Source organism: Pseudomonas sp. S4_EA_1b, from assembly GCF_016307435.1.
Lineage (GTDB): Bacteria > Pseudomonadota > Gammaproteobacteria > Pseudomonadales > Pseudomonadaceae > Aquipseudomonas > Aquipseudomonas rhodesiae.
The window spans coordinates 103,994-161,664 of the sequence record NZ_JAEILC010000062.1 but is presented as its reverse complement, the minus strand read 5'-3'; the positions used below and the strand labels follow the sequence as shown (position 1 = coordinate 161,664).

Here is a 57,671-nt window from a genome sequence, read left to right as displayed (position 1 = left end):
CCGAGCTGTGCCTGTCGTCGATGTCCGGCGGCACCGATATCGTCTCCTGTTTTGTGATCGGCAACCCGGTGCTGCCGGTGCGCCGTGGCGAAATGCAATGCAAGAGCCTGGCGATGGCCATCGAAGTGTGGGACGAGAAGGGCCAGCCGTTGATCGGCGAAAAGGGGGAACTGGTGTGTACCCGTCACTTCCCGGCCATGCCCATCGGCCTATGGAACGACCACGACGGGCAGAAGCTGCGCGCGTCGTATTTCGCTCAGTTTCCCGGCGTGTGGGCCCAGGGCGACTACGCCGAGGAGCGCGCCAATGGCAGCCTGCTGATCCATGGGCGCTCGGACGCGGTGCTCAACCCCGGCGGCGTGCGCATCGGCACCGCCGAGATCTATCGCCAAGTGGAGAAGGTGCCCCAGGTGCTGGAGAGCCTGGCCATCGGCCAACGCTGGCAGGACGATGTGCGGGTGGTGCTGTTTGTGCGTCTGGACGATGGCGTCGAGCTGGATGACGCGTTGCAACAGCAGATCCGCCAGGTGATCCGCGCCAACACCACGCCACGCCATGTGCCGGCGAAGATCCTCGCCGTCCATGACATTCCGCGCACCATCAGCGGCAAGATCGTCGAACTGGCGGTGCGCAATGTGGTGCACGGCGAACCGGTGAAGAACACCGATGCCCTGGCCAACCCCCAAGCACTGGAGGCTTTTCGCGACCGTCCCGAACTGGCGTGAAGATGAAAGGTTTCAGCCCGGAGCAGCTGATTTGCAAGACAAAACGCCAATGCGTGCTATTTTTCCCGGGTAGTCACCCAGGGCCGACTCACGGGATAATGGGTGTTTTCATCTTTCAAGGCGTTACGCTCAGGGCTTTTTCATGAATGGAACATCCACCGGTAGCGAAGCCGCTGCATTGATCGCGCGGCTGGACTGGGCACACAGCCCGCTCGGTGAGGCCAATGACTGGCCGCAAAGCCTGCGCACAGCGGTCGACATCGTGATCAACTCTCCGATGCCGATGCTCCTGTTGTGGGGCCACCAACTTATTCAGCTGTATAACGATGGCTTCGCCCGACTGGCTGGCAACAAGCACCCCGGCGCCATGGGCCAGCCGGCACACCAGGCTTGGCCGGAACTGGAGAGCTTTACCGCACCGATCTACAACGCCGTGCTGGAGGGGCAAGTGCGCACCTTCAGCGAGCAGCGCTTTGTGCTGCAGCGCAACCAGCGCGATACCGAGATCTGGCTGGACCTCACCTACAGCCCCATCCGCGACGAAAGCGGCGAGGTCGCTGGCATTCTGGTCACCGCCATCGAAACCAACGAGCGGCGCAGCAAAGCCCTGGAGCTGCAACAGCGCTCCGAGGCCAGCCTCAAGGCCCAGCACAACAGCGAGGAGCGCCTGCAACTGGCCCTGGCCGCCACCGACGCGGTGGGCACCTGGGATTGGGACATCGGCGAAGACCATTTCATCGCCGACGCCCACTTCGCCTACCTGCACGGTGTCGATCCGGCGGACGCCGGCCTGTTGCCCATCAGCGATTACCTGCAAGGCGTACACCCCGAAGACCGTGGCACGGTGACGCGCAGTATCAAGTATTGCATCACCAACGGTACCGAATACGCCGAGGAATACCGCCTGTTGCAGCCCGATGGCGAGGTGCGCTGGGTGTTCGCCCGCGGCCGCTGCTACAAGGATCAACAGGGCCGTCCGGCGCGCTTCCTTGGCGCGGCGCTGGACCTGACCGAACGCAAGCACACCGAACAGGCCCTGCGCCAGAGCCAGACCGAATTGCAGCTGATCATCAACGCCATGCCGGTGCTGATCGGTTATGTGGACCACGACGAGCGCTTTCGCCTGAACAACAGCGCGTATCTGGAGTGGTACGGCAAGACGCCCGAGGAACTGTACGGAAAAACCATCCGCGAAGTGCTCGGCGAGGAGGTGTACGCCGGGCGCGCGGACAAAATCGCCGCCGCGCTTAAGGGCAAGGCTTGTAGCTTCCTCACCGTCACGCCGCACCGCGATGGGCGGCCGCGGCACGCACTGATGAAGTACCTGCCACGCTTCAGCAACGACGGTTCGGTCAATGGTTTCTACATCTTTGTGATCGACGAGACCGAACGCAAACTCACCGAGGAGGCCTTGCGCCACCTCAACGAAAACCTCGAAGAACGGGTGGCCCAGCGCACCCAGGCCCTGGCCGAGGCCAACCAGCGCCTGCAAAACGAAATGTACGAACGTGAACGTGCCGAAGACGCCCTGCGCCATGCGCAAAAAATGGAAGCGGTGGGCCAGCTCACCGGTGGCATCGCCCACGACTTCAACAATATGCTCACCGGCATTATCGGCAGTCTCGACCTGATGCAGCGCTATATCGCCGCCGGGCGCAGCGATGAAATCGGCCGTTTTACCGACGCCGCCGTGGCCTCCGCCCATCGCGCCGCCGCCCTCACCCACCGGCTGCTGGCGTTCTCGCGCCGCCAGTCGCTGGACCGCCGCCCGTTGGACCCGAACCAATTGGTGGCATCCCTGGAAGACCTGTTTCGCCGTACCAAGGGCGCGCATATCACCCTCAAAGTGAAGCTGGGCCAGGACATCTGGCCGGTCAACACCGACGCCAGCCAGTTGGAAAACGCCCTGCTCAACCTGGTGATCAATGCCCGCGATGCCATGCCCGATGGCGGCGAGCTACTGATCGAAACCGCCAACAGCTACCTGGACGGCACCGACATCACCACCCTCGAACCGGTCAAGGCCGGCGATTACGTGATGCTCGGGGTGTGCGACAACGGCACCGGCATGGCGCCGAAAATACTCGCCAAGGCGTTCGACCCGTTCTTCACCACCAAACCCATCGGCCAGGGCACCGGCCTGGGGCTGTCGATGATCTACGGCTTTGCCCAACAGTCCGGCGGCCATGTGACCATCCAGAGCGCGCCGGGCCAGGGCACCTGTGTGCGCCTGTACCTGCCGCGCCTGCACGGCACGTCACTGGAAAGCAGCCTGCCGGCCAGCCTCGGTGAAGCCCCGGTGGCTTTGGCGGGCGAAGCAGTGGTGGTGGTCGAGGATGACCTGGCGGTGCGCATGCTGGTGGTGAACCTGCTCGACGAATTGGGCTACACCGCGCACCAGGCGGCGGACGCCCGTACCGCCTTGCCGTTGCTGGAATCGGACCTGCGTGTGGACCTGCTGGTGACCGACGTCGGCCTGCCGGGCATGAACGGTCGGCAACTGGCGGAAATCGCCCGCCAGCACCGTCCGGGCCTCAAGGTGCTGTTTATGACCGGCTACGCCGAAACGGCTGCCGAGCGCCAAGGGTTTCTGGAGGATGGTATGGACATGGTGGCCAAGCCGTTTTCCATCGACCTGCTGGCCACCAAAATCCGCGGCATGATCGGCGTCGACGAAGGACTTCAGGCATAATCGCGCGCCGTCGCACACCTGGTAGAGATCAATGAAAGCCCAAGCCCGTCATATCCTGGTGAAAACCAGCGAAGAAGCCGAACAACTCAAGCAGCGCATTGCCAAGGGCGAAGCCTTTGATGTGCTGGCCAAGAAGTACTCCACCTGCCCGTCGGGCAAACGTGGCGGTGATTTGGGTGAGATCCGGCCGGGGCAGATGGTGGGGGCGATCGACGCAGTGATTTTCAAGAAGCCGCTGCGGGTGGTGCATGGGCCGATCAAGAGCAAGTTCGGGTATCACTTGGTGCAGGTGTTTTATCGCGATTGAGGGATGCCTTTAGGGTCCCATCGGGGGCAAGCCCTCTCCCGCATATATCTGGAGCAATGCAATCGACTGTGGGAGGGGGCTTGCCCCCGATCCGCCGAAGGCGCCCATTCACCCCTGGGGAATCAATGCCCCCGGCACCTGAATCACCCGACTGGCCAGACGATGTCCAGCCAATGCCGCCGCCTCGGGTGAACCACCCTGGAGCCGGCTGGCCAGATATGCCGCGCTGAACGAGTCCCCCGCCGCCGTGGTATCCACCACCTTACCGACCTTTAACGCCGGTACAGAAAACCGCCCGCCGTTGCAGCGGATCAGGCACGCATCTGCGCCACGCTTGAGCACCACCTCGGCGATGGCTGGATAGGCCGCGAACACCTGCTCGGCGTCCTCATAACCAAACAATGCGCGCTCGTCATCTTCGGTGAGCAAGGCGATATCCACTTCGGCCAGCACCGCGTGATACGCCGCGCGGGCCGCTTCCACGCTGGGCCACAGGCGCGGGCGATAGTTGTTGTCGAACACCACCCGGCCACCACGGCGGCGGGTTTCGATCAGGGCTTGCAGCAGGCGCCTGCGGCCGATCTCACCGAGCACGGCCAGGGTGATGCCGCTGAAATACACCACGTCGTAGCCGTGCAGCGCCGCCAGAACGGGCTCGGCGGCGGGCGTAGTGAAGCAGTCGCGCACGGCGGCTTCGTTGCGCCAATACAGAAATTTGCGCTCGCCTTGGGCGTCAGTCTGGATGCAATACAAGCCCGGCAAACGCCCCGGCAAGCGTTGCACCAGGCCCAGACCGAGACCTTCGTCGGCCCATTGCCGGCACATCGCATCGCTGAAGCTGTCATCGCCCAGGGCGGTGACGTAGTCGACGCCGCCACCAGCGCCCAGCTCACGGCGCAGGTACACCGCGGTGTTCAGGGTGTCGCCGCCGAAGCTCTGGTGCAGGCTGCCGTCGGCGCGGTGTTGCAGTTCGATCATGCATTCGCCGATCAGGGCGATGCGAGGGGTTGTGTTCATGCCTGAGTCTCTGGTGTGGCTGAGGGCCCCATCGGGGGCAAGCCCCCTCCCACATTGGAACGCATACGGTGGGGGGCTGCGCGGGTTAGAAGCAGGTGTGCAGGGATTCGATCACTTGCAATTGCTCATCCACCAGGCAGCCGACGTGCCATTTATCGAAGGTCAGGCACGGATGCGAGGTGCCGAAGGAAATGATGTCGCCGATGCGCAGCTCCACGCCCGGCGCCACGGTCATAAAGGCGTGCTGATCCATCACTGCGGTGACGACGCAGGCGCTCACGTCATCGCCTTCAGCCGGCAGGACACCGGCCTTGTAGCGCTTGAGCGGCACCGGCAGGCCGGCATCGTAGGCCACGTCACGCTTGCCCAGGGCGATCACCGCAAACCCCGGCTCCGGCAGGGATTGCACGTGGGCCCAGACTTCCAGGGCTGGGCGCAGGCCCTCGTTGAGATCGCTGCGACGGTCGAGCACGCAGCATTGCGCGTCTTTGTAGATGCCGTGGTCGTGGGCCACGTAGCTGCCGGGGCGCAATACGCTGAGAAAACGTCCGGCGGCGTTCTGCGCTTCGAACGACTCGGCAATCAGGTCGTACCAGGCCGACCCCGAGGCGGTGACGATGGGCTTGGCCAGATCGAACGCGCCGCTGTCTTGCAGCTCCATCGCCAGGCGCACCAGGCTCGCGGCGAAATCGCGGATACCGCGGATGGCGTGCTCGCCGTGGATCACCCCTTCGTAACCTTCGATGCCCGTCAGCGCCAAGGCCGGCTGGGCCTTGATCGCCCGGGCCAGGTCGCGCACTTCCTGCTCGCTGCGGCACCCGCAACGGCCGCCGACCACACCGTATTCGATCATCACGTTCAGGCGCAGGCCGCGGGCAGCGAAAAACAACCCGAGGTCGGCGACGTTATCCGGGTGATCGACCATGCAATGAAAATCGAAATCCTGATCGGCCAACAGGTCAGCGATCAGCGCCATATTCGGCGCGCCCACCAACTGGTTGGCCATCAATACGCGGCGCACGCCACCGGCATAAGCAGCACGGGTCTGCACTGCGCTGGCCAGGGTAATGCCCCATGCGCCCTGCTCGATCTGCCGTTTGAACAGCGCCGGCATCATGCTGGTCTTGCCATGGGGCGCCAGCTCGGCGCCGCTGTTGCTGACAAACGTCTGCATCCAGCGAATGTTGTGTTCCAGGGCGTCACGGTGCAGCACCAGGGCCGGCAGGCTGACGTCGCGGACCAAGTGGGCGCCGATGGCGGCAGCGCCTTTTTCGACGGCATTGAGGGCAGGCATAAGGAGTTCCTATTCGTTGATGCGACGGGCCAGGTTGTTGGCGCTGTCGATCAGCACCCGGCGATAGTCGCTGTAGTTGTTGAGGGCGTCGGCCCGGGGCGCGACGATGCACAGGGTCGCGATGCTGACCCCTTGCGCATCCCGCACCGGGGCAGCGAAGCAATGGGTGAAGGTGTCGGCCACGCTGTCGAACGAGAAAAAACCGTCGAGGCTGGCTTGACGAATCTGCGCCAGGAAAGTCTCCAGCGGTAGGCGCTGACCGTCCGGCAGGATGAAATCTTCGGGGTCGATCAGGTCGACAATCTGCTGATCGCTCAAGTGCCCCAGCAGCAGACGCCCGGAGGCGGTCCAGGGGATGGGCGCGTTTTCGCCGATATCCGAGGAGATGCGGAAATGCCGCTCGCCTTCGCGCATCAGCGCCACGGTGTATTTGCGCCCATTGAGCAGGCACATCTGGGCGGTTTCGTGGGTCTGGCTGACGATTTCCTGCAAGGCATGGTCGGCCTCGCGGGTCAGGTCGAAATGGCGCAGGTGCGCCTGACCGAGAAAGTACAGTTGGCGGCCGAGGTAGACGTGGCCGTCCTTGCCCACCGTTTCCAGGATGCGCCGTTCCAATAACGAAGCGACCAGTTCATAGACCGTGGACTTGGGGCTGCCGATGCCGCTGGCTATATCGTTCGGGCGCAGCGGTTGGCCGATTTCCTTGAGAAAATCGAGGATATCGAACGCTCGGTCCAGGCCTTTGGCGCGGCGTTTGATGGTGTCTTCGGTCATGATGGTTTTCGGTCCGGTCGAATGTGGAGGGAGACACTCCCTCCCACATGGGTTCTGTATGGAAGTCGAAGCATTTAGCCTTTTTTCTTGTAGGCCACGCAATCGATCTCGACCTTGCAATCGACCATCATGTTGGCCTGCACACAGGCCCGCGCCGGGGCGTGTTCCGGGGTGAAGTATTCGCCGAAGACTTTGTTGAAACTCCAGAAGTCCCGCGGGTCTTCCAGCCATACGCCGACCCGTACGACATCTTTCAATTCATAGCCGGCCTCTTCCAGAATCGCCACCACGTTGCGCAGGGTCTGGTGGGTTTGCTCGACAATGCCGCCGGTGATGATTTCGCCGTCCACTGCCGGCACCTGGCCTGACACGTATAACCAGCCATCCGCCTCCACGGCACGCGCGAAAGGCCGAGGCTGGCCACCGCCGGCAGTGCTGCCGGCTCCGTAACGAGTGATGCTCATAACAATGTGCTCCTGATTAAAAACGAATGTTCTTCAAAAATTCCGCCAGGCGCGGCGATTGCGGACGTTCGAAGATGTCCTTCGACGAACCCTGCTCCTCAATACGCCCCTGGTTCATAAACACGATCTGGTCGGACACTTCATAGGCAAAACGCATTTCATGGGTGACCAGCAACATGGTCATGCCCTCTTCCGCCAGGCCCTTGATCACACTGAGCACTTCGCCCACCAGTTCCGGGTCAAGGGCTGAGGTGACTTCGTCGAACAGCATCAAGCTGGGGTTCATCGCAATCGCACGGGCAATCGCCACACGCTGTTGCTGGCCGCCGGACAACTGGCCGGGAAAGTGATTGCGCCGCTCTAAAAGTCCTACACGCTCCAGCCATTTTTCCGCGAGAGCAACGGCTTGGTCCTTAGGCATTTTCTTAACTTTCAATAAGCCCAAAGTGACGTTCTGCAACGCGGTCAAATGCGGGAACAGGTTGAACTGCTGGAACGCCATGCCGGTCATCGCCCGGTGCTGGGCAATCACGCGCTCCGGGTGACGCACGCGTTTGCCGCCGACGTCGCTGTAGCCGATCGACTCGCCGTCCAGGGTGATCTGGCCGCCCTGGAACTCCTCCAGCAAATTGACACACCGCAGCAGCGTGGTCTTGCCCGAACCGCTGGAGCCGATCAAGGTCACCACATTACCGCGCTGCATCGACAGGTCGACGCCCTTGAGCACTTCTACCTCGCCGTACTGTTTGCGCAGGCCGCGAATATTCAGCAGCGGTTCGGTTGTGTGAGATTGGTTCATGGCAAGGCCACCCGCTTTTCAATGTAGCGCCCGAATAACTCGATGGCGTAGTTGATGACAAAGAACAAAAACCCGGCGAACAGGTAGAACTCCAGGGTCATGAAGGTACGCGCGATCACTTGCTGGGTGCTCAGTAGCAATTCGGCCACGCCGATCACCGACAGCAAGGTCGAGGCTTTGACAATTTCCGTGGAGGAATTGACCCAGGTCGGTAGGATCTGGCGCAACGCCTGAGGTAACAGCACGTAGCCCAGGGATTGTCGGAACGTCAGACCGATCGCCTTGCCCGCTTCCAGTTGCCCACGGGGAATGGCTTGCAGTGCGCCACGTACGATTTCCGACACATGGGAGCCACAGAACAACGTCAGCCCGACCGCGCCGGCCTGGAATGCGCTGATCTGCCAGCCGAGCGCCGGCAGCATGTAGAAGCACGCCAGCACCAGCACGAACACCGGCGTGCCACGGATCAGGTCGACATACAGGCGAAACGGTGCACGCATCCAGAACTTGCCATAGGTCAGGATCAACCCGGCGACGATACCGATCAGCGTGCCGAAAAGAATGGCCAGCGCCGACACATAAACACTGGCCTGAAACCCCGCCCACAGGGTGTCTCGGGCGATCCACAACTCGTGCAGCCAACTGGGAGATTCGTACATGGGGAACCCTCCTTAACGACGGATCGCCAGACGTTGTTCCAGGTAACGGAGCAACAGGGCAATGAGGTAACAGGCGACCACGTAGAGCGCGGTCGTGACCAGCCAGGTTTCAATCACCCGGTAGCTTTCGACGTTGATCTTGCGGGCGTAATAGGTCAGTTCCGGTACGGCGATCGCGGCGGCCAGGGAGGTGTCCTTGAACAGCGAGATAAAGTTGTTCGACAGCGCCGGCAGCACGTTGCGCAGCATCACGGGCACGGTGATGTAGGCGCGGATGCGCCACTCGCCCAGGCCGATGGCCAGGCCGGCTTCGCGCAAGCCCTTGGGAATATTCAACAGCCCGGCACGGAACACTTCGGTCAGATACGCCCCGGCGTAAAGCGACAAGGTGATGACGAACGAAGGGATTTTGTCCAGACGAATGCCCAAGCTGGGCAAGGCAAAGTAGATCAACAGGATCAACACCAGAATCGGTGTATTACGCACCACCGTCACGTACACCGACGCCAGGATGCGCAAGGCGCGGTGCCTGGACAGCATGGCAAACGCCATCAGCAGGCCGATCACGCAGCCGATGGCGATCGACAGCAATGCCAGTTGCAGACCCAACCCGAGCCCCGCCAGCAAGGTGTCGAAATCGCGCCAGACGGCGGCAAAATTCAACTGATAATTCATGGTCAACGCTACCTGAGAGGGGCGCCGGTGGCGGCGCCCCGGTTTTCACACGTCACTTGAACTCGACAGGGAAGCCAATCGCCGGCTCCGGCAGGTCCACGCCGAACCATTGCTTGAAGGAGGCTTTGTAGGTGGGGAATTCCACACCGGTCATGGCTTCATGCAGTGCCGTGTTGACGAAGTTCAGCCAGTCCTGATCGCCGCGTTTGACCGCGCAAGCATAGGTCTGCGGACTCCAAGCGTAGGCCGGGCTGCGGTAGCGGCCGGGGTTTTGCACCATCAGGTATTTGACCGAGGACTGGTCGGTGGCGGCGGCGTCCGCGCGCCCGGAGTTCACGGCCTGGTACATCAGGTCAACGCTGTCGTATTGATCGACCTTGGCCTTGGGCAGCGCCTGGTGCACCAACTCTTCGGCATACACGTTCTGCAGCACGGCGACGGTAACGCCATCGCCAGCGGCCTGCAGGTCGTCGATTTCCTTGTACTTGCTGTTGTTCGGCAGCAGCAGGCCCACACCCTCGCGGTAGTAAGGCAAGGTAAACGCCACCTGCTGCGCGCGGCTGGCGGTAACGGTGATGAACTGGCAACTCATGTCGACCTTGTCGGTCAGCAGGTTGGGAATCCGCGCGTCGGACGATTGCACCACGAACTCGACCTTGCTCGGATCATTGAACAGACCTTTGGCCACGATGCGACCGATATCAATATCGAACCCTTGCAACTTGCCATCCGCTCCCTGGAAGTGCCACGGCGCATTGGTACTGCCTGTACCCACGATCAGATGCCCACGCTTGAGCACATCATCGAGCTTGCTGCCCGCCGCCTGCGCAACGGTGGCGAGGGAAGCCGATGCGGCGAAGAGAAAAACACACGCTTTGAACACGGAAGGTCGGTGATGCATGACAAGCACTCCAGAGGTTGTGTATTCCGCTATACCGGAACCTAGTATGTAACAACGGAATAGACAGCAGAAAGTGTGCCATAGGCGAAGGCGAAAACATACGCTGAAGGGAAATACCATGCAGATCAGTAACATAGCTCTGCGGCGTTATACGGCGATGAGCCAGCATTTGCGGCATGAGTGCTACCCGGGGCCCCAGTTTGGGTGAGAACGCCTCAATTGAGGGCGATGGTGGGCGTGGAAAAATGGGCCTGGAGGGCTAGGCTGTGAAGGGTGTGGGCCGGCTGAGGTTGAGGGGGTGGTGATGAAGGTCAGCGTTATAGGTCTGGTGTTTTTTGCGTTGGTGGCCGGGAATGCGTTGGGCAGCGAGGATCGTCGCGCGTGCAAGGAGGAGTTGGCCAGACTCAAGGAGTCGTTCGATGCCAATTACACCAGTCAGAACCATCACGATTATCGTCGCGCCAAGGCCTCTCGCGATAACGAGGAATACAGGAAGTGCGCCAACCAGGCACGCAAGGCGCGGGAACGCGCGGAACGGGAGGAGGACCTGTAAAGGTTGACAGTAGACGCAAGGGCGAGCCCGGATTAGCGTTGGGCACAACCAGCACTTTCCAGGAGGATCATCGCCATGGCGTATGCCACTGCAACCATCGCCGATGCCGACGAATACCAACGGCTACTGAGCACGCCACATCCGGTCTTCATGCTGTTTGTGTCCGAGCGTTGCTCGGCTTGCGCGGGTATCGGCCCTCTGTTCGTTGAGACAGCAGCCCAATACCCACAGATTCGCAGCCTGGTACTCGACTGTGCCAACACGCCGAGGCACCCCCTCGTGACGGGGACCCCGACGCTACTGATCTACTCACGCGGAACCATGATGGAAACGCTCAAGTATTTCGGGCCTGAGGACAAGCGGCGAGAGCTATTGCAGGACACGTTCAAACGCTATGCCCCTCACCACGTTGCAAAAACACCTGCGTCACCCGCCGTTCCTCCACCGCCACCACCGTCAAACGCCAACCCTCATGCTCCAGGCAGTCGCCCACCACGGGTAGACGATCGAGCAGGCTCATCACCAGTCCCGCCAAGGTTTGGTAATCCTCGGTAGCGACCGCGTTGAAGCCGATGCGCTGGCGAACCTGGTGGAGGTTCAGCGCGCCATTGGCGCGAAAGCCTGCGCCTTCCTCGACAATATCCGGCCCTTCGATTTCGCTGGCGTCCGGCAGTTCGCCAGCGATGGACTCAAGAATGTCGGTCATGCTCAGCACCCCCATAAAATCACCGAATTCGTTGATCACAAAGGCGATATGGGTCGACTCCTGGCGCATCTGTTCCAGCGCATTGAGGATCGAAAAACTGTCCAACAGGTTGATCGCCCGGCGTGCCAAGTGCTCCAGGTTCGGCTCGTTACCGGCCAGGTATTCCTTGAGCAATTCCTTTTTGTGTACGAAGCCTAATGGCTCATCAACGGCACCGTTGCGGATCAACGGCAGCCGCGAGTAGGACGAATGCATCAGTTTCAGGCGAATCGTATCGAGATCGTCCGACAGGTCGATAAAGTCGACTTTGGCCCTCGGCGTCATCAAGCTGCGGATCGGTCGCTCGGCCAGTTGCAGCACGCCGCTGATCATCACCCGCTCACGGCGGTCAAACAGCGGGCCTTGCGCTGCATCGGGCTCGCCCAGCAGATCGGCCACGTCCTCACCCACCTCTTCCACCGCCAGGCTGCGTCCGCCCAACAGGCGCATGACCGCATGGGCAGTGCGCTCACGCACCGGCAGCACGCCTTGGGCCGACTTCTTGCGACGGGCACGGGCAATCTGGTTGAACACCTCGATCAAAATCGAGAAACCAATGGCCGCATACAGGTAGCCCTTCGGAATATGGAAGCCCAGGCCTTCGGCGGTCAGGGCAAAGCCGATCATCATCAGGAAGCCCAGACACAGCATGATCACCGTAGGGTGGGCGTTGACGAAGCGAGTCAACGGCTTGCTCGCGACAATCATCAACCCGATGGAAATGATCACCGCGATCATCATCACCGCCAGTTCGTCCACCATGCCCACGGCGGTAATCACCGCGTCCAGGGAGAACACCGCATCGAGCACGACGATCTGCGCCACAATCGGCCAGAACAGTGCATATGCCGCGGTACCCGAACGTTGCGCCACGTGACCCTCAAGGCGTTCATGCAATTCCATGGTGGCCTTGAACAGCAGGAACACGCCGCCGAACAGCATGATCAAGTCACGGCCCGAGAAGCTCTTGTCGAACACCTCGAACAGCGGCTGGGTCAGCGTCACCAGCCAGGAAATACTCGCCAGCAGGCCCAGGCGCATCAGCAAGGCCAGGGACAAACCGATCAACCGCGCTCGGTCGCGCTGCTCCGGCGGCAGCTTGTCCGCCAGGATCGCAATAAACACCAGGTTGTCGATACCCAGTACCAGTTCCAGCACAATCAAGGTCAACAAGCCGAGCCAGGCCGTTGGATCCGCTAACCATTCCATTTATAAAGTCTCTTGGTTGAATTCAGAATGCCGGACATGGCAAAGCGCGGTCGTAGGACCGGCACAAGATCAGCAATCGAAAAACGGGATGTTTCAGCGGGAACGGCAGCAATAAACGTCTTGGGGAAAGACGACTGGGGGGCTCCGAGAGGGTATTCATGCAAGTCCTGCAATGAGAAAAGGACTTAAATCCTACATTCGAAACATGAATTTCCCACAACGCAAAACCATTACAAAATCTGTACCCGAAGCGTAAACCCCGTGAGAGGCGGGCTTACCCCGATGGCCGTTCTTCAAGTTCGCATAGGTTGATTGATACACCGCTATCGGGGCATAGGCACCTACTTGCCCTTCGATGAAAACAAAACCTGAAAAAATGCGGCCTTTGGGGTGAGCAGGCTTGCCCCGCGCTTGGCTGCAAAGCCGCCCCCGGGCCAAGCGCCTCGGTGTGCCAGATAAACCCTATTTTTTGGAGAGGGCTGCTTCGCAGCCCAGCGCAGGGCAAGCCTGCTCACCACGGCGTTTTGCATCAGCCTTTAGATACTTACGGCTATCGGGAGCAAGCCACCGCTCCCACATTGGTGTTACCAGAAGCGCTGCTGAGTCAACCGGCTCCACCACGTCAACAACACGCGGTCCACCGAACCACTGGCCGCCAGGCCAACGCGCTCCTGCAAGCTCTTGCGCTCGGCATAGTGCAGGTGAAATACCTCGGCCGTCTTGGCCTTGGTCGCCAGGTATTCATCGCTGGTCTGCAACTCATCAACCAACTGTTTATCCAGCGCGGCCACACCCAACCACACCTCACCGGTCGCCACTTCGTCGATGGCCAACTGCGGGCGATAACGCGAAACAAAGTTCTTGAAGAGTTGATGGGTGATGTCCAGGTCTTCCTGGAATTTCTCCCGGCCCTTCTCGGTATTTTCGCCAAACACCGTGAGGGTGCGCTTGTACTCGCCGGCGGTGAGCACTTCGAAGTCGATATCGTGCTTTTTCAGCAGGCGGTTGACGTTGGGCAACTGCGCCACCACACCGATGGAACCCAGGATGGCAAAGGGCGCGCTGATGATCTTCTCGCCAATGCACGCCATCATGTAGCCGCCGCTGGCCGCCACCTTATCGATGCACACGGTCAACGGCACGCCGGCCTGGCGGATACGCGCCAGTTGCGACGAGGCCAGGCCATAGCTGTGCACCATGCCGCCGCCGCTTTCCAGGCGCAGCACCACCTCATCCTTGGGCGTGGCCAGGCTGAGCAATGCGGTGATTTCATGGCGCAGACTCTCGGTGGCCGAGGCCTTGATGTCGCCGTCAAAGTCCAGCACGAACACCCGTGGCTTGGCCTCGGCTTTCTGTTTGCCCTTCTTCTTTTCGGCCTTGCCCTCGGATTTTCGCTGGGCCTTTAGCTGATCCTTGTCGAGCAGGGTCGACTCCAGGCGCTCGCGCAGCTCCTTGTAAAAATCGTTGAGTTTGCTGACCTGCAATTGACCGGCGGACTTGCGCCGCCCCTTGCTGCGCAGCGCCGCGAAGCTGATCAGCACCACCAGAATGGCGACCACCAGGGTGACGGTTTTAGCTAGAAAACTTGCGTACTCGGCAAGAAACTCCATAAGACACCTATGAGGCTCGAAAGCCGCAGTCTACGGGGATTGTCGCCACCGTGTCTAACACTGTTAACCCGGCCAATATCCTACAAAAATAGCGACAAAGTCCTACTTGCGTAGTTCGATTCCCACATCATTTTCAGACCCGAAGCCCAGCAAATACAAGAGAAAACGACTTTAAACTCGGCGTTGAACACACCCACACAGGAGCGACGCCGATGCGCCCCCAGCACCTCGATACCCGCGCCTGGCTGCTCATGGCGCTGTGCATCGCGTCGAGCGCCAGCCTCCCTGGCGTGGCAGCCTCCGCACAGCTCAACCCGGTCGACCTGCGTGCGCAAGAGTTCGAGCGTCGAACCCGCGAGCAACTGGAACGCGAGCAGCGCCTGCGCCTGCTTGAGCGTGAGGCCACCGTGCAATCGGAGCCCGCCGCCCCGCTCCCGCAGTCGTCCGCCACCGAACCGTGCTGGCAGATACGCGGCCTGCGCCTGACGGGCAATACCCTGCTCAAGCCGGCGCGCCTGCGCACGGTGCTGCAATCCCACCTCAGCGCGTGCATGGGCGCGTCGCCTATCAACCAATTGTTGGCGGCACTGACCGCGCTGTACGTCGAGGCCGCCTATATCACCAGTCGCCCCTACCTGAAACAGCCTCCAGAAGATGGCCAGCGCCTCGACATCGTCATCGAAGAAGGCTACCTCGAAAGCATCGAACTGGCGGATCCGGACCTACCGGTGTCGTTGCGCGGCGCGTTCCCCGACATGCTGGGCCGGCCGCTGCAACTGCGCGAGCTGGAACAGGGCCTCGATCAGTTGAACCGCCTGCGCTCAGTCGATCTGACGGTGGATGTACTCCCCGGCCAGCAACCTGGGGCCTCGCACCTGTTGCTGCGCCCGCGCTCCACTGCGCCGCGCCTGAGCAGCAGCGCGAGCTACAACAACCGTGGCACCGAGGCGACAGGAAGGCACACGGCGCTACTCAATCTGGCGTACGACAGCCCGCTGAGCCTGAATGACTTCATCAGTGTCAGCGCCAGTACCTCCCTGGGCGACAGCCACCGCTACAGCCGTTCCCAGGGTATCTACTACACCTTGCCCTACGGTTTCTGGACCCTGGCCTTGAGCGCCAGCCAGGCCCAATACCGCTATGGCATCGCCCTGCCCAGCCAGACCGTCAGCGCCAACGGCCAGGTCCATCAATACGGCATCGGCCTCAACCGCCTGCTGTGGCGCGATCAGCACACGTTGCTCAATGGCAACCTGCGCCTGAGCACAAAACGCTCGCAAAGCTACATCGCCGATACCTACCTGGCGATCCAGAGCCCGAGCCTGACGGTGGCCGAGGCCAGTCTCAACCTGTTGAAGCTGGCGGACGGCATCTGGAACGCCAATGTCAGCTATGCCCAGGGCCTCGACGGCATGGGCGCCGACCGCGACAGCCGGCGTGAATCCCGGGACTTGCCCCGCGCGCAATTTCATAAATACCGCGTCGACATCGATTACACGCGGCACAACCCTACCGCCGACGGTGTGTGGAACAGCCAACTCGCACTGCAATACAGCCCCGACCCACTGCCGAGCCTGGAACAGTTGCTGATCACCGACCATTACGCGGTACGCGGCTTCCGCCTCGCTGCGCTGGCCGCCGCCAACGGCGCGGTGTGGCGCAACACCTTGAGCCTGCGCCGACACCTGCTGGGCCAGTTGCAGATCAGCCCGCGCGTGGGGGTGGACCTGGGCTGGAGCCAGTACCTCAAAGGCGCCGATATCCAACGTGTAGGCGGGGCCAGCGTTGGTCTGGCCTTGAACCACCGCGCCTGGCAAGTGGACGTGGATTACCAGCACGGGCTGTTCGGCCCCGCGCTACCGATCAAGGAACGAGGTTTCTGGCTGATGGAGTTGAGCCTGCACTTATAACGCCTCCCCCAATAACAACAAGAAGGTCAAACCATGACTAGTCATTGCCGTTTTCCATCGGTTCATCTCAAACCCTCCCATACCCTGCGTTGGGTGATCTGCAGCCTGCTGTCGATTCACTATGGCCATCAGGCGTTCGCCGCCGATGTGGTGCCGGTGAGCGGCAATGCCCAGCGCTTCACCGTGAAGGATGTACCGGTGTTGAACATCGTCGCGCCCAACCCGGCTGGGGTTTCCCACAACCGATTCGTGGACTACAACGTGCAAAGCGCAGGTTTGGTGTTGAATAACGCGGTGGCGGCGGGACGCTCGAAACTGGCCGGGCAGTTACCGGCCAATCCGCAGTTCAGCGGCCGGGCGGCCGGCTTGATCCTCAACGAAGTAACCAGCCGCAAGGCCTCCCATATCAACGGACCGCAGGAAGTGTTCGGGCGCGCGGCCGACTACGTGCTGGCCAACCCCAACGGCATCACAGTCAACGGCGCCAGCTTTATCAATACACCGCGCGCCAGCTTTGTAGTGGGCAGCCCGGAACTGGAGGACGGCAAGCTCAAGCGCCTCACCACCTTCAACGGTGCCAATACCCTCAATGTGGGCGAGCGAGGCGTTAGCAACAGCGCCGGCGCCCTCGACCTGATCGCTCCACGCATCAGCACCCACGGTACGCTCACCGCACGGGACGATCTCAACGTCTTGATCGGGCAGAATCGCCTGCGTTACGCCGACGCCGTCATCGAAAGCAGCGGCCGGGCAAGCGCCCGCCCGGTCGACGCGCAGCTGTTGGGCGCCATGCAGGCCGGACGCATCAACATTATCAGCACCGCCGACGGCGCCGGGGTCAAGATCGCCGCGCCGCTGACAGCGCGCGGCAATCTCAAGGTGACGTCGGCCGGCAACCTGTCCATCTCCGGCAACCCTGAGCCGGTGCGCACCCGCATCAGCAGCACCAACGGCGACGTCGCCCTCGCCGCCCACAACGATCTGACACTATCGGCGGTTGAGGTGCAGGGTCGCGCCATCGACGCCAGCGCCGGACGCCATCTGCGCCTTGAGGCCAAAACCCGCAAAAGCCAGAGCCAACAGCAAGAGTCCTGGAAAAAGAAGGTGTTGTTCATCACTACCGAAACCTACGACAAGACCACCACCCAGATCGACGTCGAACACGTCGGCACCCAGCTCAAGGCACGCACCGATCTGACGCTCAAGGCCGGTGGCGATCTGCAATTGTCGGCCTCCAGCGCCAGCGCCGGTCGCAACCTGCACGCCACGGCCGGCAGAGACCTGCGCCTTAGCGCTTTGAACGACTCCCAGACCACCCGCGAAACCCTCAACCACCGCAAGGGCCTATGGCGTGGGGATTACGACACCTCGCGCACCACCGAAACCGCCCGCGCCAGCAGCCTGTCAAGCAACGCGGCGATGAGCGTACGCAGCGGCAAGAACCTGACGGTGCTGGGCAGTCAGGTCCAGAGCCAGGGGGACCTGACGATCGAGTCCGGCAAACAGGTCAATGTCGGCGTCACGCGCGCCGCCCAGCAACGCACGCAGAACAACTACGAAGGCGACCTGCTCTCCGGCGCCGTGTTCGGCAAAAACGACAAGGACAACCGCAGCGAAGACCAATCCATCGGCAGCCGCGTCAGTGCCCAGGGCACCTTGCGGGTCACCTCCGACGATGTGCTGATTACCGGCAGCCAGGTGCTGGGGCAGCAGGACGCGGTATTGATCAGCAACAGCGGCTCGCTGACGATCGACGGCAGCCAAAGCCTGGTGCACTCGGAAAAGTCGCGCTCCGACAGCAAACTGTTCGGCCTATTCAAGGACCAGACTGACGAGCGGAAAAACGCCAGCAACCTGGTGCGCAGCCAGGTGAAGTCCCAGAGCAATCTGCGCCTGCAAAGCGCCAGTGATCTGAATGTGATCGGCGCGGATGTCGAAGCAAAGGCCGAGTTGAAACTGACCGCCGCGGGCGATATCAACTTGCTAGCGGGCACGAGCCGCGACACCACGGTCACGCAGACCACCCGCAACGGGTTCACCTCTTCCACCACCGAGACCAAACAAGCGGCGCCCGGCATCAAGGGCTCGAAACAATTTCAAGCCGGGGTCGGCTATAGCCAGGAGCACAACACCACCACCCAAGACAGCCTCACCCATAAAGGCAGCCAACTCAAAGGCGCCACGGTGGACATCACTGCCGAAAATACCGTGCGGGTCAAAGCCTCGGACGTGAGCAGTACCCAGGGCGATTTGAACATCGCCGGCCACGCCATCGAACTGCTCAGCGAAGCCGACACCACCACGCGCGTTAGTGAAACCGATACCTTCGGCCTTGGCCACTTTGTCACCGGCGGCATGGATCGAGCCGGCGGCGGTTACAAGGTCGGCCAGGAAGAGGTGATGACAAGCAGCGCCTCCACCACCGTCAAATCGAGCCATCTGAGCAGCGCCGGCGATCTGAATCTGGTTGCCGACAAGGGCCAGGGCACGCTGTTGACCGAGGCCGCGCAGGTCAAGGCTGACAAAGACCTCACCCTCAGCGCCGGCAGCGTGGAAAACCGCGCGGTCTCCAACAGCACCGTCGAAACCGAGCAGGTCAAGGGCTGGACCGCCAGTATCGGCAGCAACATCGAATACAAAGACCTCACCCGCCCGGTGCAGAAACTGGTCGAAGGGGTGGATCAGAGCAAGTTCTATCAACCCTCGGTGCTTGATGCGATTGAACCACCCAACCTGGGAGTCGACCTGGCCGTCAATGTGCTGAACACCCGCGCCGAGAGCGGAGGCACCACAGCGGTGGTCAGCACCTTCGAAGGCGCCACCGTCAACGTGCAGGTCGAGGGTGCATTGACCGATACAGGCACACGCTACACGGCCACCGAGGGCGGCGTGTCGATCAAGGCCGACAGCCATACCTTCAACGCAGCCGAGAACAGCAGTTGGCAACAGGACAACGGCACCGACACCGACGTTTCGTTAAGGCTGTACACCACCACCGGCCGCGACCTGAATGCGCGGGTTCTGGGCGTGGGCGGCAGTTTCGACCTGGGTAACACCACCCGTACCGCAGTGCCAGGCAGCATCGAGGGCAAACGCGGCATCAGCGTGCAGTTGGGCAGCGACGGCCGCTACGAAGGCAGCCGCTTCGACGCGGGACGCGGTGATTTGAAGATTCAGGCCGCCGGTTCGCTGACCTTCAACCAAGCCCGCGACTGGCAGGGTTCCGGCGAAGGCACCTTGAGCGGTTTCGGCTGGGTTGAACTGGGCAGCAGCCCAGGCACCAGCAAGAAAGCCAACGCGGGCTTCCAGTTGGATAAATCCGACTTGAGCGTCGAAGACTCCCAAGGCCGCAGTGCCGATTTGATCGCCGACGGCGTGATCGAAATCGACGCCGGGCAGGACCTGACCCTGCACGGCGCCAAAGTCGGCACGCCCAACAGCGGCGATATTCGCCTCACGGCCGGAAACCGCTTTGAGTTCCTGGCCGGGGTCGATACCCACACGGCCAATGGCGACGGGATCGGCGGCGGGGCTCGCGTCAGTGCCAAAGCGACCCAGGCTGACACATCCAGCAGCAAGAGCGGCAGCGCCGGTGCCCAGTTCAGCCTGGCTGACATCGACGAACACAGCGTGTTGCAGCGCGGTGGCACGCTCGATAGCGCGGGCATCGTGCGTATCCAGGCCGATCATGTGCGCCTGCAAGGAGTGCAGGGCCAGGCCCAGGCGTTTGAGCTGGCGGCCACCGGCGGCGACTTGGTGCTGGAGTCTGCGGTCTCCAACGAGCACCGCAACAACCGCACTATCGCCGGCGGCCTGGGTGTGAGCGGCACCCGCAGTACGGACCCGGCCAATAACGGTTCCGGCCTGTTCGCGCGCGCCAAGGGTGGCGTGGACCAACTCAGCAGTCAGACCCACGACAATACCCGCCTGCGGGCCGATCGCATTCAACTCGACAGCCGCGGCGATACGCAGTTGCTGGGGGCCACCGTCACGGCGCGCGAGGTCAGCGGCACAATCGACGGCGACTTGGTGGTGCAGAGCCGTCAGGATCAGGTGGAGGGCTTGAAGGTGCAGGTCGACGCGCAATTGACCACGGAAAAGAACCCGGCGGGCGCGGTCGATAAGCTCAGCGTGGCCGGCGGGCCATGGTCGGGCAAGCTCAAGACCGCCGGAAAGAACCTTTACGAAAAAACGGCCGACAAGGCGCGCACGCTCAAGGACAAGCTGATCAGCAAGGTCGGTGGCTCACCCGCGACCCAGGCCGGTACCGGCGCGGCCACGGGGTCATCCACGTTGAAGAACCTGCTGTTTCAAAATCCGGCTTACCGCGACACCACACCCACACTGCTGGGGGACTTCAGCTGGTTCAGCAATAACACGGTCGCCGAGGCGTCCGGCATCAACGGCGGCGACGGGGTAACGCTGCATGTGGGCGGCGCAGTCGACCTGACCGGCGCGCGCATCGCCTCCAGCCATGGCCGCGTGGCACTGGGCGAGGCGAAGATTACTGGCCGCGACATCCAAGGCCGCGACACCCGCACGGATTTCTCGCTCAACGCCTCGACCTCGCCCCAGCAACTGGGCACAGCGCTCTACGCAGCGTTCAACAACCCCCGTGACCCGCAAAGCCAGCGCGATGAGCATTTCAACTTGGGCCTGTTGCGTACCGGCGGCCACGATCAAGGCCAACACCTGATCAGCGGAGTCGATCAATAAGCGCGTTAAAAACATCCAGGCCCCTGTGCACAGGGGCCTTGCTCAGTTGCTCCAACACGCTTTTAAAACAAGCGTATGTTTTTCCATTGACAGCTCCCCGGCATCCTCATAACCTCGCCAGACTTTCAACGTACCGGGTGAACGGACGTGGGCAGCATCTATTTGATTCGACATGGCCAGGCCTCCTTCGGTGCAGACGACTATGACGTGCTGTCCCCCATCGGCGTGGAACAAGCGCAAGTGCTCGGTCGCCACCTGGCGGACATGGGCCTGGTGTTCGACCGCTGCATAGCCGGCGACCTGCGCCGCCAGCAGCACACCGCCACAGCCGCGTTCGATCAATACCGCACCCTCGGCCTGCCGACTCCCACCCTGGAAACCGACAGCGCCTTCAACGAATTCGATGCCGACGCCATCATCCGCGCCCTGCTCCCCGACCTGCTCGACAGCGAGCCCGATGCTTTGGACATTCTGCGCAATGCCGCACAAAACCGCGGCGAGTTCCAACGCATCTTCGCCCTGATCATCGAACGCTGGCTGGCCGGCACCTACGACCCACCAGGGCTGGAAAGCTGGCTGGGGTTTGTCGAGCGCGTCCAAGGCGGCCTGCAGCGTCTGCTGGAAGCAGCCGAAAACACCCACAAAATCGCCGTGTTCACCTCCGGCGGCACCATCACCGCCCTGCTCCACCTGATTACCCGCATCCCTGCCGCCCAAGCCTTCGAGCTGAACTGGCAGATTGTGAACACCTCGCTCAACCAGCTGAAATTCCGCGGTCGCGAGGTGGCCCTGGCTTCCTTCAACAGCCATACCCACTTGCAACTGTTGAAGGCGCCGCAGCTCATCACCTTCCGATGAACCGCGGCCAACCGTGACCCCAAGGTCACTGGACTCCACCCTTAAGGATCGAAACCATGACTGACGTAGCCAAAGCTGTAGAAGCAATGAAAGCCAAATTCAACCCAAGCGCTGCCGAAGGCTTGGACCTGGTGTTCGGTTTCCGCATCGACGACACCAAGAACTTCTCCCTGGTGGTCAAAGACAAGACCTGCGAACTCAAAGAAGGCGAAAACCCAGACGCCCAAGTCACCCTGGTGATGGACAGCGACACGCTGGAAGGCATCGTCGACGGCACCACCGACGGCATGCAGGCGTTCATGGGCGGCAAGCTGCGCACCGAAGGCGACATGATGCTGGCGATGAAACTGAGCGAACTGTTTCCGGCCTGATAAGTCGATGTTCAAAGAATCCCGCCCCCCGGCGGGATTTTTCGTTCAACCTGGTGGCCTCCGACTAACCGCATATCGGCCTTATTCCCCTCAAGCCTTCGGCGCAACACTTAATAACAACGCAACCAATGCACTCCACCCGGTTTGGTGTGACGCCCCCAGGCCGCGGCCGGTTTCGCCATGGAAATATTCGTGAAACAACACCAGCTCACGGCTGAGGGGATCAGTCTCCAACTGCGCATACCCCGCCATCGACGGGCGTGAACCGTTTTCATCCAATAGAAACAAGCGAGTCAACCGCTGGCTGAGGCCGTCGGCCACTTCTCCCAGTGACGCCAGATAACCGCTGCCCGCCGGGTACTCCACCGAAAAGTGATCGGCGTAATAACGCTCAAACTCGCGCAGGGACTCGATCAGCATGTAGTTGATGGGCATCCACAACGGCCCGCGCCAATTGGAATTACCGCCGTACAGCCGCGAGTCGGATTCACCTGGCTGGTAACGCGCGCACAACGTATCGCCATTTATCTTCAGTGCCAGGGGTTGGTCCGCGAACGCCGTGGATAGTGAGCGCACGCCAAACGTTGAGAGAAACTCGTCGTCAGCCAGCATGCGCCGCAGCAGATCCTTGGTCCGTTCGCCACGCAGCAGCGCCAGCAACAGGCGATTGCCCTGTCCCGGTTCGTTCCAGCGCGATACCAGTGCGGCCAAATCGGGCCGGTGGTGCATAAACCCCAGCAGGCGCTCGCGTAGCCCAGGCAAACCTTCATGCTCGCGTTGCTCCAACACCAGCACGGCAAACAGCGGCATCAGGCCGACGATGGAACGCAGGCGTACCGGTTCGTTCTGGCCGTCTGGGCGACGCAGCACATCGTAGAAGAACAGGTCCTGCTCATCCCATAGGCCTTCCTGGCTATCGTCGACCCGGTTGATGGCACCGGCGATATACAAGAAATGCTCGAAAAATTTCACCGCAATATCCACATACACGGGATTGCGCTTGGCCAACTCCAGAGCGATACGCATCAAATCCAGCGCATAGGCCGCCACCCACGCCGTGCCGTCGGCCTGATCGAGCTGATAGCCAGGCGGCATCGCAGCCGAGCGATCGAACAGGGCGATGTTATCCAGGCCCAGGAAGCCGCCCTGGAACAGATTGCGCCCCTCAGCGTCCTTGCGGTTGACCCACCAGGAAAAATTCAACAGCAGCTTGTGGAAAATCCGTTCAAGAAAGTCCAAATCACCGATACCGGTCAGCGCCTTGTCCTGCTGATACACGCGCCAACTGGCCCATCCATGGACCGGCGGGTTGGCATCGTCGAAACGCCATTCGTACGCCGGCAATTGGCCGTTGGGATGCATAAAGCGATCTTTGACCAGCAGTAACAACTGGTGCTTGGCATACCCCGGATCGATCAACGCCATGGCAACGGCCTGGAACCCTTGGTCCCAGGAGGCATACCAGGGGTATTCCCAAGTGTCGGGCATGGTCAGGATGTCGAAATTGGACAGGTGCCGCCAATGGCTATTGCGCAGGTGCAAGCGCTCGGGCGGCGGCGCAGGTTGGGTGGGATCGCCGTCGAGCCATTGGTTGACGTCGAAGTAGTACAGCTGTTTGGACCAAAGCAACCCTGCCAGGGCCTGGCGCTGCACATTGCGCGCGTCTGCGTCGCTGATGCCGTGTTGCAATGCCGCGTAAAAGTCATCCGCTTCCCGGCGGCGTTGTTCGAACAGTTTGCGGGCATGGACCTGGGGCGCTTCCACGGGGGCGAAGCGCAGGTACAGGGTCTGGCTCGCCAGCCCTGGCAGATCGAGGATGAAACGCGCGGCGACCTTGGTGCCGGCGTCGCGACGAATCGCCGAATGCGCCGCGTTCACCACGTAATCGTTGATGCCATCCTTGAACGGCCCCGATGCTGGCTGCCCATCGAGGCGAGTGGTGTTGCTCTCGTTTTCGCAGAACAGCCACTCCAGCCCGTCCTGGCCCCAGGCGCTGAGCCAGCGATCCGGCAATGCAGGATGACGCGCCAACACCCGCTCGCCGTCCAGGCTCAACCGTGGCTTGGGTGCATCGAAGGTCCAGCTCCAGTCATTGCGCGCCCACAACTGAGGCAGCACCTGCAGGCGCGTCGGCTGCGGCGAGCGGTTATGCACGATGATGCGCATGAAAATATCGTCTGGCTGGTGCTTGGCGTATTCGACGCTGACATCGCAATAACGGTTGTCCTCGAACACCCCGGTATCGAGGATTTCATACTCAGCATCGCCCAAGCCTCGTCGGGCGTTCTCGGCGACCAAATCATCATAGGGGAACGCTGCATGCGGGTACTTGTAGAGCATGCGCATGTAGGCATGACTCGGCACGCCATCGACGAAAAAGTACAGTTCCTTGACGTCCTCCCCGTGGTTGCCTTCAGCGTTGTTCAGGCCGAAAAGACGCTCCTTGATGATCGGGTCGCGCTCGTTCCATAGCGCCAGGCCCAGGCACCAATGCTGCGCCTTGTCGCTGAACCCGGCCAGACCATCTTCGCCCCAGCGATAAGCGCGGCTACGTGCGTGATCATGGGGAAAGAAACGCCAGGCATCGCCGTCGGCACTGTAGTCCTCTCGTACCGTGCCCCACTGGCGCTCACTTAAATACGGGCCCCACACGCGCCAGGCATCGGCGCCCTCACCCACCAGGCGCTGGCCCTCGATCGTTTGCAGAATAGATGCGGTCATCCAACCCTCCAACAGGCACTGGTTGGCGGCCAGTGTAGAACCCATCCCCGTATCAATGCACATGAACTCGGTTTTACCTTGACTCATTCGTTTGCAGAATGAAGTCCAGAGGATTCTTCGTTTGCAAGCCGCCTCGGGGCTCAACAAAATCCGGACAACGGCCACGCCCTCTTTCATTGTCATCAGGAATTTTTCTATGCCAGCCAGCGCCCATGTCAGCCCCGACGAGATCCGCAAGGGTTTTTCCAAGGCCATGTCCGAGATGTACCGCGCTGAAGTCCCGCTGTATGGCGCGCTGATGGAGCTGGTGGCGCAGGTCAACGCGCAGACGCTGGAGGCTGATCCGCGGCTGGCACAGCACCTGCAGCGCACCGGCGAGATGCAACGCCTGGATATGGAACGCCACGGCGCGATTCGCCTGGGCACGGCTGCCGAGCTGGCAACCATCCGCCGTTTGTTCGCGGTTATGGGCATGCAGCCGGTGGGTTATTACGACCTGACGCCGGCGGGCGTGCCGGTGCACTCCACGGCATTTCGTGCGGTGCATGAAAGCGCGCTGCAAACCAGCCCGTTCCGCGTGTTCACCTCGCTGCTGCGCCTGGAACTGATTGAAAATCCCGACCTGCGCGCCTTCGCCGAAAACGCCTTGGCCAAGCGCTCGATCTTCACCCCGGGCGCCCTGGCGCTGATCGAACAAGCGGAGCGAGACGGTGGCCTAAATGTCGAGGATGCCGATGAATTTATCCGACAGGCCCTGGAAACCTTCCGCTGGCACCACACCGCGACCGTCAACGCCGCACAGTACCAGCAACTCAGCGACCAACACCGCCTGATCGCCGACGTGGTGGCCTTCAAAGGCCCGCATATCAACCATCTCACTCCGCGCACGCTGGACATCGACCAGGTGCAAGCGGCCATGCCCGGCAAAGGCATCACACCCAAGGCCGTCATCGAAGGCCCGCCACCCCGCCAGTGCCCGATCCTGCTGCGCCAGACCAGCTTCAAAGCCCTCGACGAACCCATCGCGTTCACCGACGCCCAAGGCAGCCACAGCGCACGTTTCGGCGAAATCGAGCAACGCGGCGTCGCACTCACGCCCAAGGGCCGCGCGCTGTATGACCGACTGCTGAACGCCGCCCGCGATGAACTGGGGGCGTTCCCCAGCGAGGCGAACGCCGGGCGCTATGGTCAACTGCTGGCGCACCATTTCCAGGCCTTCCCCGACACCTACGCGCAACTACGCGAACAGGGCCTGGCCTACTTCCGCTACTTCGCCACTGCCCAAGGCCTGGCCGCACGCGGCAACCCCGCACAACCCCGCACCCTGCCGGAGCTGATCGACGCAGGCCATATCGATGTGGAACCGCTGGTGTACGAGGACTTCCTGCCGGTCAGCGCGGCGGGGATCTTCCAGTCGAACCTGGGGGACGCTGCGCAAAGCCACTACGCAGCCAACTCAAACCAGGCTGAATTCGAAAAAGCCCTCGGCAGCCCGACGATTGATGAATTGAAGTTGTATGGGGAGACACAACAGCGGTCGGTGGATGAGTGTATGCGGGCGTTGTTGGAATAATCGCTGCCTTTCAAACACTTCGGGACAAACGATGTAGGAGCGAGCGTGCTCGCTCCTTGGTTCTGCTCAGCCCAACTGCGCCACAATCTTATCTTTGACCAACAAGCGTTTTTTCTTCAGTTTCTCCACGTCTTCATCGCTGGCACTTGCTCCTTCGGCCTTTACCACTTCCGCGTCGGCGACGTCGTATTGGTCGAGCAGCGAATCCAGGCGTTTGTCACTTGCCCTGCGTTCGTGAACGGCCTCCTTGCTCAACCCCAAATCCTGATACAGGTCGTGTTTCACTGGCATGGCGTACCTCCGCATGTTGATCGATGGCTTACGACCTTGAAGCTAGACCATTCTCACGGGCTTTGTCATGTCCTGGGTGAATCTTGCCCCGTTCGTCGCGGCAGGTGAGATGAGATCAAACCTTTTACGACGCCCTGCCCTCCACTGCAGATCGCAACCCGAGGGAGACCGGTTCATGACTCATCCAGCCACTGCTGTCGACACTCAATGCATCAACACCCTGCGTACCCTGGCGATGGATGCCGTGCAGAAGGCCAATTCCGGCCATCCCGGCACGCCCATGGGCCTGGCGCCGGTGGGGTATACGCTGTGGAGCCGATTTTTGCGCTACCACCCGGAGCAGCCTGATTGGCCTAACCGAGATCGTTTTGTGTTGTCGGTGGGGCATGCCTCGATGCTGTTGTATTCGCTACTGCACTTGGCCGGCGTGGTGGAGGTCGATGCCCACGGTCAGCGCACCGGCCAGCCGGCGATCAGCCTGGACGATATCAAGCAGTTCCGCCAAGCTAACTCGAAGACGCCGGGGCACCCGGAATACCGCATGACCACCGGTGTCGAGACCACCACCGGCCCGCTGGGCCAGGGGTGCGCCAATAGCGTCGGCATGGCCATGGCCGAGCGTTGGCTGGCTGAGCGTTTCAACCGCGACGGCCAGGTGCTGTTCGATTACAACGTCTACACCCTGTGCGGCGACGGCGACATGATGGAAGGCATCAGCAGCGAGGCCGCATCCATGGCCGGCCACCTGAAGCTGGATAATCTGTGCTGGATCTACGACAACAACACCATCAGCATCGAAGGCCATACTGAGCTGGCGTTCAGCGAGGACGTGATCAAGCGCTTCCAGGCCTATGGCTGGCACACGCTGCATGTCACCGACGCCAACGATCTGGGGGCCTTGAGCCAGGCGCTGCAAGCGTTTCAGGCCAATACCGGGGCGCCCACCCTGATCGTGGTCGACAGCGTGATCGGCTACGGCTCGCCCCATAAGCACAACACCGCCGCTGCCCATGGCGAACCCTTGGGCGATGAAGAAATCCGCCTGACCAAGGCCGCCTATGGCTGGCCCGAGGATGCCCAGTTCCTGGTGCCCGATGCCGCACGCACGGCATTGCGCGATGCGCTGTATGAGCGGGCCGAACCGTTGTTCCAACAATGGAATCAGACCCTGGCCAGCCTGGACCCACACCGTGCCGACGAACTGCGGCGCATGCGCGCCGGCGAGATGCCTGCGCACTGGCAAGACGAATTGCCAACCTTTGAAGCGGACGCCAAGGGCGTCGCCAGCCGCGCTTCCGGTGGCGAAGTACTGAATGCCTTCGCCCGACAAATCCCCTGGCTGCTTGGCGGTTCGGCGGACCTGTCGCCGTCGACCAAGACCAACCTCACGTTCGACGGCGCCGGGCGTTTCAGCGCCGACGACTACAGCGGGCGCAACCTGCATTTCGGCATCCGCGAGCACGCCATGGGCGCGATCGCCAACGGTCTGGCGTTGTCTTACCTGCGGCCCTACACCTCCACCTTCCTGGTGTTCAGCGACTACATGAAGCCGCCGATCCGCCTGGCGGCAATCATGGAGCTGCCGGTGGTGTTCGTGTTTACCCATGACTCGATCGGCGTGGGTGAAGACGGGCCGACACACCAACCTATCGAACACCTCACCCAGCTGCGCGCCACCCCAGGGCTGTTGACCCTGCGCCCGGGCGACGCCAATGAAACCCTGGAATTATGGCGGGTCGCCCTGGCACAGACCCACCGGCCCAGCTGCCTGGTGTTGTCGCGCCAACCGTTGCCGACGCTTGACCGCAGCCGCTATGCGGCGGCCTGTGGTGCGGCCAAGGGCGCCTATGTGCTGGCGGCGGCTGACCAGCCTGAGGTGATCCTGATAGCCACGGGCAGCGAGGTCAGCCTGGCCGTGGCCGCCTATGAACAGCTCAAGGCTGAAGGGATTGCCGCGCAGGTGGTGTCGATGCCCAGCTGGGAGCTGTTTGAAGACCAGGACCAGGCCTACCGCGACAGCGTATTACCGCCTGCCGTGAAGGCGCGCGTGGTGATCGAACAGGCCGGCCCTCTGGGTTGGGACCGTTATGTCGGCCAGACTGGCGCCAAAGTGGTGATGAACAGCTTCGGCGCCTCGGCTCCATTGGCCAAGTTGCAGGAGAAGTTCGGGTTCACGGTTGAGCATGTGATGAAACAGGCCAAGGCTCAGATCGACCTTAACCAGCACTGATCAAAACCTGTGGGAGGGGGCTTGCCCCCTCCTACCTTTGGCCCCCATCACTTATTAGATCATCGCCTTGGCAAGGAACGGCGCAGTCCGGCTCTTTTTGCTTTTGGCCACCTTCTGCGGCGTGCCGCAGGCCACTACGTTGCCGCCCAGATCACCGGCTCCCGGGCCGATATCGATCACCCAGTCGCTCTGGGCCACCACGCGCATTTCATGTTCCACCACAACTACCGTGTGCCCCGCGTCCACCAGTTGATTGAGCTGGCTGAGCAAGCGGTCGACGTCCCGTGGGTGCAGGCCGGTGGTGGGTTCATCCAATACATACAAGGTGGCGCCACGGGCATTGCGTTGCAGCTCGGTGGCCAATTTGATGCGCTGCGCTTCGCCGCCGGACAGCTCCGTCGCCGGTTGGCCCAGGCGCAGGTAACCCAGGCCGATATCCCGCAACACCTCCAGCGAACGCAGCACGCCCGGCTGTTCGGCAAACACCTCCACCGCCTGGTTCACCGTCAGCCCCAGCACCTGGGCGATGTTCATGCCTTGCCACTTCACCGCCAGGGTTTCGGGGTTGTAGCGCGCGCCATGGCAGGTTGGGCACGGTGCGTAGACGCTGGGCATAAACAGCAACTCGACGCTGACAAAGCCTTCGCCCTCGCAGTTGGGGCAGCGGCCCTTGGCGACGTTGAACGAGAATTGCCCGGCATCGTAGCCGCGCTTCTTCGCTGCCGGCGTGGCGGCAAACAGTTTGCGCACGTTGTCGAACAGGCCGGTGTAGGTTGCCAGATTGGAACGCGGCGTGCGGCCGATGGGTTTCTGATCCACCTGCACCAAACGCCGGATATGATCCAGCCCAGCGCCGATACGTCCGCCGCTTGCTTGCGGCGCGTCATCTTCCAGGCTTGGTTCCTCGTCGCTTTCCACCATGCGCCCAAGGCCACTGCCCACCAGTTCGAGCAGTGCCTGGCTGACCAGGCTGGACTTGCCTGAACCGGAAACCCCGGTGACGGCGGTAAAGCAGCCCAGCGGAAAATCCACCTGCAAATCTTTAAGGTTATTGCGCGTTACGCCCTCCAGCGTCAGCCAGGCGCTAGGCTCACGACGCGCGGCAGTGGCCGGACGCGGTGCGGCGAACAGGTACTCGCGGGTCTGCGACGCCTGCACCTCGGCCAGGCCGGCGGGCGGCCCGCTGTACAGCACTTGCCCGCCCTGCTCGCCGGCAGCCGGGCCGACATCGATCAGCCAATCGGCGCGGCGCATGGTTTCCAGGTCGTGCTCGACTACAAACAACGAATTGCCCGCCGCCTTCAACCGCTCCAGCGCGGTAAACAAGGCTTCGCCATCGGCCGGATGCAGGCCGGCCGATGGTTCGTCCAACACATAAATCACCCCAAACAATTGCGAGCCCAACTGAGTGGCCAGGCGCAAACGCTGCAGTTCGCCGGACGACAAAGTCGGCGTGCTGCGTTCCAGGGACAGGTAGCCCAAACCCAGTTCGATCAGTGTATTAACGCGTTCCAGCAGGTCCTCAGCGATACGCTGCGCCGCCAGGCGCTTTTCCACCGACAGTTTCATGCGGTCTTCGCCCGCCGCCACCGGTCGCAGCAACTCGGCCAGCTGCGTCAACGACAGCTGGGACAACTCGCCGATGTCCACCCCGGCAAATTTCACCGACAACGCCGCTCGGGTCAGGCGTTTGCCCTCGCACAGCGGGCAAGGGCTGCCCTGCATAAACTGCGAGACGCGCTTTTTCATCAGCGCGCTCTGAGTGTGGCTGAAGGTGTGCAGGATATAGCGCCGCGCACCGCTGAACGTGCCTTGGTAACTGGGTTCCAACTTGCGCTTGAGCGCCTCGCGGGTCTGCTCCGGGGTGAAACCGGCATACACCGGCACCGTTGGGGTTTCTTCGGTGAAGAGAATCCAATCGCGCTGTTTTTTCGGCAGGTCGCGCCACGGAATATCCACGTCATAGCCCAGCGTCACCAGGATGTCGCGCAGGTTCTGGCCCTGCCACGCCAACGGCCAGGACGCCACCGCGCGCTGGCGGATGCTCAGGGACGGATCGGGCACCATCAGCGCCTCCGTTACCTCATACACGCGGCCCAGCCCATGGCATTGCGGGCACGCGCCCTGGGGCAGGTTCGGCGAGAAATCCTCGGCATACAGCATGGCCTGCCCCGCCGGGTATTGACCGGCGCGGGAATACAGCATGCGAATCAGGCTCGACAGGGTGGTCACACTGCCCACCGATGAGCGTGCGCTCGGCGTGCCGCGCTGCTGTTGCAGGGCCACCGCCGGCGGCAGGCCTTCGATGCTGTCCACATCCGGCACGCCCACCTGGTCGATCAAGCGCCGCGCATAAGGCGCCACCGATTCGAAATAGCGGCGTTGAGCCTCGGCATACACCGTGGAAAACGCCAGGGACGATTTGCCCGAGCCGGACACGCCAGTGAACACCACCAGGGCATCGCGCGGGATGTCCACATCAACGTTGCGCAAGTTGTGTTCGCGAGCGCCGCGCACGCGCACAAAGCCAGCGGCCTGGGCCGTGAGCGGCGGGAGGTTGCGTTGTGAGGTCATGGTCAACCTTATCGAGCGGTGAGCACGCTGCGCACCCGTTGCGTCAGGGCTTCGGGGCTGTAGGGCTTGCTCAGCAGATGAATGTCGGGGGTCAGCAGATGGTTGTTGGAGAGGATGTCGCGGGTGTGGCCGGAGGTGAACAGTACCGGCACCGGCGGAATTTGCACCCGCGCCCACTCGGCCAGGTCGGTGCTTTTGACCCGGCCCGGCATCACCACATCGGTGAAAATCAGCTCCGGTTGCAGGCCCGCTTGCAGCTGGCGCATGGCCTGGTCGCCATCTTCGGCGGTGAGCACGGTGTAGCCCGATTGTTCGAGCACCTCCACCACGGTCAGGCGCACGCCCTCGTTGTCTTCCACCACCAGGATGGTTTCCCGGCCACACTCAGAGACCACCGGCTCGGCCGGCACCTCCAGGCACTCCTCGCCCAGGCTGCGCGGAAAATACAGCTGCACCAAGGTGCCCTTGCCCTCTTCGCTGCACACATCCACATGGCCGCCACTCTGACGCACAAAGCCGAACACCATACTCAGGCCCAGGCCCGTGCCGTGGCCATCACGCTTGGTGGTGAAGAAGGGTTCGAACACTTTGGACTGGATGGCCGGCGACATGCCCACCCCGGTATCGGCCACGGACAGACGCACGTATTCGCCAGGGTTGACGCTTTTGCCCACGCAATCGTCGGGGTTGAGGATGATGTTTTCGCCGCTGATGCGAATCACACCTTCGCCTTTCATGGCGTCCCGGGCATTGATCGCCAGGTTGAGCAAGGCGTTTTCCAACTGGTGACGGTCGACGTGGATGCACCAGGGGTCGCGGGGCAATTGCACGTCGATATGAATGGTTTCGCCCAAGGCGCGTTGCAGCAGTTCACCCAGGGTTTCGTAAATACGCAGCGGGTTGTACACCGCTGGCGACAGCGGCTGGCGCCGAGCAAACGCCAGCAATTGGGCCGACAGCTTGGCGCCACGGTCCACGGCGGCAATCGCGGCGCTGACTCGGCGTTGCACATGCTCATTGTGCGGCTCATGCCGCGCCAGCAAATGCAGGTTGCCGGAGATCACTTGCAGCAGGTTGTTGAAGTCGTGGGCCACGCCGCCGGTGAGGCCGCCAATGGCTTCCAGTTTTTGCGACTGGCGCAACTGGTCCTCAGCGGCGGAACGCGCCTGCACTTCGGCGGCCACCCGCTGTTCCAGGTTGTGCGTGAGTTCTTGGCGCACCTGCTCGGACTTCACTAGTTCGGTGGTCTCCACCACAATCGCCAACACCCCGGCCGGTTGCTGGTCATCGCCGGCGACGGGGCTGTAGTACAGATCGAGCCACACGGTCTCCGGCAGGCCGTTGCGCAACAGCACCAGGTCTTTATTGTTGAACGATAAGGTGCCGCCAGCCAGGCAGGTGTCCACCACATGCCGATTGAAATCCGCCACTTCCGGCCAACCCAGTTCCACCGGCGTGCCCAATAGATAAGGGTGACGTCCACCGGCAAAAGCCGAGTAACTGTCGTTGTAAATCATGTAGCCCGCTCGCCCCCACAGCATCACCATCGGCACGGGAGACGCCAGCATCATTTGCACGGTGCAGGCCAGGCTGGTGGACCATCGATCGATCGGTCCAAGGTCAGTGGTTGACCAGTCGAATGCGCGAATACGCTGGGCCATTTCACCGGCCCAACCTTCACAGCCGTGTGGGTTGGATAAAAATTGCATCGTTCGGCTCTGCGCAGAGAAAGGACGGTCGCAACAGTTGGAGCGCACCGGGGGCGGATCGTTTCATTTGCATACGTTAGGGGCAATTCGCCGCATATGCTACTGGGCTCAACGAAAATCCCGGCTGCGCACATCCATGCCATCGAGCAAGGCGGACAGATCGGTCAGCCGCCCGGCGATCAGGTGCCTCACCTCGCCTACCGCTTCCCAGCGGCCATCGACTTTGAGCAGGCGCGAGCCGACCAGAGCCAGGCGCTGACGTTCGGCAAGGTCGCGCCAGACCACCACGTTCAGGTTGCCGAACTCATCTTCCAGGGTCACGAAGGTCACCCCGCTGGCGGTGCCGGGCCGTTGTCGCCCGGTAACCAGCCCGGCAACGCTGACATTGCGCCCATGCTCCACCGCCATCAGCTCGCGGGAGCTGCGGCAGCGTCGTTGACGCAACTCGGCGCGCAGCAGCGCCAGTGGATGCGGGCCGAGGGTGGTGCCCAGGGTGGCATAGTCGGCGTGCAGGTCTTCGCTGACCGTGGGCGCCGGTAATACCACCGCGTCTTCGTCGGGGCTGGGCAGGCCGGCAAACAATCCCAGTTGCTTGTGCACGCCGGCCACCTCCCAGCGTGCGCGGTGACGATTGCCGGCCAGGGCACGCAAGGCGCCGGCATCGGCGAGCAGGGCCTGGGCTCGCGAGTCCAGCGCGGCGCGACGGTCCAGGTCGGCGATGTCGCTGAATATTTGCTGCCGGCGCGCCGCTTCGATGCGCCGGGCATCCTCTTCACGAAACCCCGATATCAGGCGCAAGCCCATGCGAATCGCCGGTTGCGCGCCGTCGATGGGTTCCAGGCTGCAATCCCAGTCGCTGGCCTGCACATCCACCGGGCGAATCTGCAAGCGATGGCGCCGCGCGTCCTGCAGGATCTGGTCCGGGCTGTAGAACCCCATGGGCCAACTGTTGATCAGCGCGCACGCGAACGCCGCCGGTTCATGGCACTTGAGCCAGCAACTGGCGTAGGTCAGCAAGGCAAAACTGGCCGCATGGGACTCGGGGAAACCGTAGCTGCCAAACCCCTTGATCTGCTCGAAGATCTGCGCGGCGAATGCCTCGGTGTAGCCGTTTTTCAGCATGCCATCGCGCAACCGCTCGCGATGGGGCTCAAGGCCGCCGTGGCGTTTCCAGGCGGCCATGGAACGGCGCAACTGGTCGGCCTCGCCGGGGCTGTAGTCGGCGGCCACCATAGCGATCTGCATCACTTGCTCCTGGAACAGCGGGATGCCCAGGGTGCGTTGCAACACGGTTTTCAGTTCGGGCGACGGGTAAGTCGTCGGTTCTTCATGGTTACGCCGCCGCAGGTACGGATGCACCATGCCGCCCTGGATCGGCCCGGGCCGCACAATGGCGACCTCGATTACCAGGTCATAAAAGACCTTGGGCCTGAGCCTTGGCAGCATGGCCATCTGTGCCCGCGACTCGATCTGGAACACGCCAATGGTGTCGGCCTTGCTGATCATGGCGTAGGTGGCCGGGTCGTCCTTGGGAATGCTGGCCAGCGACAGGTCGCGACCGCGATGCTGGCGCAGCAAATCGAAGCAACGGCGGATCGCACTGAGCATGCCCAAGGCAAGGATATCCACTTTGAGCAGGCCCACCGCGTCAAGGTCGTCCTTGTCCCACTGGATAATCGTACGCTCGGCCATGGCGGCGTTTTCCACCGGCACCAGGGTGTCCAGCGGGTACTCGGAAATCACGAACCCACCGGGGTGCTGGGACAGATGCCGAGGGAAGCCGATCAGCTGCTGGGTCAAGGTCAGCACCCGATGCAGGATCGGCGTATGCGGGTCGAAGCCTGCTTCGCGCAGGCGCTCCAGAGGTGGTGCGTCGTCACTCCAGCGCCCGCAGCAATCGGCCAGGGCGTTGATCTGATCCGGCGGCAACCCCAAGGCCTTGGCCACGTCACGCACCGCGCCGGCAGCGTGATAAGTGCTGACCACCGCGGTCAGCGCCGCGCGGTGGCGGCCGTAGCGCTGGAATACGTATTGCAGCACTTCTTCGCGGCGTTCGTGTTCGAAGTCCACGTCGATATCCGGCGGCTCGTTGCGCTCCTTGGATAAAAACCGCTCGAACAACAGGTTTGTCAGGCTCGGGTCGATCTCGGTGATGCCCAGGGCAAAGCACACCGCCGAATTGGCCGCCGAGCCACGGCCCTGGCACAGGATCGAACGGCTGCGGGCGAGGCGCACAATGTCATGCACCGTGAGGAAATAGCTTTCGTAGCCCAGATCGCTGATCAGCCCCAATTCGTGGTCGATCTGCATTGACGTCTTGGCCTCGACGCCGTAGGGCCAGCGCCGCGCCATGCCTTCTTCGGTAACCGCGCGCAACCAGGTTTTAGCGGTATGCCCCTCGGGCACCAATTCACGCGGGTAGTGATAGCGCAACTGGCCGAGGTCGAAAGTGCAACGACGCGCGATGGCCAGGCTTTCGTCGAGCAGCGCTTGCGGGTACAGCGCGCCGAGGGCGTCAAGGCTGCGCAAGTGCCGCTCGCCGTTGGGGTGCAGGCGCGTGCCGGCCTCAGCCACGCTGACGTGATGACGGATGGCAGTCATGGTGTCTTGCAAAGCGCGGCGCCCACGTACGTGCATATGCACATCGCCACAAGCCACCGCTGGTATTTGCAGACTGGCGGCCAGGTTCAGGCGTTGCTGCAAGTGGCGCGCATCGTCCTGCCCGCAATGCAGATGCACCGCCAACCACAGGCGTTCGGCGAAGGTCTCACGCAGCCATTGGATCGACGCCTGGGTGTCATCGTCAGCCGCCACCCACAACGCCAGCAGGCCGGGCATCGGTTGATCGAAATCGTCTTGCAGCAGGCGATAACGGCCCTTTTCGGCGCGGCGGCGGGCCACGGTGATCAGCCGGCACAGGTGCTGGTAGCCGCTGAGGTCTTGCACCAGCAGCACCAGTTTCGGGCCGTTTTCCAGGCGCACTTCGCTGCCGATGATCAGCGGCAGTTCCACCGCCTTGGCCGCCTGCCAGGCGCGCACGATGCCCGCCAGGCTGCACTCATCGGTGATTGCCAGGGCGCTGTAGCCTTGGGCCTTGGCCCGTTCGAACAACTCCAGGGCACTGGATGCACCGCGCTGAAAACTGAAGTTGGACAGGCAATGCAGCTCGGCGTAGCTCATGCAAACCAGCCTTGCAGCCACAAGCCATCGCTCTGCCCCACGTTGCGGAAAGCCCAGCCGCGTTGGCCGGTGCGGGTCTGCACCAAGTAATAATCGCGACGGATATCGGCGCCGTCCCACCAGCCGGATTCGATACGCTCCGGGCCCATCAGGATATGCACGCCCTGCTCGGCCAATGGGCTCGGTTGCGGCAGCAGCCAGCCGGGGCGCTGCACCTTGTTCAAGCCTTGGCAGGCACGCGGGTCCGCTGCCGCTTGCCAGGCACACTCCGGGCGATGATCGGCATGAAAGCGCAGGCCCTGCACAGCGTCATCCCCCAGGCGTGCGCGCAGGCGTTCGCGCAATTGCTCCCAGGGCAGGGTTTGTTGCGGGCGCTCGTCGAACAGGTCCTGACGCTGCGGCACAAACACCGGCAGGTCTTCGGCCAGCAGGCGAAGGCTGCGCACCGGGGCGCTGACTTGCACCTGCTCCAGGCGCCCGCGCGCCAGTTCGAACAGCATGCCCGGTTCGCGCTCGGCACTGAGCAGGCCGACTTTGATCACGCTGTCGGCAGCCTGGGCATGTTCCAGATGCAGATCGAAACGCTGCACGCCACTGTCGCGACCGCAGAGGAATGCGGACAGATCGGCGGTCAAACGGCGCAAAGGGAATAGCAGCGCCTGATGGGAATGCACGTCGAAGTTCAGTTCGATGCGCACGTCAAACCGGTCGGGTGGCTGGTAGAAGTCCAGAGCCAACGGGCGCTGGCCGCTCAAGGCATCCAGGTGCTGGAGCAGACCGGCGTCAAACCGCCGCGCCAGGGTGTGCCGAGGCAGGGCCTGCACGTGGGCCAGGGTACGCAGGCCCATGCGCGATAACGCGGTAGCCGCCTGCGGCTCCAGGCCGGCGCGGTCGATGGGCAACGGGGCCAGGGCCTGCTGTAAAGCGGCGTCATCGGCCACGGCCAGACCATCATAGAGATTGGCCAACACCCGCGCCGCCGCCGGGTTGGGCGCGGCGACGATGCGGTGGCGAAAGCCCAGTTCGGTCAACTCCTTGCGCAGGCGCGCTTCGAACAGCGGCCAGGGCCCGAACAGCCCCAGGCTCGATTCGATTTCAAACAACAAGGCGCGGGGGTAATACACGCTGACCTGAGAACTGAAACGGTAGGCCCAGGCCGCCAGGAATTGCTGCCAACGCTCAATCTGCACGGGGTCGTATTCGGCGCTGGCAAAGGTCTTGACCAGCGCATGGGCCGCCGTCAGGGACTGGCCAGGCCGTAAGCCCAACGCAAGCGCGGCGGCATTGACGGTTTGCAGGACGCGCCGCTGCGGCGTACCGGCGAGCAGGGCCAAGGGCGCATCCGGTTCGGGGTGCAGGCGCTGCACCCCGTCCAGCGCCAATTGCGGGAAGACAATACACACCCAGCGCATGGCAAGCTCAGTGCCCGGCCAACGCAATCGGCGCCGGATGGGCCAGCCCGCCGCGACACTTGAGCACGCGCACCTGGGCGGGCCTGGCCTCGACGGCCAGGCGCAACGCGGCAGGCGATGGGTTGATTGCTTCACTCAGGGCACGCCAGGCAAAAGCCAGGGTCTGGCCGGTTTCGGCCGCCACCTGCAAGCGGCGCAAGGCACGGTCATCGGCCTTGTGCGGCCAGCACAACACGGCGCCGCAACTGCCGGAACGCAGGCACTGTTCCACAGCCCACAGCACGTCGCGCTCCTCGGCCTGCACCACTGAGAGCTGACGCACGTCCACCCCGGCGTTCTGCCAGGCATGGGGGTACGGCGTGTAGGGCGGCGCCACCAGCACAATGCGCTCCCCCGCCGCCGATAAGCGCGCCAGGGTCGGCAGCACCAGTTGCAATTCGCCCACGCCGTCCTTGGCCATCAGGATTTCACTCAAGGCCGACGCCGGCCAACCGCCGCTGGGCAGCACCGCATCCAGCGCCGCCAGCCCGGTGGGATGCAGGCTGGCCGGTGGCGCGGCGGGCCGGCCCTTCCAGACGCGGCCACCATTGAACAGCGCGTCCAGGGCAACCACGGCGCCCATCAGCCTTGCCTCACCAGGCCGCAGAACACCCCTTCGATGGCCAGGTCCTGGTCGGGGCCCACCACAATGGGTTGGTACGCGGGGTTGCGGGGCAGCAGACGCACCGTGTCGGCGTTGCGTTCAAAACGTTTGATGGTGACTTCGCCGTCCAGGCGCGCCACCACGATCTGCCCATTCAAAGCCTCGGCACTGCGCCGCACGCCCACCAGGTCGCCGTCAAGGATGCCGTCTTCGATCATCGAGTCGCCCTGCACCCGTAGCAGGTAATCCGGTGTTTTCGCGAAGGTAGCCGGGTCCAGTTGCAGGCGGCTGTGCACTTCGGCATCGGCGCCAATCGGCAGACCGGCGGCCACACGGCCAAGCACAGGCACATCCAGCCATTCGGGTCGCGCCGGCTGATTGAGCAGGCGAATACCACGGGCTTGGTTGGGGTTGACCTCGATAAAACCGGCTTCGGTCAGCGCCAGCACATGCTTGCGCGCCACGCTGCGCGAGGCAAAACCGAACGCCTCGGCGATCTCGGCGAGGCTGGGGGGCTGGCCTTGCTGCGCGATGCGGTCGCGGATAAAGGTCAGGATGGCGGTACGGCGGGGGGTCAGGGTCGTCATGGAGTACATTTGTACTCCTGTGGGAAATTTCTGACAATAGCCGTCAGTCGGGGTTGTGTTGAACCAGCGATAAGTCGATCAAGCAGGTAAGGGAATAGTCCGCAGCGGTCGCACCGACTTGTAGGAGAAGCTCGAATAGATCTCTTTGACGCACGGCAACGTCTGTAGCACCTCGCGGGCAAATTCGCCGAACGACTCCAGATCCTTGGCCACCACCTCCAGCAAGAAGTCATAGCGCCCCGACACGTTATGGCAGGCCACGATTTCCGGAATATCCAGCAGCCGCTGTTCAAAAGCGCGGGCAATCTCCTGGGTGTGACTCTCCATCATGATGCTGACAAATGCCGTCACCCCATACCCCAGCGCCTTGGGCGACAGGATCGCCTGGTAACCGCTGATTACCCCGCTTTCCTCCAGGTTTCGTACCCGGCGCCAGCATGGCGAGGTGGTTAGCGACACACGCTCGGCCAGTTCGGCCACCGTGAGACGGGCATTGCTTTGCAGGGCGTTTAACAAGGCTTTATCGGTACGATCGAGGTGAGTGGGCATAGCGTGCCTCTAAACGTTATTTTTATTGTCTTTTCATCCCCTGATACGGGATTTGGCAGCAAACTTGGCAAAGTTCGGCCGCGATTTCGAGCATAGCATTGTAGGAAACAAGGAGCGCCCGACATGCACAATAAACACAAGACATTCGGCTTTTCCACACGCGCCATCCATCACGGCTATGACCCCAAAGACCATCACGGCGCCCTGGTGCCGCCGATCTATTTGTCCGCCACCTTTGCCTTTCCCACGGCCGAATACGGCGCTGCCTGTTTTGCCGGTGAGGCCAACGGGCATTTCTATACGCGCATTTCCAACCCCACCCTCGCGCTGCTGGAATCGCGCATGGCCAGCCTGGAGAACGGCGAGGCGGCGGTGGCGTTCAGTTCCGGCATGGGCGCAATCGCCGCGACGTTCTGGACGCTGTTGCGGCCCGGCGATGAGGTGATCGTCAGCCAGACCCTTTACGGCTGCACCTTCGCCCTGCTGCACCACGGCATCGGTGAATTCGGCATCAAGGTGCGCCACGTCGACCTGACCGACCTGGCTGCGCTGCAGGCCGCGCTCAGCCCTGCCACGCGCATGATCTACTGCGAAACCCCGGCCAACCCCACCCTGCAACTGGTGGACATCGCCGCCGTGGCCGCCCTCGCCCACCAGCAGCCGAATGTGACCGTGGTGGTCGACAACACCTACTGCACTCCCTACCTGCAACGCCCCCTCGATCTCGGTGCCGACGTGGTGGTGCATTCGGCCACCAAGTACCTCAGCGGCCACGGCGATATCACCGCCGGCATTGCCGTGAGCAACCAGGCCCTGGCCCAGCGCATTCGCCTGCAAGGCCTCAAGGACTTGACCGGCGCAGTGATGTCGCCACAGGACGCGGCCTTGCTGATGCGCGGTCTCAAAACGCTGGGCCTGCGCATGGACCGCCATTGCAGTAATGCCCAAGCCGTGGCCGAAGCCTTGCAGGCCCATCCCGCCGTCGAGCACGTTACCTACCCCGGCCTGCCGTCTTTCCCACAGTACGCATTGGCAAAACGACAGATGGGTCAGGCCGGCGGCATGCTGGCCTTCGAGCTAAAAGGCGGCATCGACAGCGGCCGGCGCTTTATGAACGCCCTGCAATTGTTTACCCGCGCGGTCAGCCTGGGGGATGCCGAATCGCTGGCCCAACACCCGGCGAGCATGACCCATTCCACCTACACCCCGCAGGAACGCGCGCAGCACGGTATCAGCGAAGGTCTGGTGCGGTTGTCGGTCGGGTTGGAGGATGTGGCCGACCTGCTGGCGGATGTGCACCAGGCGTTGGCCAAGTGCATGCGCGTGGCGCCGCGTGCCAAGGCGATGGCGACCCACGCCGCGAGATAACGGCGCAGGCCTGACGCGGGGCAAGCCCGCCCATACAAGACATCACGTGGCATTGAGCCGGTCTCAAACCCTCGGTGCCATATACTCGGCAATCCGCGCCCGTAACCAGCGCTCCGCCGGATCATTGTCGTGCACCCCGCTCCAGACCATCGACAACTCCGCCGCATCAATCGCAAACGGCGGGTCCTCGGCGCGCAGGGTGGTGCCCTCGGTCAAAGCGCATGCCGCGTAGTCCGGCACGGTGGCGATGATCTGCGTGCCCGCCAGCAACGCCCGCAACCCGCTGAATTGCGGCACCGCCAGTACCACCCGCCGGGCGCGGCCGATGCGCGCCAGGTCCAGGTCGATATTGCCGCTCAAGTCCCCGGAAAACGACACCATTGCATGGGGGCGCTGGCAGTAATCATCCAGGCTCAGCGGCGCCACGCCGTCATCGCCGCGCAGCACTTTGCACGGTATATCCCGCAGCTTCTTGCGCTTGGCGTTCGCCGGCAATTCGGTGGTGTAGCTCACGCCTACGGAAATCTCGCCACTGGCCAGCAGCGACGACATCAACAGGTAATTGGCCCGGCGGACCACCACGATGATCCCCGGCGCTTCTTCGCGCAGTTGGCTAAGCAACGGCGGAAACAGGCCGAACTCGGCGTCATCGGACAAACCGATGCGGAACACCGCGCAGCTGGTGGATGGGTCGAAATCCTTGGCGCGGCTGACCGCGCCGGAAATGGTGTCCATGGCCGGTTGCAGCTCCTTGAGTATCGCCACTGCCCGTGGCGTGGGCTCCATGCCCCGTCCGTTGCGCAGCAGCAACGGGTCGTCGAACAGATCGCGCAAACGCCCCAGCGCTGCGCTTACCGCCGGTTGGCCCATAAACAGTTTTTCAGCGACTCGGGTCAGGTTCTTTTCGAACATCAAGGCTTCGAAAATCACCAGCAGGTTCATGTCGACGCGGCGCAGGTCGTTGCGGTTCATGGCGCTATCCAGACGGTTATCAGGCCGCCAGCTAAGCACGTAGCAGCGGCATCGGGATTGCACGCCTGTGCTGTCTTTTTCGCCAGGAAAAACCGCCTCACCTGGCAAAATTAACAACGATTAACTCGTCAGGCACAGGCACCGGCGCCAAGAATGCAGCCGTCTACACTGCATCCATTCACCGGGAACGCTCCCATCGACTGCGGATACCTGTCATGGCCCGACTTGAGTACTGTGCGCCTCGCTTGCCCGCCACTGGCGGCCTGTGCCCTCGGCGCGAACGCATCGCCAAACAACTGATCCTGGCCAACCTCGGCGAAAGCCTGACCATCGCCGAGCTGGCCCAGGCCTGCGCCCTGTCGCGCAGCCATTTTTCTCGCGCTTTCAAGTGCAGCACCGGGCTGTCGCCCCAGGAATGGATCCGCCAACAGCGCATCCAGCGTGCCAAGGAGCTGATCACCACGTCCTCCCTGAGCCTCACGCAGATCAGCCTGGAGTGCGGGTTCTGCGACCAGGCGCACTTCTGCCACATGTTTACCCGCAGTGAAGGGGTCAACCCAATGACCTGGCGAAATCACCAACTGCGTCACAAGCCCCATGTGATCGCCGCCTAGTGATCCAGACACGCCTGGCCTATGCTGGCCGCCTACCGTTCCCAGAGCATGGCCACCCATGAACGACCTCCGCGATCAGGCCGTGCAGTTCGGCCCCTACCGTATCCACCCGCGCCAACGCCTGGTGCTGGAGGCCGGTCGGCCGCTACGCCTGGGGCGGCGCGCGGTGGATATCCTGCTGATCCTGCTGGAGCAGGCCGGCAACGTGGTGAGCAAGCAGGAGCTGATCGCGCGGGTGTGGCCGACAAGCGTGGTGGAGGACGGCAACCTGCGGGTGCATATGGCGGCCTTGCGTAAAGCGTTGGGCGATGGCCAGGCCGGGCAGCGCTATATCGTCACCGTGGCCCAGCGCGGCTACAGTTTTGTTGCGCCATTGAGCATCGAACCGATGAGCCTACCCAGCGACGGTGCGCCTCAACGCCCGTGCCACAACCTGCCCCTGCGCCGCACTCGCATGATCGGGCGCCAGGCCTTGATCGACCGCCTGGTGCAACAACTGCCCACGCAACGCTTTATCACCCTGACCGGCGCCGGCGGCATCGGTAAAACCACCGTCGCCCTGCGGGTGGCGGAATTGCTGATCGGCCACTACCGCGACGGCATTCACCTGCTGGACCTGGCGCCGCTGAGCACGCCATCGATGATCCTGCCCAACCTCGCCGCCCTGCTCGACCTGGCGCCGGCCGAACAAGGGCCGCTGGTGGCTTTCGCGCGCAGCTTGCAGGAGCGCCAGTTGCTGCTGGTGATCGACAACTGCGAACACCTGCTGGACGACATCGCACTGATCAGCGAAACCTTGCTGCGCCACGCGCCCCACCTGCACATCTTGGCCACCAGCCGCGAAGCGTTGCGCGCCGAGGGCGAGTCGGTGCAACGCCTGGAGCCGCTGGCCTGCCCACCCGCCTCCGGCAACCGTGCCCAGGCCCTGGGTTACCCGGCCTTGCAACTGTTGATCGAGCGGGCCATGGCCCATCAGGACAGCTTTGAACTGAGCGACACCGAGCTGCCCCTGGCCATCGATATCTGCCAGCGCCTCGATGGGATTCCCCTGGCCATTGAACTGGCGGCGGCGCAGATCGAGCGTTTCGGCCTGTCGGGATTGCTGGCGCAAATCAACGATAACGTGCGCCTGCTCAACCGTGGCCAGCGCAGTGACCTGCCCCGTCATCACACCCTGCGCGCAACCCTGGACTGGAGCTTCAACCTGCTCAGTGCCGGCGAGCAAATCTGCCTGCGCCGTCTAGCGGTGTTTCGCGGCGGCTTCAGCCTGGCCAGCGCGACGGCGGTGATTGCCGGCGCAGCGCTCGCCCCGGCCGAGGTACCCGGCTCGATCAGCCAACTGGTGGGCAAATCCCTGCTGAACGTAGAACCCAGCGATGACGATATGGTGTATCGCCTGCTGGACATCACCCGCACCTACGCCCTGGAAAAACTCAGCCTCGCCGGCGAGCTGGACGCCACCCGCGAACGTCACGCGGCGCGTTGCCTGGCGCTGATGGAACAGGCACAGGCCGATTGGTCGCTACTCGCGACCCAGCCGTGGATCGACCGCTACGCCCCGCTGCGCGAAGACATCCGCGCGGCGCTGGACTGGGGCCTCGGCACGGGCGGTGCGTCGGCGCTGGCGATCAAGTTGACGGTCAGCGCCATGCCGCTGTGGCAGGAACTGTCGCTGCTGCGCGAACACGCTTTGTACGTGGGCAAGGCCCTGGCCCTGATGGACAAGGCCCAAGCGCCCTGCCCGCGCCTGGCGATGCAGCTGCAACTGGCCTTGGGCAGCCTGGTTTATCACGCAGTCGGCGGCGCGGCCCAGAGCGGCACGGCATTCGCCGAAGCCGCGCGCCTGGCCGAGCAGAGCCAGGACCTGGGCGGCCAGTTGCGCGCGATCTCCGGGCAAATGGCGGTCGACCTCTGTGGCGGGCGCTATGACCAGGCGCGGGCCCAGAGCGTGCAGTTCGATCGCCTCGATCCGCGCACCGATCCGCTGCTGGGCTTGAGCAATCAGCGCCTGCAGGTGCTGGCCCAGCATTTCACTGGCGACCAGGTCCTGGCCCGCCAGAATGCCGAACAGCTGATCCAGCGCATGGCCCACAGCGGCCACTTGAACCGGTTCGCCCACGGCATCGGCATACAGTACGACCAGAATGTTGCTTCATTGACCGTCCTGGCGCGCATCCTATGGCTGCAGGGTTACCCCGAACGCGCCTGGCGCACCGCCAGCCAGGCATTGGAACTGGCCGTGCAGGTCAACCACGGCACCTCGATCTGCTACACCCTGGCCCTGGCCGGCGTGGTGATCGCACGCTACAACGGCGACCAGACGGCGGCGCAGCGCCTGCAAGCGCTATTGCTGGAACAGTCGCATAAACATGGGGTGCACTTGTTCCAGACCTGGGCCGGGCATTACATCGGCATCATGGAACGCAGCGACCTGCAAGGTCTGGGGCTGATCGAAGACATTCTGATTACGCTCGGCTCCTGCCCGGTCGATGCACAGAACGCCGCGCGTGCACGCACGGGGGCCGCCGGTTGGTGCGCGCCGGAACTATTGCGGGTAACCGCCGAGCAGATGTTGGGCCAGGGCGATATGTTGGCTGCCGAACCCCTGCTGCGCGAAGCCCTCGACCTGGCCAACACCCAAGGCGCCCTGGCCTGGGAACTGCGCAGCGCCGCATCGATGGCACTATGGCAAAGCCTGGGCCGCGCGGATGCCGCCCGCGACCTGCTCAAAGGCGTGTACGAACGGTTTAGCGAAGGGTTCGCGACGCCGGATCTAGTCGACGCTCGCCGCCTGCTCGACCAGTTGCAGGACAAACGGCCGGCCTGAACCCAGCCCCAGGTAATGCCCATAGCCCTGCTGCAAACGTTGCACTTGCCGTGGGTCGCGCAACTGCATCAGGGCATAGCCGCGCAGGCAATTGAGCAGGCGGTAACGCGGCAATCCGGGACCAGGCTCCACGCTGAGCAGCGAGACATTCACCAAGCGTGTCAGCAGGTACGCCAGGTCGGCATGCTCCAGTTCGGTGCCGGCCACCAACGCGCTCAACGTCGGCAAGTTCACCGCGTGCTTGAACAGCCCCAATTGCAGGAACAACCAGCGCTCCGGCAGGCTCAGGCGCTGGTAGGTCCAATCCAGGGCTGCCGCGAGGGACTGATGCCGCTCAACCGCCGTGCGGCGCCCCCGAGTCAAGACCTGTAAGCCCTTGCACAGCTGCGCCTGCACGCCACGCATGCCTAGCGCGTCGACCTGCGCCGCCGCCAGCTCCAGTGCCAGGGGAATGCCGTCGAGGCGCCGCACGATATCGCGCAGCGGCGCCAGATCCTGAAGACGCAACTCAAAGCCTTGCTGCCCGGCCCGCGCGCGCGCCACGAACAGCTGCACCGCCGGGCAGGCCAACGCCTGTTCGACACTGGCCAGTGCCGCCGGTGCGGGCACCGCCAGGCGCGGTACGCGCAGCACCCATTCGCCGGGAAGGTGCAGCGGTTCACGGCTGCTGATCAGCACGCTGACCCGGGGCGCCAGTTCACGCAATACGCGCAGCCACTGCCGGCACGCGACCAATAGCAGGTCAACGCCGTCGAGCACCAACAGCAACTGGCGCGAAGCCAAGTGCCGTCCCAGCTCATGGGCGCTGCTCCCGGCTTGCAGCTGCAGCACCGCGGCCACCTGCTCCAGCATCGCCTTCGGCGTCTGCACCGTGGCCAGGTCGACCCACCATACGCCGTCGCGATAGCGCGGCAAGACCCGCTCGGCCAGGGCCAATGCCAGGGTGCTCTTACCCACCCCGGCGCAACCCGTGAGGGTCATCAGGCGTTGGCCGGACAGGCGCCGCACCAGCACGCCTAATACTTCGTCACGGCCTATCACCGGCGTCAGCCGAGCAACCAGGTTATGGCACGGCGTCGCCACCGAAGGCAGTGCGCCGTGCACCGGTGCCGCGAAGCAATAGCCGCGATGAGGATCATTGAGGATGTAGCGTTGCCCATCGAACGCCCGGCGCAACGCGGCGATGTGCACACGCAGGTTATTCTCTTCCACCACGCTGCACGGCCAGACGCGCTCGATCAAGGTCGCCTTGTCGATGAATTGTCCCGGCGTTTCGAGCAGCACCGCGAGGATGTCCAGCGCGCGCCCGCCAAGCGGCACCGGCCAACCCGCCTTGCTGACCAGGCGTTGCTGGCGGTGAAAGACATAAGCACCAAAGCGCAGTGTGCCATCAGCGTCCATCGACTGAGGGTTGTTCATGTCTCGTCATCGCGCTGAAACACCCGTTCTTGGGCGTTCGCGCATCCTTTTCCATGGGCTTGGCGTTATCTTGCCAGTTGGCGATGACAGGACAATGCTGGCACAGGGAGCGATACGGACAATCCGGTGCGCTAGACGGACATGGTGTCGTTAACTGAACTGTTGTCGGTACTGGGTCGGGGTCAGGCCGAGTTTTTCACTGAAGAGAAAGCGCATATGCCGCACGCTGCCGAAACCGGCGTGGAACGCCACGGTCTTGAGCGGCAGCTCGGTGGTTTCCAATAAGTGCCGCGCGCGGTCGATGCGCGCACCTTGCAGAAAGGCCATGGGCGTCATCTGCACATCCTTGGCGAACAACCGCGCAAAGTGGCGCGCGCTCATATCAACCAGAGCGGCCATGGATTCGACGGTGAAGGACTGTTCAAGATTGGCCAGAACATGGTTCTGCACTCGGGTGATCGGGGTTTCCTGGGGCGCCACGGCCGAGGTCATCGGGCTGAACTGAGCCTGGCCGCCCTGACGCTTCATCACCACCAGCAGCACCTTGGCCACTTCCACCGCCACCTGTTTGCCGTGGTCCTGAGCCACCACCGACAACGCCAGGTCGATGCCCGCGGTGACCCCGCCGGAAGTGATCAGGCGCCCGTCCTGCAAGTAGATGCGATCGGTCTCCACGATAGCCTTGGGGAACGCCTTGATCAGTCGCTCGGTGTAGTGCCAGTGAGTGGTGACGCGATGACCGTCCAGCAGCCCGGCGTAGCCCAGCACAAAGGCACCGGTGCAGATCGAACCGAAGCGCCGCGCCCGTGGCACCGCCGCCCTGAGCCACGGCAGCAACGCCGGGTGGCACTCGTTGTAGGCGCCAGGGCCGCCGGGCACCAGCAACAGGTCATAAGCGTCCAGGGCCTGCTCCAGCAACAGGTCGGCCTGCACCATCACCCCATTGGAGGCGCGCAACGGGCCAGGCTCGGTGCCCAGGGTGAGGATTCGATAATGCTGCGCAGGGGGCAGGTAGCGATTGGCAATAGAGAACACTTCGAGCGGCCCGGCCATGTCGAGCAGGAGGAAGTCCGGGAACAGCGCCATGGCCACGGTTTTCATTGTGCGGAGGGTCCATAGAGAAGAAGGCGGCGCTCATTATTGCACGCTCGCAACTGTCAACCGCAAGTGGACAGTTATTCAGTTTTCATCTTCTTAATGAATTAAAAGACAACCAGTAACCTTCTCCTCAACGCCAGCGCACTGCATGTCGCAGACCGCGCTCACTTGAGGACAAAGACCATGCTGACCCTACGCAAAGCATCCGAACGCGGCGCCGCCAATCATGGTTGGTTGAAGTCGTTCCACACCTTCTCGTTCGCCAACTACTGGAACCCCGCCGAGCAGGGTTTTTCCGACCTGCTGGTGATCAACGATGACCGCGTCGCCGCCGGCAAAGGCTTCGGCCAGCACCCGCACCGCGATATGGAGATTTTCTCCTATGTGCTCGAAGGCGCCCTGGAGCACAAGGACACCTTGGGCACCGGCTCGGTGATCCGCCCCGGCGATGTGCAACTGATGAGCGCCGGCAGCGGCGTGGCCCACAGCGAGTTCAACCACAGCCAGACTCGAGGCGTGCACTTCCTGCAAATCTGGATCGTGCCCTCGGTGGCCGGCGCAGAGCCGCGCTATCAGCAAGAGCACTTCAGCGAAGCGCAGAAACGCGGACGCTTGCAGTTGATCATCTCGCCGGACGGCGCCGACGGTTCCCTCAGCGTGCGCCAGGACGCACGGGTCTACGCCGGGCTGTTCAACGCCGAGGAAACCGCGACGCTGGACCTGCCACCGGCGCGGCATGTGTACATCCATGTGGCTCGCGGCAGCGTTGAGGTCAACGGCCAGCGCCTGGAAGAAGGCGACGGCGCCCGGGTGCGGGATGAGCGCCAGATTCGCCTGAGCCAGGGCGAGGACGCCGAGGTGTTGGTGTTCGACCTGCGCCCTCAGGAACTGCCACAGATGCCATGACCGACCGCGCGGTGGCCCGGAAAACCGGGCCATCGCTGGCGTCGATAGTCACCATCAGCCCAATGAAGTTCTCTTAAAAAAAGCAACGCGTAACATCCAACCCATACACAGCAACACCCCAACTTAATGACTCGGAGCACACTCTCATGAAACGCCAACTCTTGCTTAGCCTTGCTTTCTCGGTACTCGCTGCCAACGCATTCGCTCACCCCGTGGTGGCCGAAGGCGGCGCCGATCGCCTGATGGAAAACCGTGTCGCCGAAGGTGGCGCCGACCGTTTACAGGAACGTGGCCTGGCTGAAGGCGGCGCGGATCGCTTGCAGGAACGCGCTCTGGCCGAAGGCGGTGCGGATCGCTTGCAGGAACGCGCTCTGGCCGAAGGTGGTGCGGATCGCTTGCAGGAACGCGCTCTGGCCGAAGGTGGTGCGGATCGTTTGCAGGAACGCGCTCTGGCTGAAGGCGGTGCGGATCGTTTGCAGGAACGTGCTCTGGCCGAAGGCGGTGCGGATCGTTTGCTGGACAACCACGCTTAACCCCTCGCTGTTTGCGAGGCACCCCAAACCGGCCTGATCAGCCGGTTTTTTTCGTCTGGAGTTGCGCTCAATTCACCCAATTGCACGATTTGCCTGAAATCAGTCATTTGCGGACCTACCCCAGCCCTCGTCTGCTTATTAAAGTGCCGCTTTTGATCAAGGCTCGGATGGACTGATGAATCTGTGGTTTCGCTTGCTGTATATGCTGTGCCGTCGCCCGTGGCGCACACCTGCCCATGGCCTGGCCACCACGGTGGTGCGGATGCGCGTCTGGCCTCTGGACCTGGACATCAACCGGCATGTCACCAATGGTCGTTATTTCACCCTGGCGGACGTAGCGCGCATGGACTTCGTGCTACGCACCGGCGCCTTTCGCGTCGCCCTGCGGCATAAGGCATTGCCGATCGTGGGCGATACCTGGGGCAAATTCCGTCGCGAATTGAAACTGTTCGAAGCGTTCGAAGTGCACACCCGCATGCTCGGCTGGGACCATAAGTGGAGCCTGATGGAACATCGTTTCGTCAGTCGCGGCCGCGTGGTTGGGGTGGTGGTAATGCGCGGGCTATTCCGCTCGGCCAAAGGCACCTTGCCGCCGAGTGAGTTTGTTCGGGAACTGGGGCTGGAAGAAGCTTCGCCACCGATGCCGCAGTGGCTGCAGGACTGGGCACACAGCTGCGACGAGATGAGTGCGCAACTGCGTACTGAAGAGCAAATCGACTAGGCATATTTTCGTGACAGGAACGCCGTCAAAACTGTGGGAGGGGGCTTGCCCCCGATGGGGCCTGCTCAGTCGATACCTGTGTTGCTGACCCACCGCTATCGGGGGCAAGCCCCCTCCCACCTTGGTTACCGCTGGCCTTTGGATGGATGTAAAACCGGGCGACCGAGCCGGGGGCCACTGTGCTCAAGTCAACGCCTGTCAAACCTGTGGGAGGGGGCTTGCCCCCGATGGGGCCTGCTCAGTCGATACCTGTGTTGCTGACCCACTGCTATCGGGGGCAAGCCCCCTCCCACCTTGGTTACCACTGGCTTTTGGATGGGTGTAAACCCTGGCGACCGAGCCGGGGACCACTGTGCTCAAGTCAACGCCGTCAAACCTGTGGGAGGGGCTTGCCCCCGATGGGGCCTGCTCAGTCGATACCTGTGTTGCTGACCCACTGCTATCGGGGGCAAGCCCCCTCCCACCCTGGTTACCGCTGGCCTTTGGATGGATGTAAAACCGGGCGACCGAGCCGGGGACCAGTGTGCTCAACTCAACGACGTCAAACCTGTGGAGGGGGCTTGCCCCCCGATGGGGCCTGCTCAGTCGATACCTGGGTTGCTGACCCACCGCCATCGGGGCCAAGCCCCCTCCCACCTTGGGTTACCGCTGGTCTTAGGACTGGCGCAAGGCCCGGTCGGTCATTTGATGCGGTAGTGAAAGGTATTGCGCACCGCCGGCACGGCCACGGCCTTGCCATCAACGATCCTCGGCTGGTAGCGGAAGGTGTTGGCAGCCGCCAACGATGGGCGGATAAACAACGGGTGGCAGCCGTCCAGTACTTTGGGATTTTCCACGCGGCCCTGGGGGTTGACGGTGTATTCCACCGAGCAGTCGCCTTCGATGTTTTTGTCCAGGGCCCGTTCGGGGTATTCCGGGGCTTCCTTGCTCAATGGCATGTATTGGCGGCTGTCGAAAGCCGGAGCCGGCGCAGGGGTGGCGGCGCGGGCTGTTTCGGCGGCCTGGCGTTGTTGGGCCTGGCGTTGCTGTTCCTGTTCACGCTCGCGCTGTTCGCTGGCCAGGCGCTGCTGTTGTTGCTGCTCTGCTTTCTTTTCTTCGACACGCTTGCGCGCCAGGGCGGCTTTTTCAAGCTTTTGTGCCTGCACACGAGGATCGACTGCGGGTTTGACCGGCGTTGGCAGTACCACCGGTTCCGGCGCTGGCGGCGTCACCGCAACCGGTTCGGGGGCCGGCACTGGGACCGGCGCCGGGGGCAGCATCACCAGTTGGGTGTGCATCACGCTCGGGGCCTCCGGCGTGGGCGGTTGTGGCGCCCAGCCCAGCATCAACAGCGCCAGCACAATCACATGCAAGGCCACCGCCAAACCGGCGGCCAGGCTGTTGCGCCAAAAGCCCGAAGGCGCCGCGGAGGCCATCGGCAAGGTGGGACTGTGCATGATCATCGCCGTCATTGCGGGGCCTCGGTCACCAGCCCCAGCTTGCTGACACCGCCCTTTTGCAACACCGCCATGGCAGCCACCACGCGGCCATACCCGGCATTGTCATCGGCGCGGATATACACCTGGGTGTCGCTGCGCGCCGCCACCACCTGCGCGACCTTGGCGCCCATTTCTTCCAGGCTCACCGCGCTGTCGGTCTGGTGCTGGGTGTCCAGTTCCTCGCCGAGGTTCCAGTAGTAACCGCCGTCGGCCTGCACCGACAAGGTCAGGATTTGCTGGCGGGTGTCGGTGGCCAGCGCCTCGGCGGCAACCTTGGGCAGTTCGATCTTCACGCCCTGGGTCAGCATCGGCGCGGTGACCATAAAGATCACCAGCAGCACTAGCATCACGTCGATATATGGCACCACGTTCATTTCGGCCTTGGGCCCGTGCTTGCGTTGTGGCCTGACTAACATGGGAGTACTCCTGCTCAGGCGGCCGCGGCCAGGTTGATCGGCGTACCGCGCAGGGTGCGATGCAACCGCACTTGCAGCTCGTTGCCAAAGGCGTAATAGCGGGTGAGCAAGGTCTGGCTGCGCGCCGAAAAGCGGTTATACGCAATCACCGCCGGTATCGCCGCAAACAGGCCGATGGCCGTGGCGATCAACGCTTCAGCGATCCCCGGCGCCACCGTGGACAATGTGGCCTGTTGCACCTGGGACAAGCCGAGGAACGAATTCATGATGCCCCACACGGTGCCGAACAAACCGATATACGGGCTAACCGAACCCACGGTGGCAAGGAACTGCAAACCTTTTTCCAGCTCGATTTCCTGCGCGGTGATCGCCACCTGCAAGGCCCGCTCCACCCCTTCGAGCACCGCCGGATCATGGCTATGCAGGTGCTGGTATTCCTGGACCCCGGCGATGAAGATCGGCGCCACTCCACCCTCGCCCGCCTGCAGGGTGTCGCGGTACAGCCCGTGCAAATCCGGCGCCGCACGAAAGCGTTGCACAAAGCCGTTCAACTGCCGCTCCAGACGCCGCAGCACCGTGCCGCGCTGAATAATCAGGTACCAGCTGCACAACGAGGCCAGCAGCAAAGTGACCATCACCGCCTTGACCAACAGGCTGGCGTCGCTGATCAAGCCCCAGATCGTCATATGTTCCATCGTCGCGTGCATGGTGAATGTCCTCTATCCGTTTAACGTGCAGTGATTAAAAAGTCATGACAGCTCAAGGCAACTTCAACGTGCGGGTCACATCGGCCCAGGGCACGAACTTGAAGTTCTGGGTTTGCTCAGGCATGCGTTTGCGCCCGTCCTGCACCACCAGCAGGCCTTGGTTCCACGGCCCGCCGAGGTTGACGGCGGTGACTTCCAGGCCATCGGTTTCCGATGCGCCGTCGATACCGGCAGCGGCGTTCAGGCCGACCCGGAAGGCCCCGCGACTGGCGAACGGCGGCTCGGCATCCAGCACCAGGTAGCTGTCATTGCCCTGGCTGGAGATCACCAGGTAGTCATGCTGCGCACTCTGGTACAGCGCCAGGCCCTCGACGTCCGCGTGCAATTGTTCGCCGACCTTGATCACGCTGGTTAGCGTCGCCGGTTGATCGGCACGGGCATCCACCGCCCACACGCCCACGTCTTCTTCGCCGATAAACAAGCGCTGGCGCTGGTCGTCGGCGACGCAGCCTTCAGGCTGGCTGTCGACCTTGAACTGGCGCACGAGCTCACCCTGCACGCGCCCGTCCGGGGCGCTGAGGCGGTATTGCAGGAAGGTGCCGTCCTTGCCGTTGGCGATCGCATAAATGTCGCCGCCGGCGGGCTGGAACAGGCACATGCCGTAGATCTCCTTGAGCGGCGTCGGCACTTCACCAGCCTCGCGCAACTCGCCGGTCTGCCGGTCGATGCTGAACAGGCTCAGGCTGTTGCGATCGCGATTGCTTGCCACGGCCAGGTCCACCGTCTGCTGGCCAAGCTTGAAACGCGGGCGCACGTCGACGTTGTTCAAGCGCCCCACCGCCAGCTCTTGCAGCAGCTTGCCATCAAGGTCGTAGGCCAGCAGGCCCTGTTTTTTGTTGGTGCCGAGCACGCGGCTCTGCCCAGGGTGCTCTGGGTGAACCCAGATCGCCGGGTCATCCGCCGCGTCGCCCTGACGCCCCACCGGCTCGCTCTGGCGCAGCGCGGCGACCTCCGGCAGCACCGGCGCGACCGGCACGGGTTTGGCCTGCCAGTCGAGGGTACCTTGGTACAGTTGGCCGCTGTCGTCGTCGCGTACCAGCAATTGCCGACCGTTGATTGCCAGTTGCTCCGGCTCCTTGAGGCCGGGCAGACCCAGGCTCGGTTGCTCTACCCAGCGCGCGCCGGAGGACTGAAACAGGTGCAACTGCGCGGTTTTCGGGTCCAGGGCGACCATCCCCCCCGGTACCAGCGCCATGGCCCCGGCTTCACGCTTGGAATCATCGAACAGCGCCACCGGCGTGCGTTTCACCGCGGCTTCGGGATGCGCCGGGTAGGCCCACCAGCCGACGTTTTCTTCGTTCACCACCAGTTGCTGCGTGGCGTCGTCCACCTGGCAGAACTGCGCCGACGGCGGCAACGGCACCCCACGCACACGGCGGGCTTCAGCGAGCAGCGTCGAGCCATTGCCTACCAGCCATTGCTCGCCCTTGCCCTCCTCCCCGACCAGGAACACAAACAGGTTGGCCGCCGCGTCGCGGTACAGGCACAGACCGTTTACCGGAAAGTCGCGGGGCGGCAGGTACAGCGGCTGGCCCCAGGTTTTAGCGGCGGTATCGAGGTTGATCAGCAGTGCCTGCTGGCGGTCGTTGTCGAGGCTGGCGACCACTGCGTGGGGGCCAGTGGCGCGTGTATCGAGGCTGCTGAAGTGACCGTTGAAACGCGCCAGTTCGGCGCCCTTGCTGTCGAGCAATTGCAGACCGTCACGCGGGCTGGCGGTGAGGCGCGTCTGACCGTCGGGCAGGATGGCCACGGCTTCGGCCCTCAGGCTGGGGCCCCAGGGCGTCAGGGCCAGATCGGCGGCGAAGACGGGGCCGCTGGTGGCCAGGGCGATCAGCAGGTACAGCTTGGAAATTCTCATGAACGAACAAATCCTTCGGAAAAATGCAGAACGCTGTGGGCTTGGGGGGCTTCAGTGGGTCAGCTACTGATGCGTCAATTGCCAGGCCCTCATCGGGGGCAAGCCCCCTCCCACATTGGAATTGAGTGAGTTAGAAATGCGTGAAGGTCAGGCCCACTTTGTAGGTGGGGCCGTACTCTTCGTACTGGCCGTTGTAGCTGCGGTGGCCGGTGTAGACGAAGTACGACTCATCGGTAAGGTTCTGGGCCTCGAAGCTGACTTGCAGGTTCTTGCTCAGTGAATAGCGCGCGCTGAAGTCGACGAAAGTCTGCGCGTCCACATGCAGGTCATGGGCCTTGTCGTTGATCGACGCCAGCTCATACAGGTAGGCCGATTTGTAGTTGGCCGACAGGCGCAGGCTGAGCTTGTCGTCTTCCCAACCAAGCATCAGGTTGCCGACGGTGTCCGACTGGCTGGGCAGGCTGATGTTGCGCTTGCGGTGAGTGCCACTGGCAGCGTCGAAGCCTTCGATGTCCGCGCTGGAGCGGCTGAATGTGCTGTTGGCGCCCACCAGCAGGCCATTCCACGGCGCCGGCAGCCAATCGAATTTCTGCGAGTAAGCCAGCTCCAGGCCATACAGCTTGGCGCTGTCGCCATTGGCGTAGGTGTGGGCCTCGGCGAAGTTGGTCCAGGCCCCGGTACCGGCCAGGTCGGTGTTGTAGACGAAATTCTGGATGTCCTTGTAGAACACAAACGCCGAGACGGTGCCGGCACGCCCCATGAAATGCTCGATGCCCAGGTCCAGGTTGCTCGATTCCAACGGCTTGAGGTCCGGGTTGCCGAAGGTGGCCTCGTCATCGTCGATCACAAAACCCGGCGCCAGTTGGCCGAAGGTCGGGCGCACCACGGATTTGGTCCAGGCTGCACGCACCTGGGTGTTCTTGTCGATCTGATAGCGCGCGTGCAGGCCCGGCAGCCAATGGTGGTAGCGGCGCCGGGTGTCGGTGGCGGTGAACTGACCGTCGGTGGCGCCGGTGCCCTTGGCTTCGAACTCGGTGCCTTCGTAGCGCAGGCCGGCGATAAAGCGCCAGTCGTCGATATCGATCGTGTTCATCAGGTAACCGGCGTTGATGTCTTCACGCATAGTGAAGTCGTTGACCCGGGATTCGGTCTCGTCATAGAAGTCCGCACGGTTGAGGCCGCCGATCAACTGCTTGATGCCGCTGGCGCTGATGCCAGGGCCGTAGTTGCCCAGGCGATAGTCGACGTTGCCTTTTTGAAATTGCGTCAGGCTGAGCTGCTGGTCGGTGAAGCCCAGGCTGTCGAAATCCTTGTAGACCCAGGCTTCCAGGTCGTTGTCCTTGTTGCGCCGGCTGACCTTGCCGCCGAATTTGACCTGGGACGCATAGCCGCTCAGGTCGTAGTCGCGGGCCAGGTCCAGGCGCAGGTTTTTCTCGGTGTCTTTGGTGTTCTGTTTTTCCCAGTCGACTTTGTCGAGGGTGAAGTTGGCCGGGTCGTAGAAGGCGCTGCCGATGATCGGGCGCGGTTTGTCTTTGTCATAGAAACCGCTGTTGGCGAAGTCACCGCCGTCGAAGGTGGCGCCGGCAATATGCGCGGGGCTGTCTTCGCTGGACTGGCTGTAACCGGCCTGGCCACTGAGGGTCCACAGGCCGAGCATGCGTTCGCCGCCGAACACGTAGGACTGAATCTCCTGGGTCTCTTCGCGGTTCTTAAGCTTGCGCTTGCCCTCGGCCTCGCCCAACTGGCCGGGTGCCTGCGGGTCGGCGAATTCCAGGCTGGTGGAGTTGCGGGTCTCGGTGTCCGTGTAGCGGCTGTACAGGGTGCGCAGGTAGTAGCTGCTCAGGTCATCGGGTTTGTAGTCGAAGTTCAGGCCACCGCCGGCGCGTTCGCGGCTGATGTCGTAGTCGCGCTGTTCGAACTCGTTGAGCCTGGCACCGTCGGTGAAGTCCCAGGCGCCGCCGGTCTCGACGTTGTCCGAGCCGAAGTCGCGCTTCTGCCAGCTCAGCGCCGCGGCCACGCCGAAGTTGTCGATACCATCGCCGAGGCTGAAGCGGTTACTGGCGGCCCCGGAGAATTTGGGGCTGGTCTGGCGAGTGTTCTTGTCGTAGCTGGCTTCGCTGCTGCCGGTGTAGAACAGGCCTTTGTGATCGAAGGCCGACAGGCTTTGCACATCGACGGTGCCGCCCAGGGAGTTGGCGTCCATGTCCGGGGTGAGGGTCTTGATCACCGACAGTGACTGCACCAGCTCCGACGGCAACACGTCCAGGGCCACGGCGCGGCGTGCGCTTTCCGGGGCGGGCACCAGGGTGCCGTTGATGGTCACGCTATTGAGGTCCGGGCCCAGGCCGCGCACGCTGACGAAACGCCCTTCGCCCTGGTCGCGTTCCACACTGATGCCCGGCAGACGTTGCGCCGCTTCGGCGACGTTCTCATCCGGCAACTGCGCCACGCCGTCGGCATGCACCACGCTCTTGATGCTGTCGGCGCTGCGCTGCTCCTTGAGCGCCTGGCTGATCGCGGCGGCCTGGCCGACCACGTCGACATGCTCGGTGGTGGCCGCGTCGGCCGCATAGAGCCGCTCGCTGGCTATCGCCAGGGCCAAGGCGGTAAGCGTGAAGCTGACGAGCCCGGTGCGCTTGTACATGCAATCCTCCCCAAGAATCCGTTCGACGCCAGGCAAAAGGCCCGGCAACTGGGAGGGCACGCTAGGGGTGGGGGATGACGGTTCTGTGACAGCGATCGGCGTAAAGCCCTGTAAACCGCGGCTTTCAGCCATGTGCTGAGATGAAATGAGCTGATATGACCTGCAAATCTCCCCTGTGGGAGGGGGCTTGCCCCCGATGGCTGTCTAGCAGCCAACAGATATGCCAGCTATCCCACCGCCATGAAGGGCATAGGTATCTACATAGCAGGAGAAAATGAGGTTGTTGTGGTGAGCAGGCTTGC

43 protein-coding genes and 1 pseudogene (1 of these 44 cut by a window edge) are annotated in these 57,671 nt (G+C 62.8%); 17 read left to right on the top strand and 27 right to left on the bottom strand.

Going from position 1 to position 57,671, the window contains the following annotated elements; genetic code table 11:
- The 3 genes from YA0848_RS20485 to YA0848_RS20475 form a co-directional block, all read left to right on the top strand.
- A protein-coding gene (locus YA0848_RS20485) for an acetoacetate--CoA ligase (protein WP_169903120.1) crosses the window boundary here: on the top strand, positions 1-725 show its 3' portion. 1,228 nt of this gene lie to the left of the window's left edge; the window shows 725 of its 1,953 coding nt (coding positions 1,229-1,953); the start codon falls outside the window, past its left edge; the stop codon is at positions 723-725.
- Between the two features lie 142 nt (positions 726-867).
- On the top strand, positions 868-3,417 hold the full coding sequence (locus YA0848_RS20480; RefSeq protein ID WP_040268558.1) for a PAS domain-containing hybrid sensor histidine kinase/response regulator: 2,550 nt from the start codon (positions 868-870) through the stop codon (positions 3,415-3,417).
- 31 nt (positions 3,418-3,448) lie between these two features.
- Entirely contained in the window at positions 3,449-3,724 is a 276-nt protein-coding gene (locus YA0848_RS20475; protein WP_034098324.1) for a peptidylprolyl isomerase, read from the top strand.
- A 108-nt stretch (positions 3,725-3,832) separates the two neighbouring features.
- Here YA0848_RS20475 and YA0848_RS20470 read toward each other — a convergent pair whose 3' ends face one another.
- From YA0848_RS20470 to YA0848_RS20435, 8 genes are all read right to left on the bottom strand, one after another.
- A complete protein-coding gene (locus YA0848_RS20470; protein WP_169903121.1) occupies positions 3,833-4,741 on the bottom strand; it encodes a sugar kinase in 909 nt (302 codons plus the stop codon).
- A gap of 85 nt (positions 4,742-4,826) precedes the next feature.
- A complete protein-coding gene (locus YA0848_RS20465; protein ID WP_034098326.1) occupies positions 4,827-6,035 on the bottom strand; it encodes an amino acid deaminase in 1,209 nt (402 codons plus the stop codon).
- 9 nt (positions 6,036-6,044) lie between these two features.
- A complete protein-coding gene (locus tag YA0848_RS20460; protein WP_034098328.1) occupies positions 6,045-6,809 on the bottom strand; it encodes an IclR family transcriptional regulator in 765 nt (254 codons plus the stop codon).
- A 74-nt stretch (positions 6,810-6,883) separates the two neighbouring features.
- Positions 6,884-7,273 (bottom strand): RidA family protein, encoded by a 390-nt coding sequence (locus tag YA0848_RS20455; RefSeq protein WP_034138403.1) that lies wholly within the window; start codon positions 7,271-7,273, stop codon positions 6,884-6,886.
- 16 nt (positions 7,274-7,289) lie between these two features.
- Positions 7,290-8,072, bottom strand: a complete 783-nt coding sequence (locus tag YA0848_RS20450) for an amino acid ABC transporter ATP-binding protein (RefSeq protein WP_034098330.1) — start codon at positions 8,070-8,072, stop codon at positions 7,290-7,292.
- Complete coding sequence (locus YA0848_RS20445) at positions 8,069-8,731, bottom strand: amino acid ABC transporter permease (protein ID WP_034098332.1); 663 nt, start codon at positions 8,729-8,731, stop codon at positions 8,069-8,071. Before YA0848_RS20445 ends, YA0848_RS20450 begins: the two co-directional genes overlap by 4 nt.
- A 12-nt stretch (positions 8,732-8,743) precedes the next feature.
- Positions 8,744-9,406: an amino acid ABC transporter permease gene (locus YA0848_RS20440; protein WP_169903123.1), complete on the bottom strand. Its 663-nt coding sequence runs from the start codon at positions 9,404-9,406 to the stop codon at positions 8,744-8,746.
- A gap of 52 nt (positions 9,407-9,458) precedes the next feature.
- Positions 9,459-10,307: a transporter substrate-binding domain-containing protein gene (locus tag YA0848_RS20435; RefSeq protein WP_034098334.1), complete on the bottom strand. Its 849-nt coding sequence runs from the start codon at positions 10,305-10,307 to the stop codon at positions 9,459-9,461.
- Positions 10,308-10,611: 304 nt separating this feature from the next.
- On the opposite strand from YA0848_RS20435, the gene YA0848_RS20430 reads away from it, so the two are divergent.
- Together YA0848_RS20430 and YA0848_RS36440 are read left to right on the top strand one after the other, a co-directional pair.
- A complete protein-coding gene (locus YA0848_RS20430; protein ID WP_034113974.1) occupies positions 10,612-10,860 on the top strand; it encodes a hypothetical protein in 249 nt (82 codons plus the stop codon).
- Positions 10,861-10,935: 75 nt separating this feature from the next.
- Positions 10,936-11,205 (top strand): annotated as a pseudogene (locus YA0848_RS36440) (thioredoxin family protein); the annotation flags it as partial.
- A gap of 40 nt (positions 11,206-11,245) precedes the next feature.
- Here the strand turns inward: YA0848_RS36440 and YA0848_RS20420 are convergent.
- On the bottom strand, positions 11,246-12,814 hold the full coding sequence (locus YA0848_RS20420) for a TerC family protein (RefSeq protein ID WP_034113976.1): 1,569 nt from the start codon (positions 12,812-12,814) through the stop codon (positions 11,246-11,248).
- Between the two features lie 584 nt (positions 12,815-13,398).
- Entirely contained in the window at positions 13,399-14,424 is a 1,026-nt protein-coding gene (gene sohB / locus YA0848_RS20415) for a protease SohB (RefSeq protein WP_034098338.1), read from the bottom strand.
- 212 nt (positions 14,425-14,636) lie between these two features.
- Between sohB and YA0848_RS20410 the strand changes: the two genes are divergently transcribed.
- The 4 genes from YA0848_RS20410 to YA0848_RS20395 all read left to right on the top strand — a co-directional run bounded on the left by YA0848_RS20410 (position 14,637) and on the right by YA0848_RS20395 (position 22,279).
- The gene (locus YA0848_RS20410; protein ID WP_232925146.1) at positions 14,637-16,334 is read left to right on the top strand and encodes a ShlB/FhaC/HecB family hemolysin secretion/activation protein; all 1,698 of its coding nucleotides are present in this window, start codon (positions 14,637-14,639) and stop codon (positions 16,332-16,334) included.
- A gap of 33 nt (positions 16,335-16,367) precedes the next feature.
- Positions 16,368-21,050, top strand: a complete 4,683-nt coding sequence (locus YA0848_RS20405; protein ID WP_169903124.1) for a hemagglutinin repeat-containing protein — start codon at positions 16,368-16,370, stop codon at positions 21,048-21,050.
- A 147-nt stretch (positions 21,051-21,197) separates the two neighbouring features.
- Complete coding sequence (locus YA0848_RS20400) at positions 21,198-21,908, top strand: histidine phosphatase family protein (protein WP_034098340.1); 711 nt, start codon at positions 21,198-21,200, stop codon at positions 21,906-21,908.
- 56 nt (positions 21,909-21,964) lie between these two features.
- On the top strand, positions 21,965-22,279 hold the full coding sequence (locus YA0848_RS20395; RefSeq protein WP_034098342.1) for an SCP2 sterol-binding domain-containing protein: 315 nt from the start codon (positions 21,965-21,967) through the stop codon (positions 22,277-22,279).
- Positions 22,280-22,369: 90 nt separating this feature from the next.
- On the opposite strand, the gene YA0848_RS20390 is transcribed toward YA0848_RS20395, so the two are convergent.
- Complete coding sequence (locus YA0848_RS20390; RefSeq protein ID WP_169903125.1) at positions 22,370-25,000, bottom strand: MGH1-like glycoside hydrolase domain-containing protein; 2,631 nt, start codon at positions 24,998-25,000, stop codon at positions 22,370-22,372.
- A gap of 196 nt (positions 25,001-25,196) precedes the next feature.
- Here YA0848_RS20390 and hglS point away from each other — a divergent pair, with 196 nt between their 5' ends.
- Positions 25,197-26,573, top strand: a complete 1,377-nt coding sequence (gene hglS, locus YA0848_RS20385; protein ID WP_169903126.1) for a 2-oxoadipate dioxygenase/decarboxylase HglS — start codon at positions 25,197-25,199, stop codon at positions 26,571-26,573.
- Positions 26,574-26,639: 66 nt separating this feature from the next.
- On the opposite strand, the gene YA0848_RS20380 is transcribed toward hglS, so the two are convergent.
- The gene (locus YA0848_RS20380) at positions 26,640-26,864 is read right to left on the bottom strand and encodes a DUF465 domain-containing protein (protein ID WP_034098345.1); all 225 of its coding nucleotides are present in this window, start codon (positions 26,862-26,864) and stop codon (positions 26,640-26,642) included.
- 175 nt (positions 26,865-27,039) lie between these two features.
- Between YA0848_RS20380 and tkt the strand changes: the two genes are divergently transcribed.
- A complete protein-coding gene (gene tkt / locus YA0848_RS20375; RefSeq protein WP_169903127.1) occupies positions 27,040-29,094 on the top strand; it encodes a transketolase in 2,055 nt (684 codons plus the stop codon).
- A gap of 54 nt (positions 29,095-29,148) precedes the next feature.
- Here the strand turns inward: tkt and uvrA are convergent, their stop codons facing one another.
- From uvrA to YA0848_RS20340, 7 genes are all read right to left on the bottom strand, one after another.
- Positions 29,149-31,668: an excinuclease ABC subunit UvrA gene (gene uvrA / locus YA0848_RS20370; protein ID WP_034098349.1), complete on the bottom strand. Its 2,520-nt coding sequence runs from the start codon at positions 31,666-31,668 to the stop codon at positions 29,149-29,151.
- A gap of 8 nt (positions 31,669-31,676) precedes the next feature.
- Positions 31,677-33,377 (bottom strand): ATP-binding protein, encoded by a 1,701-nt coding sequence (locus YA0848_RS20365; protein ID WP_169903128.1) that lies wholly within the window; start codon positions 33,375-33,377, stop codon positions 31,677-31,679.
- A gap of 108 nt (positions 33,378-33,485) precedes the next feature.
- A complete protein-coding gene (locus YA0848_RS20360) occupies positions 33,486-36,557 on the bottom strand; it encodes an error-prone DNA polymerase (protein WP_184315849.1) in 3,072 nt (1,023 codons plus the stop codon).
- Positions 36,554-37,969 (bottom strand): Y-family DNA polymerase, encoded by a 1,416-nt coding sequence (locus YA0848_RS20355; RefSeq protein ID WP_169903130.1) that lies wholly within the window; start codon positions 37,967-37,969, stop codon positions 36,554-36,556. The genes YA0848_RS20360 and YA0848_RS20355 overlap by 4 nt, the downstream gene beginning before the upstream one ends.
- A 7-nt stretch (positions 37,970-37,976) precedes the next feature.
- A complete protein-coding gene (imuA, locus tag YA0848_RS20350) occupies positions 37,977-38,591 on the bottom strand; it encodes a translesion DNA synthesis-associated protein ImuA (protein ID WP_034098357.1) in 615 nt (204 codons plus the stop codon).
- The gene (gene lexA / locus YA0848_RS20345; protein ID WP_034098359.1) at positions 38,591-39,208 is read right to left on the bottom strand and encodes a transcriptional repressor LexA; all 618 of its coding nucleotides are present in this window, start codon (positions 39,206-39,208) and stop codon (positions 38,591-38,593) included. The genes imuA and lexA overlap by 1 nt, the downstream gene beginning before the upstream one ends.
- Positions 39,209-39,277: 69 nt before the next feature.
- Complete coding sequence (locus YA0848_RS20340) at positions 39,278-39,748, bottom strand: Lrp/AsnC family transcriptional regulator (RefSeq protein WP_034098361.1); 471 nt, start codon at positions 39,746-39,748, stop codon at positions 39,278-39,280.
- A 123-nt stretch (positions 39,749-39,871) separates the two neighbouring features.
- On the opposite strand from YA0848_RS20340, the gene YA0848_RS20335 reads away from it, so the two are divergent.
- The gene (locus YA0848_RS20335) at positions 39,872-41,116 is read left to right on the top strand and encodes a methionine gamma-lyase (protein WP_034098362.1); all 1,245 of its coding nucleotides are present in this window, start codon (positions 39,872-39,874) and stop codon (positions 41,114-41,116) included.
- Between the two features lie 63 nt (positions 41,117-41,179).
- On the opposite strand, the gene YA0848_RS20330 is transcribed toward YA0848_RS20335, so the two are convergent.
- Positions 41,180-42,088, bottom strand: coding sequence for a LysR family transcriptional regulator (locus YA0848_RS20330; RefSeq protein ID WP_034098364.1), 909 nt, complete (start codon positions 42,086-42,088; stop codon positions 41,180-41,182).
- 215 nt (positions 42,089-42,303) lie between these two features.
- Between YA0848_RS20330 and YA0848_RS20325 the strand changes: the two genes are divergently transcribed.
- The gene (locus YA0848_RS20325) at positions 42,304-42,702 is read left to right on the top strand and encodes a helix-turn-helix domain-containing protein (RefSeq protein WP_034098366.1); all 399 of its coding nucleotides are present in this window, start codon (positions 42,304-42,306) and stop codon (positions 42,700-42,702) included.
- A 58-nt stretch (positions 42,703-42,760) separates the two neighbouring features.
- Positions 42,761-45,529, top strand: a complete 2,769-nt coding sequence (locus YA0848_RS20320) for an ATP-binding protein (protein WP_198712253.1) — start codon at positions 42,761-42,763, stop codon at positions 45,527-45,529.
- Here the strand turns inward: YA0848_RS20320 and YA0848_RS20315 are convergent.
- Both YA0848_RS20315 and YA0848_RS20310 read right to left on the bottom strand, forming a co-directional pair.
- Positions 45,476-46,948 (bottom strand): winged helix-turn-helix domain-containing protein, encoded by a 1,473-nt coding sequence (locus YA0848_RS20315; RefSeq protein WP_169903132.1) that lies wholly within the window; start codon positions 46,946-46,948, stop codon positions 45,476-45,478. The genes YA0848_RS20320 and YA0848_RS20315 overlap by 54 nt on opposite strands.
- A gap of 150 nt (positions 46,949-47,098) precedes the next feature.
- On the bottom strand, positions 47,099-48,049 hold the full coding sequence (locus tag YA0848_RS20310; protein WP_034098372.1) for a GlxA family transcriptional regulator: 951 nt from the start codon (positions 48,047-48,049) through the stop codon (positions 47,099-47,101).
- Positions 48,050-48,229: 180 nt separating this feature from the next.
- Between YA0848_RS20310 and YA0848_RS20305 the strand changes: the two genes are divergently transcribed.
- From YA0848_RS20305 to YA0848_RS20295, 3 genes are all read left to right on the top strand, one after another.
- The gene (locus tag YA0848_RS20305) at positions 48,230-48,952 is read left to right on the top strand and encodes a pirin family protein (protein ID WP_034114006.1); all 723 of its coding nucleotides are present in this window, start codon (positions 48,230-48,232) and stop codon (positions 48,950-48,952) included.
- A 146-nt stretch (positions 48,953-49,098) separates the two neighbouring features.
- Entirely contained in the window at positions 49,099-49,485 is a 387-nt protein-coding gene (locus YA0848_RS20300; RefSeq protein WP_169903133.1) for a hypothetical protein, read from the top strand.
- Between the two features lie 175 nt (positions 49,486-49,660).
- A complete protein-coding gene (locus YA0848_RS20295; protein ID WP_169903134.1) occupies positions 49,661-50,206 on the top strand; it encodes an acyl-CoA thioesterase in 546 nt (181 codons plus the stop codon).
- Positions 50,207-50,886: 680 nt separating this feature from the next.
- Here YA0848_RS20295 and YA0848_RS20290 read toward each other — a convergent pair.
- The 5 genes from YA0848_RS20290 to YA0848_RS20270 all read right to left on the bottom strand — a co-directional run bounded on the left by YA0848_RS20290 (position 50,887) and on the right by YA0848_RS20270 (position 57,369).
- Entirely contained in the window at positions 50,887-51,657 is a 771-nt protein-coding gene (locus YA0848_RS20290; protein ID WP_040268579.1) for an energy transducer TonB, read from the bottom strand.
- On the bottom strand, positions 51,654-52,100 hold the full coding sequence (tolR, locus tag YA0848_RS20285; RefSeq protein WP_169903135.1) for a protein TolR: 447 nt from the start codon (positions 52,098-52,100) through the stop codon (positions 51,654-51,656). Before tolR ends, YA0848_RS20290 begins: the two co-directional genes overlap by 4 nt.
- Positions 52,101-52,114: 14 nt before the next feature.
- Entirely contained in the window at positions 52,115-52,807 is a 693-nt protein-coding gene (gene tolQ / locus YA0848_RS20280; RefSeq protein ID WP_034098384.1) for a protein TolQ, read from the bottom strand.
- 52 nt (positions 52,808-52,859) lie between these two features.
- Positions 52,860-54,725, bottom strand: coding sequence for a phytase (locus tag YA0848_RS20275; RefSeq protein WP_169868710.1), 1,866 nt, complete (start codon positions 54,723-54,725; stop codon positions 52,860-52,862).
- Between the two features lie 130 nt (positions 54,726-54,855).
- Positions 54,856-57,369, bottom strand: coding sequence for a TonB-dependent receptor (locus YA0848_RS20270; protein ID WP_040268583.1), 2,514 nt, complete (start codon positions 57,367-57,369; stop codon positions 54,856-54,858).
- Between the last annotated feature and the right edge of the window lie 302 nt (positions 57,370-57,671).

Coding starts and splice junctions, on each gene's coding strand:
- YA0848_RS20420 (WP_034113976.1), bottom strand. CDS start 12,814: ATGGAATGGTTAGCGGATCCAACGGCCTGGCTCGGCTTGTTGACCTTG.
- YA0848_RS20310 (WP_034098372.1), bottom strand. CDS start 48,049: ATGAAAACCGTGGCCATGGCGCTGTTCCCGGACTTCCTCCTGCTCGAC.
- YA0848_RS20390 (WP_169903125.1), bottom strand. CDS start 25,000: ATGACCGCATCTATTCTGCAAACGATCGAGGGCCAGCGCCTGGTGGGT.
- YA0848_RS20330 (WP_034098364.1), bottom strand. CDS start 42,088: ATGAACCGCAACGACCTGCGCCGCGTCGACATGAACCTGCTGGTGATT.
- sohB (WP_034098338.1), bottom strand. CDS start 14,424: ATGGAGTTTCTTGCCGAGTACGCAAGTTTTCTAGCTAAAACCGTCACC.
- hglS (WP_169903126.1), top strand. CDS start 25,197: ATGCCAGCCAGCGCCCATGTCAGCCCCGACGAGATCCGCAAGGGTTTT.
- YA0848_RS20275 (WP_169868710.1), bottom strand. CDS start 54,725: ATGAGAATTTCCAAGCTGTACCTGCTGATCGCCCTGGCCACCAGCGGC.
- YA0848_RS20410 (WP_232925146.1), top strand. CDS start 14,637: ATGCGCCCCCAGCACCTCGATACCCGCGCCTGGCTGCTCATGGCGCTG.
- YA0848_RS20445 (WP_034098332.1), bottom strand. CDS start 8,731: ATGTACGAATCTCCCAGTTGGCTGCACGAGTTGTGGATCGCCCGAGAC.
- YA0848_RS20300 (WP_169903133.1), top strand. CDS start 49,099: ATGAAACGCCAACTCTTGCTTAGCCTTGCTTTCTCGGTACTCGCTGCC.
- lexA (WP_034098359.1), bottom strand. CDS start 39,208: ATGTACTCCATGACGACCCTGACCCCCCGCCGTACCGCCATCCTGACC.
- uvrA (WP_034098349.1), bottom strand. CDS start 31,668: ATGACCTCACAACGCAACCTCCCGCCGCTCACGGCCCAGGCCGCTGGC.
- imuA (WP_034098357.1), bottom strand. CDS start 38,591: ATGGGCGCCGTGGTTGCCCTGGACGCGCTGTTCAATGGTGGCCGCGTC.
- YA0848_RS20470 (WP_169903121.1), bottom strand. CDS start 4,741: ATGAACACAACCCCTCGCATCGCCCTGATCGGCGAATGCATGATCGAA.
- YA0848_RS20295 (WP_169903134.1), top strand. CDS start 49,661: ATGAATCTGTGGTTTCGCTTGCTGTATATGCTGTGCCGTCGCCCGTGG.
- YA0848_RS20455 (WP_034138403.1), bottom strand. CDS start 7,273: ATGAGCATCACTCGTTACGGAGCCGGCAGCACTGCCGGCGGTGGCCAG.
- YA0848_RS20315 (WP_169903132.1), bottom strand. CDS start 46,948: ATGAACAACCCTCAGTCGATGGACGCTGATGGCACACTGCGCTTTGGT.
- YA0848_RS20290 (WP_040268579.1), bottom strand. CDS start 51,657: ATGACGGCGATGATCATGCACAGTCCCACCTTGCCGATGGCCTCCGCG.
- YA0848_RS20480 (WP_040268558.1), top strand. CDS start 868: ATGAATGGAACATCCACCGGTAGCGAAGCCGCTGCATTGATCGCGCGG.
- YA0848_RS20365 (WP_169903128.1), bottom strand. CDS start 33,377: ATGCAATTTTTATCCAACCCACACGGCTGTGAAGGTTGGGCCGGTGAA.
- YA0848_RS20475 (WP_034098324.1), top strand. CDS start 3,449: ATGAAAGCCCAAGCCCGTCATATCCTGGTGAAAACCAGCGAAGAAGCC.
- YA0848_RS20340 (WP_034098361.1), bottom strand. CDS start 39,748: ATGCCCACTCACCTCGATCGTACCGATAAAGCCTTGTTAAACGCCCTG.
- YA0848_RS20355 (WP_169903130.1), bottom strand. CDS start 37,969: ATGCGCTGGGTGTGTATTGTCTTCCCGCAATTGGCGCTGGACGGGGTG.
- YA0848_RS20405 (WP_169903124.1), top strand. CDS start 16,368: ATGACTAGTCATTGCCGTTTTCCATCGGTTCATCTCAAACCCTCCCAT.
- YA0848_RS20450 (WP_034098330.1), bottom strand. CDS start 8,072: ATGAACCAATCTCACACAACCGAACCGCTGCTGAATATTCGCGGCCTG.
- YA0848_RS20380 (WP_034098345.1), bottom strand. CDS start 26,864: ATGCCAGTGAAACACGACCTGTATCAGGATTTGGGGTTGAGCAAGGAG.
- YA0848_RS20305 (WP_034114006.1), top strand. CDS start 48,230: ATGCTGACCCTACGCAAAGCATCCGAACGCGGCGCCGCCAATCATGGT.
- YA0848_RS20320 (WP_198712253.1), top strand. CDS start 42,761: ATGAACGACCTCCGCGATCAGGCCGTGCAGTTCGGCCCCTACCGTATC.
- YA0848_RS20460 (WP_034098328.1), bottom strand. CDS start 6,809: ATGACCGAAGACACCATCAAACGCCGCGCCAAAGGCCTGGACCGAGCG.
- YA0848_RS20325 (WP_034098366.1), top strand. CDS start 42,304: ATGGCCCGACTTGAGTACTGTGCGCCTCGCTTGCCCGCCACTGGCGGC.
- YA0848_RS20270 (WP_040268583.1), bottom strand. CDS start 57,369: ATGTACAAGCGCACCGGGCTCGTCAGCTTCACGCTTACCGCCTTGGCC.
- YA0848_RS20435 (WP_034098334.1), bottom strand. CDS start 10,307: ATGCATCACCGACCTTCCGTGTTCAAAGCGTGTGTTTTTCTCTTCGCC.
- YA0848_RS20430 (WP_034113974.1), top strand. CDS start 10,612: ATGAAGGTCAGCGTTATAGGTCTGGTGTTTTTTGCGTTGGTGGCCGGG.
- tkt (WP_169903127.1), top strand. CDS start 27,040: ATGACTCATCCAGCCACTGCTGTCGACACTCAATGCATCAACACCCTG.
- tolR (WP_169903135.1), bottom strand. CDS start 52,100: ATGTTAGTCAGGCCACAACGCAAGCACGGGCCCAAGGCCGAAATGAAC.
- YA0848_RS20440 (WP_169903123.1), bottom strand. CDS start 9,406: ATGAATTATCAGTTGAATTTTGCCGCCGTCTGGCGCGATTTCGACACC.
- tolQ (WP_034098384.1), bottom strand. CDS start 52,807: ATGCACGCGACGATGGAACATATGACGATCTGGGGCTTGATCAGCGAC.
- YA0848_RS20360 (WP_184315849.1), bottom strand. CDS start 36,557: ATGAGCTACGCCGAGCTGCATTGCCTGTCCAACTTCAGTTTTCAGCGC.
- YA0848_RS20465 (WP_034098326.1), bottom strand. CDS start 6,035: ATGCCTGCCCTCAATGCCGTCGAAAAAGGCGCTGCCGCCATCGGCGCC.
- YA0848_RS20335 (WP_034098362.1), top strand. CDS start 39,872: ATGCACAATAAACACAAGACATTCGGCTTTTCCACACGCGCCATCCAT.
- YA0848_RS20395 (WP_034098342.1), top strand. CDS start 21,965: ATGACTGACGTAGCCAAAGCTGTAGAAGCAATGAAAGCCAAATTCAAC.